Genomic DNA, 56,791 nt, shown 5'->3' with positions numbered 1-56,791 from the left:
TGCGGCGCGCCGAAATGCTGGCCGAGCTGATGCGCTTCCGGCAGGCGGTCGCGATCGGCGGCACGCATGGCAAGACGACGACGACTTCGATGGTGGCGACGCTACTCGAAGCCGGCGGGCTCGACCCGACGGTAATCAATGGCGGCATCATCAATGCCTATGGCACCAATGCCCGCATGGGAGACGGCGAATGGATGGTGGTCGAGGCCGACGAGAGCGACGGCACCTTCCTCAAGCTGCCGGCCGAGATTGCCGTCGTCACCAATATCGACCCCGAGCACCTCGACCATTACGGCTCCTTCGACAAAGTGCGCGAAGCGTTTCGTCAGTTCGTCGAGAATGTGCCGTTCTACGGCTTTGGTGTGATGTGCACCGACCATCCCGAGGTGCAGGCGCTGGTCGCCCGCATCGAGGACCGGCGCGTCATCACCTATGGCGAAAATGCGCAGGCCGACGTGCGCTTCACCAATCACCGCATGGACGGCCCGACCTCGGAATTCGACGTGGTGATCCGCGACCGCAAGACGCACGGCCAGATAACGATATCAGGCCTGCGGCTGCCCATGCCCGGGCGCCACAATGTCTCCAACGCGACGGCGGCGATTGCCGTCGCGCATGAGCTCGGCCTTTCGGCTGAGGCAATCAAGAAGGGCCTGTCGTCTTTCGCGGGCGTCAAGCGGCGCTTCACCCATACCGGTTCGTGGAACGGTGTCGATGTGTTCGACGATTACGGTCATCATCCGGTCGAGATCACGGCGGTACTGAAAGCTGCGCGCAGCGCTACCAAGGGTCGCATCATCGCCGTTACACAACCGCATCGCTTCACCCGGCTGCGCGATCTGTTCGACGAGTTTTCCGTCTGCTTCAACGACGCCGATACGGTAATGGTGGCGCCCGTCTATGCGGCCGGCGAGGAACCGATCGACGGCGTCACGTCCGACGCACTGGTGTCGCGCATCCGCTCCGGCGGCCATCGCGACGCACGCTACATCGAAGGTCCGGCGGCGATTGCGCCGATCGTGCGCGAGGTGGCGAAGCCGGGCGATTTCGTCGTCTTCCTCGGCGCCGGCAACATCACCCAATGGGCCTATGCGCTGCCCAAGGAACTCGGCGGGACCATCTCATGATGCGCGGCCAGGCGTTGATCGAGAAGCTTGGCGACCGGCTTGCCGGACTGCGCGGCCGCATCACGCCCAATGCCGAGATGGACAAGATCACCTGGTTTCGAGCCGGCGGGCTCGCGGACGCATTGTTCCAGCCGGCCGACGAGGACGATCTTGCCACGTTCCTGAAGGCGGTGCCGGAGGAAATTCCGCTGACCATCGTCGGCGTCGGCTCGAACCTGCTTGTCCGTGACGGCGGCATTGCGGGCTTTGTCATCCGGCTTTCGGCCAAAGGCTTTGGCGAGACCGAAGTAATTGCGCCGACCACGATCAAGGCGGGCGCCGCGACACCCGACAAGCGCCTTGCGGCCGTTGCCTACGAGGCAGGCATCGGTGGCTTTCATTTCTACCACGGCATTCCCGGCGCCATTGGCGGAGCGCTGAGGATGAACGCCGGCGCCAATGGCGTCGAGACGCGCGAGCGCGTGGTCGAGGTGCGGGCACTCGACCGCAAGGGCAATGTTCATACGCTGAGCAATGCCGATATGGGCTATGCCTATCGCCATTCAGCGGCGCCGTCCGGGCTGATCTTCACGTCGGCGCTGCTCGAAGGCATTCCTGAGGACAAGGCGGCGATCAAGGCCGCGATGGATGCTGTCCAGAACCATCGCGAGACCGTGCAGCCGATCCGCGAAAAGACCGGTGGCTCTACCTTCAAGAATCCTGAGGGCACCTCGGCCTGGAAGGAGATCGACAAGGCCGGCTGCCGCGGCCTGATGGTTGGTGGGGCGCAGATGTCGCCGATGCATTGCAACTTCATGATCAACACCGGAACCGCCACGGGCTACGAGCTTGAATATCTCGGTGAGACGGTGCGTGCGCGCGTGCTCGAAAGATCAGGTATCCGGCTGCAGTGGGAGATCAAGCGCATCGGTAATTTTCGGCCGGGCCATGCCGTCCAGGAATTTCTCGGGCAGTTGCTTTAGGCAAGCTGACCGCCGTTGCCTTTCGGAGTCATGAATTCACATTTTGCTGCCGTTTTTGCGGAAAGTGAATCCATCGGAATCGTAAGCACTTGCCAGCGAATCAACTCTCTGATTCTCTGCCCTGAAGCGTTTCCTGATTTGAGTCGTTTCGACGCGTTACTCGCGTTTCCGTCTGGGGGGGCAACCTGCCGGGAGACTCGGACTCAATGTTGCGGAAACACGGGAGCGAAGTTGCTCGGGCGCATTTGAGTGCGCGCGATGCTTTTCGGGCCATGCATGATGGTGCAGGCCTGCTGTGAGAGGAAATGACGGGGAATGACAAGCAAGCACGTGGCCGTCCTTCTGGGGGGATTCTCGTCCGAGCGGCCCGTATCCCTGTCGTCGGGCAAAGCCTGCGCCGATACGCTGGAGGGGGAGGGCTACCAGGTCACCCGCGTCGACGTCTCGCGTGACATCGGCTCGGTGCTCGCCGAGCTCAAGCCTGACGTCGTCTTCAATGCGCTGCACGGCCCCTTCGGCGAGGACGGCACCATCCAGGGCATCCTCGAGTACCTCGCCATTCCGTACACCCATTCCGGCGTGCTTGCCTCGGCGCTTGCGATGAACAAGGAACAGGCCAAGAAGGTCGCCAAGGCGGCCGGCGTTCCGGTGGCGGAATCGAAGGTGGCCAATCGCTTCGCCATCCAGAACAAGCACCCGATGAAGCCGCCCTATGTAGTCAAGCCGGTCAACGAAGGATCGAGCTTCGGCGTCGTCATCGTGCATGAAGGCCAGTCGCATCCGCCGCAGATCATCGGCTCGTCCGAGTGGAGATATGGCGACGCGGTGATGGTCGAGCGTTATGTGCACGGGCGGGAATTGACGTGCGCGGTGATGGGCGATGTGGCGCTCGGTGTCTGCGAGATCATCCCGACCGGCCATTCCTTTTACGACTATGATTCAAAATACGTCGCGGGAGGATCAAAACACGAATGCCCGGCAAAACTTTCACCGAATATTTACCAAAAAATACAGACACTGGCACTCAAGGCTCATCAAGCTATCGGCTGTCGGGGCGTTTCCCGGTCGGACTTCCGTTATGACGATCGTCACTCCGAAAACGGCGAAATTGTCTGGCTCGAGGTCAACACCCAGCCGGGCATGACGCCGACGTCTTTGGTGCCGGAAATCGCCGCGCAAGCGGGACACTCGTTCGGCGATTTGTTGAGTTGGATGGTGGAGGACGCTTCGTGTCTGCGTTGAAGTGGGGACAGGGCAACGGGAAGGGCGCGGCCGGGCCGGCGCTGTTCGGCATGCCGTTGTCGTTCGACCATTTCGTGCTGCCGCGCCTGCTCCGCCGGCCGGTGCGCGTGCTGGCGCGCCTCGGCGAAGGCGACTTCGAAGCGCCGCCCTATTGCGCTGCCATGCTGTCGGCGGCACTGCTTGTTTCGAGCAGTGCCTATGGCGCCTATCTCGGCGGATATTCCGACGCCATCGTCCAGAGTGTCACCGCCCGCACCGGCTTTGCCGTCGACCAGGTCAAGGTCGTCGGCAACCGCGAAACGTCCGAGATCGATATTCTCGACAGGCTGGAACTCGACGGCTGGACCTCGCTGATCGGCTTCGATGCCGAAGCCGCGCGCGAACGCATCACCACGCTACCCTGGGTCGAAGCCGCGGCAGTGCGCAAGGTCTACCCGCATACGCTGGAAGTGCGCGTCGAGGAGCGCGAGCCGTTCGCGCTGTGGCAGCAAGGCAGCGCGCTTTCGGTCATCGAGAAATCCGGCACCGTCATTGCGCCATTCTCCGGCGGCAAACAGATATTGCTGCCGCTGATCATCGGCACCGGCGCACCGGCCAAAGCGCCGGATTTCCTAGCCAAGATCAAGAATTATCCGGAGCTCGCCGCGCGGATCAAGGGCTATATCCGCATCGGCGAACGGCGCTGGGACCTCAAGCTTGAAAACGGCATCACGATCAAGCTTCCCGAAGACGGTGAGGATCAGGCGATTGCCGACCTGGTCAGGATGGATCACGAGAACGGGCTTTTGACGCGCGACATCGCCGCCGTCGACATGCGCCTTTCCGATCGTCTGGTCGTCCAGTTGACGCCGGAAGCGGCGACACAGCGCCAAGCCGCGCTCGACGAAAAGCCCAAGATGCTGAAGCGCAAGCCGGAGACGAAGATATGAGCTGGCTTGGCGGCAATAGCGATGCCTCGTCGCGCCGGTCCGGCATCCTGACGGTGCTGGATGTCGGCTCCAGCAAGGTCTGCTGCGTGGTGGCCAAACTCAAGCCGCGCGACGATGGCAAGCTGCTGCGCGGACGCTCGCATCGCGTCCAGGTGATCGGCATCGGCCACCAGAAATCGCAAGGCGTGAAATCGGGCGTCGTCATCGATCTCGACCGTGCCGAGCACGCCATCCGTCTTGCCGTCGACGCCGCCGAACGCATGGCGGGACTGACGGTCGATTCGCTGATCGTCAACATGACTGCCGGCCGGCTGAAGAGCGAGGCTTTTTCGGCCACCATCAATCTCGGCGGCCATGAGGCCGACGAGGCCGACATCAAGCGCGTGCTTGCCGCCGGCGCCAAGCAGGCGTTGCGGGCCGAGCGCGAGGTGATCCATTCGCTTCCCGTAGCCTTTTCGCTGGATGCCGAGCGCGGTGTGCGCGATCCGCGCGGCATGGTTGGCGACCAGCTTGGCGTCGACATGCACGTGCTGACAGGCGACGCAGCGCCCTTGCGCAATCTGGAGCTCTGCATCAACCGCTCGCATCTGTCGGTCGAACGCATGGTGGCGACGCCCTATGCCAGTGGGCTTGCTGCGCTGGTCGACGACGAGCTCGAAATGGGCGCGGCCTGCATCGACATGGGCGGCGGCACGACGACGATCTCGGTGTTTTCGGAAGGCAAGTTCGTCCATGGCGATGCCATCGCGATCGGCGGCAACCACGTCACGCTGGATATGGCCAAGGGCCTGTCGACCTCGCTCGATGCCGCCGAAAGGCTGAAAGTGATGCATGGCTCGGCGCTGCCTGGCAGTGCCGACGACCGCGACCTGGTTTCCATCCATCCGATCGGCGAGGACGGCGAGGTGCCGTTGCAGATCCCGCGCTCGGTGATGACGCGCATCATCCGCGCCCGCATCGACGAGACGCTGGAATTGTTGCGCGACCGGCTGAACAAATCCGGCTACGGCAACGCCGTCGGCAAGCGTGTGGTGCTGACCGGCGGTGCCAGCCAGCTTGCCGGCCTGCCAGAAGCAGCACGCCGCATTCTCGGCCGCAATGTGCGCATCGGACGCCCGCTTGGCGTGGCAGGCTTGCCCGAGGCGGCCAAGGGGCCGGCTTTCTCGACCCCGGTCGGACTTCTGATCTATCCACAGATGGCGAGCTTCGAGAGCCGGCCGGCGAAGGGAATTTCCGGTCTTCGGATGACCGGAACAGGCGGAAAACTGCATCGAATGAGTCAGTGGTTGAGAGACAGTTTTTAATTTTGACGGGGACAGCCCCATAGGCGGCCGCGGCGGCGAAGCGGCGGGAAAGGCAAAGGACGAAGACAATGACCATCAATCTGCAGAAGCCGGACATCACCGAGCTCAAGCCGCGCATCACCGTGTTCGGTGTCGGCGGCGGCGGCGGCAATGCCGTCAACAACATGATCACCGCCGGCTTGCGCGGCGTCGAGTTCGTGGTGGCCAACACCGACGCGCAGGCACTGACGATGTCGAAGGCCGAGCGGCTGATCCAGCTCGGCGCGCATGTCACCGAGGGTCTCGGCGCCGGATCGCAGCCTGAAGTCGGGCGCGCGGCGGCGGAGGAATGCATCGACGAGATCATCGATCATCTCTCCAACACGCATATGTGCTTCGTCACTGCCGGCATGGGCGGCGGCACCGGCACCGGGGCGGCTCCCGTCGTTGCCCGCGCTGCCCGCGAAAAGGGTATCCTTACCGTCGGCGTCGTCACCAAGCCGTTCCACTTCGAAGGCCAGCGCCGCATGAAGACGGCCGACATGGGTATCGAGGAACTGCAGAAATGCGTCGATACCCTGATCGTCATTCCCAACCAGAACCTGTTCCGGCTGGCCAATGACAAGACCACCTTCGCCGATGCCTTCGCCATGGCCGACCAGGTGCTCTATTCGGGCGTTGCCTGCATCACCGACCTGATGGTCAAGGAAGGCCTGATCAATCTCGACTTCGCCGACGTCCGCTCGGTCATGCGCGAAATGGGCAAGGCGATGATGGGGACTGGCGAGGCTTCGGGCGAGGGCCGTGCAATGGCCGCGGCGGAAGCCGCCATCGCCAACCCGCTGCTCGACGAGACCTCGATGAAGGGCGCCAAGGGCCTGCTGATCTCGATCACCGGCGGCCGCGACCTGACCCTGTTCGAAGTCGATGAGGCGGCAACCCGCATTCGCGAAGAGGTCGACCAGGATGCCAACATCATTCTGGGCGCCACTTTCGACGAGGAACTCGAAGGCGTTATCCGCGTGTCGGTGGTCGCCACCGGCATCGACAAATCGGCGGCCGAAATCGCTGCCGCGCCGATCGCCATCCGCACGGCTCCGCCGAAGCCGGTCAGCCGCCCGGCGGCTCAGGTCACGGAAATGCGCCCGGCGCCTGTCCAGCAGCCGATCTATGAACCACGTGCTGCCGATCCGGTCGCCGAGGCCATTCAGCTCGCCGAGGCGAATGCGGCAGCGATGGCGCAGGCCCGCCCGGCACCGGTCGCGCATGCGGAAGACTTCCGTCCGCAGAGCAAGATCTTCCAGGCGCCTCCGGCTCAGCCGCAGCCGATGATGCAGCCAGCGGTTCAGCAAGCGATGCAGCCTGCTCCGCATCGTGAAATGCCGCAGCCGGTTGCCGCAGCACCCCAGCGCATGCCGCGGGTCGAGGATTTCCCGCCGCAGGTGAAGGCCGAAGTGGAAGCCAAGGCGCGCCCGGCCGACCACGAAAACGGCGGCCCGATGGGCTTGCTCAAGCGCCTGACCAACGGCTTGACCCGCCGCGAAGAGGAGCCTGCAAGGCTGCAGCCGGCGCAGCCTCGCGAACCGAAACTGCGCCAGGCGCCGGCGGAAGTGCGCCGCCTTGCCAGCCAGGATCCGCAGCTTTACGCGCCGCGCCGCGGCCAGCTGGACGAGCAGGGCCGACTGACGCCGCAGAGCCGGGCTGTCCAGGAAGACGATCAGTTGGAGATTCCCGCCTTCCTGCGCCGACAGGCCAATTGATCTGTTAACGGTTCGTAACAGTTATTAACAGGCGAGCAGGAAACTGTTCGCCTGTTAACTTTAAAAGTGATTGTAAAACAAGGACTTATGGGGCAATCCCGCGCTGGACCGCAGTTACAAAGAGTAAGAAACCGTGATTTGGAGACTCCCCGCGGGACCATTATCTTCGCCACCGACCAAAGTCGGTTTGCTGGGAGTCTCGGGGAAGTGGCCCTGCCTGCCGATCAATCAAGAGCCGCGCCCTCAGGGCAGATGAAGCGGACCTAGGCAGCGTGGGCTATGGGGATTGTTTTGCACGACTATCAGACGACACTTAAATCGCGCGCGACGCTGACTGGCATCGGCGTTCACAGTGGCAATCCGGTCACCGTCCATTTCCTGCCGGCGGATGCCGATACGGGTGTCGTCTTCCAGCTCTCGAATGCAAGCGGAAGCCACGAATTTCGCGCGCTCGTCTCCGAGGTCGGCGCCACCGATCTCTGCACCATGCTTGGCGATCCGCATGGCGAGCACATTGCCACGGTCGAGCATCTGATGGCGACGCTTTTCGGGCTTGGAATCGACAATCTCGTCATCGAAATCGACGGCCATGAGGTGCCTATCCTCGACGGCAGCGCAGTGATGTTCGTCGAGGCCATTGACCAGGCAGGCATCGAAACGCTGCCGGTCAAGCGTCGCTACATCAGGGTGGTCAAGCCGGTTCGCATCGAGAACGGCGCCTGCTGGGCGGAGTTCAGGCCCTATGACGGCACGCGCTTCGAGATCGAGATCGATTTCGAAAGCCCGGCGATCGGGCGCCAGCTTTTTGCATCCGACATGAACGCTGACATTTTCCGCCGCGACGTCGCGCGGGCCCGCACTTTCGGTTTCATGAAGGACGTCGAGCGGCTGTGGGCGGCAGGCTATGCGCTCGGCTCGTCTTTGGAAAACTCCCTGGTGATCGGCGACGACAACCGCGTGATCAACATGGGAGGCCTGCGCTATCCCAACGAGTTCGCGCGCCACAAGACGATGGATGCGATGGGCGACCTGGCGCTCGCCGGTGCCCGGTTCATCGGCTGCTTCCGCTCCTATCGTGGCGGCCACAGGCTGAACGCAGCAGCGCTGCGCCGTCTCTTGTCCGACCGTTCGGCTTTCGAGATCGTTGAGACGACGCGCCGCGAGCGCGGGCGTACCGCGGAGATGAGCGCCGTCAACGCACCCCTCTATGCGCCCTGGATGATCTGATTCTTAAGGTCTTACGGCCCCCGTTGCGGTCAAGCTGTGTTGCATGGATGCATCACCGGCCGGCCAAATTACACAGCTTTCCAGGTGGCGCCAAACCGCCACAAAAATGTGCGATTGGCCGGGGATAGCGTTGCCGGGCAAGGCAATTATGGTTTATGGCTGCTGCCGTCGACTGAAATGACGCCGAAAGGGCGGAATCCAAACATGTTTTTCAAGCGAGTTGGTCAATCGAAGGCGCTGCGGCGGGCTGTTTTCCTGGCGCTTTCGGTGGTCGTTCCATCGCTGTTTCTGTCGGCCTGCATGTCGTCCGAGAAGGACGTCGATCTGTCGACCTATGTCGATCAGACCGAGCCGGCCGACGTGCTCTACAATCAGGGTCTCGCCAATCTGAATGCCGGGCGACTGCAGGAGGCAAGCCGCAAGTTTGACGCCGTCGACCGCCAGCATCCATATTCCGAATTCGCCCGCAAATCGATGGTGATGGGTGCCTTTGCCGACTACCGTCAGGGCAATTACGATGAGGCGATCGGTTCGGCCAAGCGCTACCTGACCCTGTACCCGTCGACCGACGATGCAGCCTATGCCCAATATATTATCGGGCTGAGCTACTACCGCCAGATCAAGGACGTCACCCAGGACCAGAAGGAAGCGCGTCTTACCGTGCAGACGATGCAGGACCTCGTGACGCGCTGGCCCACGTCCGAATATGCCGACGACGCCAAGGAGAAGATCCGCTTCGCCAACGATCAGCTCGCCGGCAAAGAGATGCAGATCGGCCGCTATTATCTCGAGCGCCGCGAATACATCGCAGCCGTCAAACGGTTCCGCAACGTGGTGGAGAACTATTCGAACACACGTCATGTCGAGGAGGCGCTGGCGCGTCTGACCGAGAGCTACTATGCGATGGGGCTGACGTCGGAAGCGCAGACCGCTGCGGCCGTGCTCGGCACCAACTATCCCGACAGCCAGTGGTACAAGGACTCCTACAAGCTCCTGCAGAGTGGTGGGCTCGAGCCGCGCGAGAATGCCGGATCGTGGATCTCCAAGGCCGGGAAGCTGATCACCGGCGCCTGAGCGGCGCGTTACCATGCTCTCCAGGCTGTCGATCCGCGATATCGTTCTGATCGAGAAGCTGGACATCGACTTCTCGTCCGGCCTTTCGGTGCTGACCGGCGAAACCGGCGCCGGAAAGTCCATCCTGCTCGACGCCTTGTCGCTGGCGCTTGGCGCCCGCGGCGACGCCTCGTTGGTGCGGCATGGCGCGGCACAAGGCCAGATCATCGCCGTGTTCGACGTGCCGCGCAACCACGCGGCTCGCATGCTGCTTGCCGAGAATGCCATCGAGGACAACGGCGACATCATCCTGCGCCGCGTCCAGACGGCTGACGGCCGCACGCGCGTTTTCGTCAACGACCAGCCGTCCAGCGTGACGCTGATGCGCGACATCGGCCGTGCGCTGGTCGAGATCCACGGCCAGCATGACGAGCGCGCTTTGGTCGATCCCGGCGCCCATCGCGAGTTGCTCGACAGTTTCGGTGGCCATCTCGGCGCTGCTCGGGCAACCGGCGAGGCGTGGCGGCATTGGCGTACCTGCGAGCAGGAATTTTCACGGCACCGGGCCAAAGTCGAGGCAGCTGCCCGCGAGGCCGATTATCTGCGTGCAGCGGTCGCCGAATTGACCAGGCTCGATCCGCAGCCGGGCGAAGAGACGGAGCTGGCCGAACTGCGCGCCGCGATGATGCGAGCGGAAAAGATCGCCTCGGAAATCCACGACGCCCAGGATGTGCTCTCGGGGCCGTCCTCGCCCTTGCCGCAACTGGCCAGCCTGCTCAGGCGGCTGCAGCGCAAGGTGACCGAAGCGCCCGGGCTGCTCGAGGATGTCGTCAAATCGCTCGACGAGGCGATGCTTTCGCTCGACGCGGCGCAGTCGGGCGTGGAAGCAGCACTTCGCGCCACCGAATATGATCCGCAGCGGCTGGAGAAGGCTGAGGAGCGGCTGTTTTCGCTGCGTGCCGCCTCGCGCAAGCACAGCGTCGCCGTCGACGACCTGGCACAATTGCGTGACACCATGGCTGCCGACCTTGCCGATCTCGACGCCGGCGAAGAGCGCTTGCATGCGCTGGAGAAACAGGCTGCGGCGGCGCGCCAGGCCTATGACATTACGGCGGCCCAGCTGTCGTCGCTTCGCCATGCGGCGGCCGTCGGGCTGACCAAGGCGGTGATGACCGAACTGCCGGCGCTGAAGCTCGAACGGGCCGAGTTCATCGTCGAGATCGCAAGCGATGCCGAGAGCCGCATGGAAGAAGGCATCGATCAGGTCGAGTTCTGGGTGCGCACCAATCCCGGCACCAGGCCCGGCCCGATGATGAAGGTCGCTTCCGGCGGCGAGCTTTCGCGCTTCCTGCTGGCGTTGAAGGTAGCACTCGCTGACCGGGGCTCGGCGCCGACCTTGGTCTTTGATGAGATTGACACCGGCGTCGGCGGTGCGGTTGCCGACGCCATCGGCCAGCGGCTGGCGCGGCTGGCAAACCGCGTGCAGGTGCTTTCGGTCACGCATGCACCGCAAGTGGCGGCGCGCGCGGCGACTCATTTCCTGATCTCCAAATCAGCCGGGGCCGACCGGGTCTCGACCGGCATCGCCGAGATGGACCGGGTGGCGCGGCAGGAAGAGATCGCACGCATGCTCGCCGGCGCCACCATCACCGACGAGGCGCGCGCGGCGGCCGAGCGGCTGCTGCGGGAGAACACCGCTGCAGCCTAGAGCGGTTTATCGTTTCACGGAAACGCCGAACCGCTCTACCTCTTTGTTTGCGCAATTCCGGACGGAAAACCGTTTCACACTTTTCCTGGAATTGCTCCAGGCGAGTTCGTTTTCGGCGCTCGCGACCTGAGTCAGGGTATGGCTCCATCCTGCTGTTCAGGAATGATTTTCCGTGTCTGGTCTCTCCCTCATGAGAGAATCCTGTTCTATTGTGTCGCGCCACCGTGGAGGGAGCAGTGCATGGACGAAAAACCAGTCGATTCGCTCAGCGAAAGCGAGGCGGCAAGCGAGTTGAAGCGGTTGGCGCAGGAGATCGCCGAGCACGACCGGCGCTACCATGGCGAGGACGCGCCGATAATCACGGATGCGGAATATGACGCGCTGACGCGGCGCAACCTCGCCATCGAGCAGCGGTTCCCGCATCTTGTGCGCGAGGATTCGCCCTCACGCAGGGTCGGCGCGCCGCCGGCGGAAGGTTTTGCCAAGGTGCGCCACGCGGTGCCGATGCTCAGCCTTGCCAAGGCCTATACCGACCAGGACGTCGCGGACTTCATAGAACGGGGCCGGCGATTCTTTGACCGCGACAAGGATCTGAACATCGCCTTCACGGCGGAGCCGAAGATCGACGGGCTATCGGCTTCCCTGCGATATGAAGGCGGTGTGTTCGTGCAGGGAGCAACGCGCGGCGACGGCGTCGTCGGCGAGGATATCACCGCCAATCTCAAGACCATCGCCGATATTCCCAAGACCTTGAAGGGATCGGACTGGCCCGAGGTCATCGAAATACGCGGTGAGGTCTATATGACCTACGCGGAATTCGAGGCGCTGAAGCAGCGTTCGGCGGCGATAGGTGGCCAGGATTACGTCAATCCGCGTAACACGGCGGCTGGATCGCTGCGCCAGAAGGACCCGTCCGTTACCGCCAGCCGCAACCTCAAATTCTTTGCCTACGCCTGGGGCTATACTTCAAAGGATCCAGCTCCGACCCAATACGATTCCGTGCAAAAATTCGCGGAGTGGGGATTCAAGGTCAGCCCGCTGATGGTCCGGGCAAGATCGGTCGAGGAACTGGTCGCGCACTATCACCTAATCGAGGCCCAGCGCTCATCGCTGGGCTACGACATCGACGGCGTCGTCTACAAGGTCGACCAGCTGGAATTGCAGCGCAGATGGGGTTTCGTCACTGGCGAACCACGCTGGGCCGTCGCCCACAAATTTCCGGCCGAACAGGCGATGACAACCGTGCTCAGGATCGACATTCAGGTGGGCCGTACCGGTACGCTGGCGCCCGTTGCCCGGCTTGCGCCCGTCACGGTCGGCGGCGTCGTGGTCGAAAATGTCACGCTTCACAACGAAGACTACATCAAGGGTCTTGACAGCAACGGCCAGCCGATCCGCGACGGCTATGATGTGCGTATCGGCGACACGGTGGTCATCCAGCGGGCAGGGGACGTCATTCCGCAGATCGTCAGCGTAGTAGCCGACAAGCGTCCGCCAGATGCCGTGCCCTACGAATTCCCGCACAACTGTCCGATCTGCGGCTCGCCGGCAACGCGCGAGATCAACGAGAAGACCGGCAAGGAAGATTCCCGGCGACGTTGCACCGGCGAACTGATCTGTCCTGCGCAGGCCGTCGAAGGATTGCGCCACTTTGTGTCGCGCGGCGCCATGGATATCGAAGGCCTGGGCGCCGAAAACATAGATCTGTTCTTCAATGCCGGGTTGGTCAAGACAGCCGCCGATATCTTCACTCTCCGGGACCGCCGTCCCGCCGTCACCAAGGCGCTGGCGGAGCGACGGGAGGAGCAGGCCAGGCAGCGCGAGGCCGCATCGGGCAAAACGCGCAAGAATGTACGCAGCGTCGAGGAACGCAACTATGACGGCCTCGACAAGCTCTTCGCTGCCATCGACGCCCGCCGCGAACCCGAACTCGATCGCTTCATCTTCGCGCTGGGCATCCGCCATATCGGCGAAACGACGGCCGCTGTGCTTGCCCGAACCTTCTCGACGATCGAGGAGTTGATCCGCATTGGCAAGGAGACGGCAGCGGCAGCCGATCCACACACCGTTTTTCCTTCGATCAACGGCATCGGCGATACGGTGATAGGCGCCCTTCGCGATTTCTTCGGCAATGAACGCAACGACGCCGTGCTTGAAGCGCTGCTCACACAGATCCACCCGAAGCCGTACATTGTGAACGTCTCAGCCAATAGTGCGGTCGCCGGCAAGACAATCGTGTTTACAGGCACGCTGGAAAAGATGACGCGCCCGGAGGCCAAGGCGATGGCTGAACGTCTCGGCGCGAAGGTCGCCGGCTCGGTTTCCGCGAAGACCGATCTCCTGGTGGCAGGGCCAGGCGCCGGTTCCAAGCTGAAGGAGGCGACCAAATTCGGCATCGAGGTGATCGACGAAGACACCTGGCTGCAGCGGATTGGCAAGGGCGGGTGATGGCGGCTGCGTTCAACGGTTTTGGGCAAAAGGCCATTCCCTTCCTCAAGGCGCTGGATTTTCATCAGAGCCGGGAGTGGTTTTTGGAAAACCGCGACCTTTTCGAGCGCGACCTGCGCGATCCCTTCGGCGATCTGGTCGAGACGCTCTCCGAGCGCTTCACGGCCGCGGGGCTCGGCCTGCGCGGCGACCGCAAGAAGTCGCTGTTCCGGATTAACCGCGACGTGCGTTTCGCCAAGGACAAACGGCCTTATAACCGGCATTTGTCGGCGATCCTTTCGCCCGACGGCACCAAGATGGAACAGGGCGTGTTTTACGTCCATATCGGGCTGGAGCGCTGCTTTGCCGCCGTTGCCTGGTGGCAGCCCGGACCGGAGCTATTGCTGGCGCTGCGCAACGCGATCGCGAAGCGGTCCGCTGAATTCCGCAGCCTCGTTGCGGCGCTGAAGAAGAACGGCCTCGAGTTCGACCCGGACGGCTGCATGAAGCGCACGCCGCGCGGCTTCGAGCATATCGCCGAGCCCGATCTCGCTGCCGCGATCCGCAACCGGCATTTTGCCGTCCGGCACGCAATCGAGCCGGCGGATATCTACGGAGCTGGATTGGTCGACGAGCTTGTCGACTTCGCCATGCGGGCAAAACCGCTGCTCGACTGGGGCAGGGCGATCGAAGGCAAGGCTTCGCCGCGCTAGGCTCGGAAGGGAGCTTGCCGCGACGCTTCAGCCATCATTTCCGCTGATCGTTTGCCTCAAGCAAATTGGTGTGACAAGCCGGGCCGCTCTCTCTACATACGGCCGTTCCCAAGGAGCGATCGATGTCGGCGGAAGCAATCTCCGAAAACGGAGCGAAAAGCGATTTCTGGGACGGCGTGCGGCTCAGCATGCCCGTCGTGGTGGCGTCGGCGCCGTTTGCATTACTATTCGGGGCGCTCGCCGTCGACAACGGGTTTTCCGTGCTCGAAGCGTTCCTGATGAGCGCAACGGTGTTCGGCGGCGCCAGCCAGATGGTGGGCATCGAGCTGTTCGGCCAGCATGTCGCGCCGTGGCTGATCGTGCTGTCGATCTTCGCGGTGAATTTTCGCCATGTCCTCTATTCGGCTGGCATCGGCCGGCGCATTGCGCATTGGCCGCTGGTGCAGCAGGCGATAGGCTATTTTGTGCTGACCGATCCGCAGTTCGCGGTGGCCGAGCGCAAGGCGGAGGCCGGCGAGACCGTCGGGTTTACCTGGTATATGGGGCTTGGGCTGCCGGTCTATGTGTTCTGGGTGATTGAAAGCGCGCTCGGCGCGATGTTCGGCAAGCTTATTCCCGACACCCACGCGCTGGGCATCGACTTCCTGCTGCCGATCTATTTTCTCGGCCTGGTCATGAGCTTCCGTAAGCGGCCGCTGTGGCTGCCGGTGGTCGTCGCCAGCGCTGCCGCCTCCATCATTGCATACAAAACGGTCGGCTCGCCCTGGCATGTCTCCATCGGCGCGCTGGCCGGCGTGCTGCTCGCCGTCATCCTGCCGCCCCGCCACAGCGGCGTGGAGGCACGGCCATGAGCACGACCTTGTGGATCATCATCGCCGCTTCGATCGCAACCTATCTGACCCGCATCGGCGGTCATCTGGTGATCTCACGCTTCGACCATATCCATCCGCGCGTCGAAGCCGGGCTGAACGCCGTGCCGGCGGCGGTGCTGACCACGCTGGTGGCGCCGGCGGCGCTCAGCGCCGGGTCGGCGGAATGGGCAGCCTTGATCGTCGCCGGCCTTGTCTCACTGCGCGGCGGCCTGATGGCGATGTTCCTGGCGGGTGCTGCCGTGCTGATCCTCGCGCGGCAGCTCGTCGGCTGATCGACTTTTGCCTTGGCGGCGAGAGCACACATGCGCTTTACCGCAGCGACTATTGCCGCGCCGACCCGCGACAGGCTCAGCCGGATCGCCTCCGCTCTCTCCTGGTGGGCGCAACGCACGGCGTCGCTATAGAGTGCTTCGCGCTGCTTCGGCGTCAATGCGCTTAGATCGATCGGCTGGATGCCGAAGGGCTCACGCGACATTTCCATCTCCCCTGGTTTGCCGTGTTGATCGGCAGCTACACCGGCGATTTACGGGAAAGGCATAATCAGTTAAAATGAATAATTAAGATCGTTATGTTCTCCAGGAGAGATGTATGGATTTGACCGATCTGCGCATCTTCCGCACGGTGGTGCGTGAGGGCGGAATCACCAGGGCGGCGGAAAAACTGTTTCGCGTGCAGTCGAACGTGACCACACGCATCCGGCAGCTCGAGGAGGATCTCGGCGTGCAGCTGTTTATCCGGGAGGGCAAGCGCCTGCACGTATCGCCGGCCGGTCACAAATTGGTCGGCTATGCGGATCGGCTGCTGGCGCTTGCGGAGGAGGCGCGAACGGCGATGCTCGATCCACGCCCGCGCGGCACGCTTCGCCTAGGTGCTATGGAGAGCACCGCCGCGGCACGGCTTCCAAGTCTGCTCGCCGATTATCACGCACGTTATCCCGAAGTGGAAATCCAGTTGCGCACCGGCAATCCGCAGGTTCTCGCGACCGCCATGCTTGCCGGCGAACTCGATGCAGCGTTCGCAGCCGAGCCGATCGCTGACGTTCCGTTCGAAAAGCTGCCCGCATTCCACGAGCAGCTGGTCATTGTCTCGGCGGCATCGCGCGTTTCGGTCGAAGACCACCTGGACATGCCCAAAACCATGATAGCCTTCGAGCACGGCTGTCCGCACCGCAAGCGGCTGGAACAATGGTATGCGCGCAGAGGGTTCATGGCCGAGAAAACCATCGAGCTTGGTTCATACCATGCCATCCTTGGTTGCGTGGTGGCTGGCATGGGCATAGCGCTGATGCCGAAAAGCGTGCTTTCGGGTTTCCCGGAAAGCCGCTGGCTAAAGCTGCACGAACTGCCCTCTGACGAAGACAACGCCGTCACGGTGTTGTTCTGGCGCAAGGGAGCCGGTTCTCCCAACGTCACCGCTTTGCAGGGACTGCTTGCGGAGCAAAGCCTGCCAACCGGCGTTGCCGCCGGCGCTATTGCTTGAGGTCGTGCGGCAGCGGGGCGGTTGCTTTTTCCAGCCAGGCCAGCGTCTCGCCGTCGAGCATCGGTCCGATCTCGGCCAGTACGCGGGCATGGTATTCGTCAAGCCAATGCAACTCGTCGCGGGTTAAAAGGTCCGACCGGATCAGCCGCTTGTCGATCGGAGCCAGCGTCAGCGTCTCGAAGCCGTGCATGGCGATGTCGCCGCCCTCGATTGCCTCGGCCGGTGTCACCAGAATCAAGTTCTCGATGCGGATGCCGTAGGAACCTTCCTTGTAATAGCCGGGCTCGTTGGAGAGGATCATGCCGGCCAGCAGCTTTTCGGTACCGGTCTTGGCGATACGCTGCGGGCCCTCATGCACGGCAAGATAGGAGCCGACACCGTGCCCAGTGCCATGGGCGAAATCGCAGCCGTGTCTCCATAGCGCCAGGCGCGCCACTGCATCGATTTCGGAGCCGCGCGTGCCCTGGGGGAAGCGCAGCATGGAGATGCCGATCATGCCTTTCAGCACCAGCGTGAAGCGCTCGCGCATCTCCTCGGTTGGCGCGCCAATCGGAACCGTGCGGGTAATGTCGGTGGTGCCGTCCTGGTACTGCCCGCCGGAATCGAGCAGGAACAGTTCGCCATCCCCCACCTTGCGATTGGTGGCGCGGGAGACGCGGTAGTGCATGATGGCGCCGTTAGGACCAGCGCCGGAGATGGTATCGAACGATACGTCGCGCAGCGGCATCTGCGTTTCTTCGCCGGTCTGACGGCGCGTCTCCTCAAGCCTGGTCACAACGGCGATTTCGTCGAGCGTGCCGGGCTTCTGGCGGTCGAGCCAGCACAGCAGCTTGGCGACCGCGGCGCCGTCGCGGCGATGTGCGGCGCGTGCGCCGGCGATCTCAGCTTTGTTCTTTGTTGCGCGTGGAATGCGGGCCGGATCGGCCGTGGCAATGACGGTGCCGCCATTATCCTCGACCAGCATTCTGAGCTTGTCCGCCGCGAGAACCGGGTCCAGCGCGATCTTTGCGCCGCCCTTGGCCCGGGTGACGATTGCCGATTCGAATTCACCTGGTTCGTGCAATTCGGCGAGCTGCGTCAGGTAGGCCGCGACGGTGCGCGAAAACTTGCGCTGGTCCATGAAAAGCAGATGCGAGCCGTCGGCGGCGAGCACGGCAAAGCCGAGCGCCAGCGGTGTGTGCGGTACGTCGCCGCCGCGGATGTCGAAGGCCCAGGCAATGGAGGAGGGGTCGGTCAGCACGGCATGGGTGGCGCCGTCCTTCTCGGTGGCCGCCGCCAGCCGCACCAGCTTGTCCTTGGCCAGTTCGCCGGCAAAGCCGATCGGGTGGATCTCGACCGGCGCCAGTGGCGGCCCGGGCTGGTCCTGCCAAATGGCGTCGATTGGATTCTCTTCGAGCGGCACCAGTATCGCGCCTGATTTCTCGGCCGAGGCCTTCAGCGCCTTGACGTCACTGATCGTATGGAGCCACGGATCGAAGCCCAACCGCACGCCCTTGCCGAGATTGTCGTTGATCCAGTTGGCCGGCGGGTTGTCGACAAGGCTCTCGATCGAAAAGATGTCGAGATCGACCTCCTGGCGCACCTGCAGCGTGTAGCGCCCGTCGACAAACATGACGGCGCGCTCGCCAAGCACAATGGCGACGCCGGCCGAGCCGCTGAAGCCGGTCAGCCATTTCAGCCGTGCCGAGCGGTCGGCGACATATTCGCCCTGGTGCTCGTCGGCACGGGGCACGATGAAGCCATCCAGCCCGTTCGCCGCCAACCATCGGCGCAGCATTGCCACGCGCGGCTTGCCAACGGCCGGATCGCCGGCGGAATCGAAGGTCTGGAACATGTAGGCTCTCCTCGAATGCTGGCGCGACCGTAGCGCATGACCTCGAAAATCGGAATCGATTTTCGGACCGATCATTCCCGGTTGCTGCGTGTCTCTTTGCGCATGGACGCCATGCAGAATCGGCGATTTCAAAAAGCGTCAGCAGAGCTTACCCTCTTCACGTGGAGGAAAGAGTCCTATTGCCCTGCAAAGGAGACCGTCATGTCCACGATTTCACCTAGACGCGGATTTTTCAGAAACGCTGTGAAAGCGCTGATCGAAGCTCGCCAGCGCGAAGCGAGCCGGTATGTGAGCGGCGTTCTGCTTGGCTTTGACGACGAAACGCTGAAAGCTCACGGCTACGATCGCGAACAGCTGAAGAAAGCGGCGAACTCGCGCTAGGTCCGAGCTGATTCCGGCTTGCGTTGAAGGCGCTGCGCCTCAGCGCTTGAGGTGAATCGTCACCCAGCCCTCGCGGTGCAAGGTGCGGACGTGCCGGAATTTCTGGCCGACATAGGCCGCGATTACCGCATCGCGCTGGCGCTCGAGGATGCCCGACAAAACGATCGAGCCACCGAGCGCCATATGTCCGGCCATTTGCGGCGCCAGACGCATCAGCGGCCGCGCCAATATGTTGGCGACGATCAGGTCGAAGGGCGCACGCGCGGCAAAGATCGGATGATGAAAACCGGGCGCCGCCACCGTTTCAATGAGCCCCTTGACCTGGTTCAGTCGCGCATTGGCGGCGGCCACCTTGACGGCGACCGGGTCGATGTCGGTCGCCAGCACCGGTATATGCGCGAGCTTGGCCACCGCGATGGCGAGCACCGCGCTGCCGGTGCCAAGGTCGAGCGCGTTGCGCGGATGCTCGCGCTGTATGACCTGCTCCAGCATTTCGAGGCAGCCGGCGGTGGTGCCGTGATGGCCGGTACCGAAGGCAAGGCCGGCCTCGATCTCGATGGCGAGCTCGCCGCTGTGGCGCTTCCTGCGGTCATGCGCGCCATGGACGAAGAAGCGCCCGGCCCGAACCGGTTTCAATCCCTCCAGCGAGCGCGCCACCCAGTCGATGTCGGGCAGCGCTTCGCGCGCTATCGGTTTCGACAGCGACAGTCCGGCAAGGATGTCCCTAAGCCGCGCCTCGACCGCATCGACGTCGTCGTCGGCATAGAGCGATACTTCGTGGATGTCGCGGTCCTCGTCGACCTCGAGCACCGCAATCGGCAGGCCCTCATCGTCGAATGCCGCACCGAGCGCCGCAAAGATGCGGTCAGCCTCGATCTTGCCCGCGGTGAAATACAAACGCGTCTGCGTCATTACCGGATGTGTCAACCTTCCGCCGCCAGCCGTTTGAGCTTGGCGATGGCGGCATCCGGGCTTTCGCCATAGGCAATGGTGCCGGCGAAATCGCCCTTGGCGTTGAGCAGCAGCACCGAAGCAGTGTGGTCCATCGTGTAGTCGCCGTCGTTCGTGTCGACTTTCTTCCAGTAGATGCCGAAGGACTTGGCCATGGCGTGGACCTTGTCGGGATCGCCTGATATGCCGAGGATGCGATCGGAGAAATTGCTGACATAGGTGTTCATGATTTCGGGCGTATCGCGCTCCGGGTCGACCGTAACGAAATAGGCACGCAGGTTCTTGCCGTCGTCGCCCATCGTCTTCAGCCACCCGGCCAACTCGAAAAGCGTGGTCGGGCAGACTTCCGGACAGTGCGTGAAGCCGAAGAAGACGACGCTGGGGTGGCCGCGAAACGCCGCTTCGGTGACCGGCGCGCCCTTCTGGTCGACCAGCGTGAACGGTGCTCCGAACGGCTCGCCGCCATAATGTCCGCGGTACCAGTCGAAGGTGAGCCAGCCGATGCCAGCGGCCATCAGGACGAGAATACCGACCAGAATTGAACGCATCATCAGTGAAGTCCGTCGTTATTTCCATCGGGCGCCGGGTTGGCGCCGTGAAGGCCCTGGCTTGGCGAACACTCTTAGCGGTTCGGTCGCGCCGACGCAAAGATGTCGCGTTGCCGCAACCGGCAATCCTGTGGGAGGCGATCTGCTTGCAAAGCGCTGCCGTTCGTCCCACCTGAGGTCGGCAAAATTCGAACCGCAGGAGGCCTCTTTGCGAAAACTGATTGGCGGCGCGTTGGCCGCATGCCTTGTCATTGGCGCCGGCGCGGCCGCCGCCGAGGAAGTCGGCAAGGTCGGCGTCGATTGGCTCGGCAACGACATCATCGTCGAGGCGATCAAGGATCCGAAGGTCGAGGGCGTGACCTGCCACGTCTCCTATTTCGACCGTGGCGTGATCGACCGCCTGCAGAAAGGCAACTGGTTCGAGGACCCGTCCGATTCCTCGATCTCCTGCCGCCAGACCGGGCCGATCACCATTGGCGACATCGACATGAGCGAGGCCGGCGAGGAGGTGTTCAAGCAAGGCATCAGCCTGATCTGGAAGAAGCAGGTGGTGAACCGCATCTACGACAAGGCCAACGAGACCCTGATCTACCTGTCGCATTCACGCCAGGTGCAGGATGGCTCGGCAAAAATGTCGGTCACCACCGTGCCGCTCTACGGCCAGAACGTGGTGTGGACCAGCGGCAAGCCGAAATAGAGACTGAAGGTGCTACGGGGTCCTTGGCGCGTCCAAACGGATGCGCGGCGCTGCACTCGGCTTGCGAGACTATGCGCGCGGGCGTAAAGCGCGCGCATGGACCGTCCCGAACACCTTGTCCTGAAAGATCCCGAGCCGCGCATCCATCCGACGGCGGAGCTGAAGGCGTGCAAGCTTGGACGCCACGCGTCGATCGGCGAGCGGGTCATCCTGCGCGAGGTGACGGTCGGCGACTTCTCCTACTTCGAGCGCCACGCCGAGGCGATCTATACGACGATCGGCAAATTCTGCTCGATCGCCGCCAACAGCCGCATCAATGCGCTGGAGCATCCGGTCGAGCGGCTGACGCAGCACAAAATCAGCTATCGGCCCAACGAGTACTTCCGCTGGCTGGGTGTCGATCAGGCATTCCGCGACCGGCGGCGGGCGAGAGCCGTCAGCATCGGCCATGATGTCTGGATCGGCCATGGCGCCGTGATCATGCCTGGCATAGTGATCGGCAACGGCGCGATCGTCGGTGCCAATGCGGTGGTGACGCGAGACCTGCCGGCCTATGCAATCGTCGCCGGCGTTCCGGCCAGGCCATTGCGGCAGCGCTTCAGCGCGGGAACTGCGGCCCGGATCGAACGTCTTGCCTGGTGGGACTGGCCGCTCGAGAAACTGGCCAGGGCAGTCCCCGACATGCAGGCCTTGCCCATCGAGGCTTTCCTCGACCGCTGGGAAAACGGCGCCGCCTGACTTCGGGCGTATCTGCAAGCGGTCCGACGGCCTGCGCGATCTGCTCCTCCAACAATGTACCCGCGACCTTCCGCCACGAGGGAACCAGGAGCGGCTGCCAACTGTTTCTGCAGACACAATGAACTCGGCTTCCGTCCGGGTTCGTCGCCCGGCTATTGAGGGAGTTTGAATGATTGAGAAGCTTTTCACCAGGATCGCCAACAACGTCGCCCACTTTGCCGGCCTGCCGCCGACGTTTGCCGTCTGTTTCCTGATCATCGTCGTCTGGGCGGCAAGCGGGCCGATGTTCGGCTTTTCGGACACCTGGCAGCTCGTCATCAACACCGGCACGACGGTCGTCACCTTCCTGATGGTGTTTCTCATCCAGAACACCCAGAACCGCGATGGCGCTGCGATCCAGGCGAAGCTCGACGAATTGATCCGGGTCAGCACAGCCCAGAACACCTTCATCGGTATCGAACACCTGACTGAGACCGAGGTCGAAGAGATCCGCAAGAAATGCGAACAGGCAGCGAAGCGGCATGATCAGAAGCTTGCCGAGTTGTCAGCCGAGAAAGCCATGGCGAAGAAGCGGAACACGAAGAAGCACGCGGCGGCGTAATATAAAGGTCCGGCGCATACCTGCGAAGATCGGATCCGATTCTTTGCTACTGTGATCTTCGGTTCGGGATCATGCGGTGCGTGTCATGAATGCCGCGAAAGCATCTTTGTAGTCCGGGTGCCAGCGCGACAGGGCAGGGCGATTCTCGATGAGGTCGCCAATCGCCCAGGCCATGCGCTTTTCGTCCATGGACCGGGTCGCCTCGTTATCGGGACACAGGATGTAGAAATCGCCACGCAGTAGCGAGGCCAGCATGAAGTCGATGACCTGCTCGCCGGTCCAGGCGCCGGCCGGCTTTTCGGTCGCACCTTCGGTCAGGCCGGTAAAAGTGAACCCGGGGATAAGCAGATGCGCCGCGACACTGGCGCCCGGCTCGTTGCGCAGCGCGTGCGCCAGGCCTTCGGTATAGGTCTTCACGCCCGCCTTGGAAACGTTGTAGGCGAGGTTGCCGGGCGGCGTAGTGATGCCTTGCTTGGAGCCGGTGTTGACGATCAGGCCCGGCTTTCCCGCCGCCAGCATGCGCGGCGCAAAGGCCTCGACGCCATGGACGACGCCCCAGAAATTGATATCCAGCAGCCGTTTCCAGGCGTCGCGGTTCTCCCACGGCTTGCCGGGATTGTTGCCGACGCCGGCATTGTTCATCAGCAGCGATACGTCGCCGAAGGCGCCGAATGTCCTTTCGGCCAGCCGGTCGAGTTCGTCGGCCTTCGAGACATCGGTGGCGACGGCAAGTACGGCGCTGTCGCCGGCGATGGCGGCGACGGCGCGTCGGGCCTCATCGAGGCGTGCGCCGCCAATATCGACCAACACGATGTTCATGCCCATCGCCGCCAGCCGTTTGGCCGCGGCAAGGCCGATGCCGCTGGCCGCGCCGGTGATGACGGCGACATTGCCGGAGGCAAGTGCGGGCAGGGCGGTCTGGATCTCGGCGTCGGTGGTCATGATTTTCTCCTATTCTGGCCGCGGCGAACTTAGCGCGGAAAGAGGCTCGCGCAAGCCGGTGCCGGCATCTTCGGGTTGACCGCATCGGCGGGCGCTGCGCATGCTGATATCGAAAAAGGAGACCTGACGATTGACCGACTGGATCGAGATCCTGAAAGAACAGACCGCCACCGGCGACCAGATGAGCCGCGAGGTGCCACAAATGCTCGCCAATCCCGACATCAGCGAAGCGCAAGTTATGACGCTGTTTTCGGCGCTCGAAAAACAGGCCGAATTCGTCGAAAAGCTGCGCATGGCGCTGGAAAAATTCGGCCATGATTTTTCAGTGATCAAGGCGGCCGAGCGGCTGGAGGAGCGCTACGCCGACCTTGCCGCTTCGGTAGCGGAAAAGCTGAAAGCAATGCGAGGCTAGAAGGGGCCTATTTCTCGATCAGCCGCTCGAAGCGCCTGTCCGGCACGAACCAGATCATCGCCACCAGGACATAGATCGAGACACCGATCCAGTGATTGACGAAGGTCAGCGCGATGGCGGAAAGATAGAGGACCAGCGAGATCTTTCCCTTGAGGTCATTGCCCAACGCCCTGGCGAAGAGAGTCTCATTGCCGTGCAGCCGATGCAGGGCCATGGTGAGGATGTTAAAGCCGATGGCGCAGAGCGCCAGGTCGACGCCATAGACGGCAACCGGCACCGGCGCGAAATGGTTCTCACCCATGAAGGCTGTCGTCGCCGGCATCAGCGATAGCCAGAACAGCAGGTTGAGGTTCGCCCACAGCACGCGGCCGTCGACCCGCTGCACGGTATGGAACATGTTGTGCAAATTGTTCCAGTAGATGCCGACATTGATGAAGGACAGCACATAGCTGAGGAAGATCGGCCAGAGTGGTGCCAGCGCGGAAAAATCCTCGCCATGCGGCACCTTCAATTCCAGCACCATGATGGTGATGATGATGGCGACCACGCCATCGGTGAATGCCTCGACTCGTCCCTTGCCCATGAATCTCCCCTGACAATCCGCTGAAGTTAAAAGAGGATCTCGCTCAGCGCCATCGGCAAAGCTGCCAAACTTGTCAGGAGCAAGCCGGGGAGGGGGAACGGCTGACGCGAAAAAGGCGTTAGGATGTCAGATCCCGAACAGCAAAAGGTCGAAAAAATGACAGCTCACGCTCAAGTCATGACGCGCGATCACGAACTCGGCGGCCGCGCTGCAGCGGCCGCCGTGGCCGCCATGATTGCGGCTCTTTTCGCCGGCAGCACGGCGCTGACGCCGCTTTACATCATCTACAAGCAGCTCTTCGGCTTCTCGCAGATCACTTTGACGCTGGTCTACGCCGTCTATGTCATCGGCAATCTGGCAGCGCTTCTGATGTTAGGGCGTGTGTCCGATGTCATCGGGCGCCGTCCAATGGCATTGGCCGGGATGGCGGTGGCCGTCGTCAGCGCGGTGGTTTTCCTCTTCGCCGAAAATGTCGCCTGGCTCGATATCGCCCGAATTCTGAGCGGACTGGGAATCGGCGTTGGCGCGGGCACCGGCACCGCCTGGCTCGCCGAATTGCTCCCGACCGACGACAAGTCACAGGCGGCGACGATTGCCACCAGCACCAATTTTCTCGGCCTCGGCCTCGGTGCGCTGGGGGCCGGGTTGCTCGCCGAATACGCGCCCTGGCCGCTCAGGCTGACATTCGTCGTCTACCTGGCGATGCTCGCGACTGTAACCCTGCTGGTCTGGCGCACGCGGGAAACCGTTTCGCGGCCGGGGAAACTGGCTGACGTTTCGATGCGGCCGCGGCTTTCCGTGCCCGATGACATCCGCGCAAGTTTCGTTGCGCCGGCGGTGACCGGCTTTGGCGCAATGGCGCTGGTCGGCTTTTATGCAGCACTCGCACCGAGCATTTTGGCGCAGCAGCTGCAGGTAACCAACCATGCCGAAGCCGGCGCTCTATTCTTTGAATTGGCAATCGTGACCGCCGCCACCATTGTAGTGACGGCACGTCTTTCGAGCCGAGCCGCGATGTTTGCCGCACTTGCGCTGATGATCCCAACCGTCGCGCTGATTGTTGCGGCGCAGGTCTTCGCCTCTATGGCCATAATGATTGCCGGGACCGCCTTGTGCGGCGTGGCGGCAGCGCTCGGCTATCGCGGCGGCTTGCAAGTGGTGAACGAGATCGCGCCGGCGGACCGGCGCGCCGAAGTCGTCTCGGCCTTCTTCATCTGCTGTTTTTGCGGCAACGCGCTGCCGGTCATCGGCATCGGCGTTCTGTCGACGGTGGCAGGTGCGACCGTGGCAAGCCTGGCCTTTGCCGGCATGATTGTCGTCTTTTCCCTGGTCGCTCTCGGGTTCGGCGCGAAATACGCGCGCTGAGCCGACCTTTCAGCCGTTCGGTGTCTCGGGCGAAAGATGCGCGCGCTGGCGCGGTACGCCGAGGCCGGTATCCGGCGGTTCGCCGGCAGCCGGCCGGCTCTCGATCATGTGCAGGCTGCGCCAGCGGCCGAAGCGGTAATAGGTCGCGGCCAGCACGAGCGAGGTTATAGAGCCAGCCGGAAAGCTCCACCACAGAGCTTCCTCGCCGATCACGCTTCGGAAGAAATAGGCGAAGCTGGTGCGCACCAGCAGCACCGAGATCACCAGGATGATCAGCGGCGGCATCACCGCGCCGGTGGCACGCACGGTGGCGAAGAGCACGATGGTGATGCCGAACAGGATGAAGGACCACGACGCGATCTTGTTGATGTGAGTGGCGATCTCGATTGCTGCACTGTCGCTGCCAAGGAAGAGGCTGAGCACCGCGCGATCGAATACGAACAGCAGCGCGACGAGCATGCCGGTGAGCACAAGGTTGAAGCCGACGCCGGAGGCGGCGATGCGTCCAATCCGGTCCCAGCGCCCGGCGCCGACATTTTGCGCCGCCATGGACGACACCGCGGCGCCGATGGCGAGCGCCGGCATCTGGATATAGGTCCAGAGCTGTGCGGCTATGCCGTAGGCAGCCGCGACCTGCGAGCCGTACGAGTTGACCATGCCCATCACCGTCAGCGCCGCGGCCGAAACGACGATCATCTGCAGGCCCATCGGCACGCCCTTGAAGACGACAATGCGCAGCAGCGCCGGGTCCGGCCGCAGCAGAACGAGATTGGCGCCGGCCAGCCGCAGCGGGTGCTTGCGCGCATAAAGCACGATCAGGATGGCAACCACGCTTACCGTCTGGCCGATCAGCGTCGACGCGGCCGAGCCGGCGATGCCGAGTTCGGGGAACGGGCCGATGCCGAGGATGAGCAACGGGTTCAAAACGACGTCGAGCACGACGGCCAGCGCCATGAACAGGAAAGGCGTGCGCGAATCGCCGGCGCCGCGCAGCACCGTCATGACGAAGGACAGCAGGTTCATCATCGGCACGGCGAGGAAGATGATGCGCAGATAGGAGCGCGCCAGCGGCAACGCATCGGCCGGCGTGCCGAGCGCATCGAGGATCGCATCGACCCAGATCCAGCCGCAGACCGCGAACACCACCGAGACGAGGAAGAAGAAGGTGGCGCTGGTTCCGACGATGCGCCGGGCTTCGGGCAGGTCACGAGCGCCGACGGATTGTGCGACCAGGATGGTCGCCGCCATGCCGATGCCGAAGACGGTGCCGAGGATGAGAAACAGCACGAGGTTGGCATTGGACGTGGCGGTCAGCGCCGCTTCACCGAGGAAACGGCCGACCCACACGGCATTTATCGAGCCGTTGAGCGACTGCAGCACATTGGAGCCGAGCACCGGCAGGGCAAACAGCAAAAGGGTGCGCGGGATAGGCCCACTGGTGAGGTCGCCGGTCTGCCGGCGCGGGGGCATGTTGTCGTCCATGGCAGGCAACTCGGCGAAGGCTTGTCTGAGTCCGCAATGATTGCCGATTTAACGGGAGAGGTCGATGCGGCGCTGTAAATTCCGCCTGGCGTGCCTTGATCTAAGCATTTCTCAAACCTTTCGGAATCGTATATTGATCCCGCACGCGTGGGGCCGCATTTTCCTGGATCTCATCGGTAAGCCGGGGGGCTCATGTCCGATATTCCGTTGTTTTTTGAGCGCCTGAACCGGCGCGCCTTTCTTGGTGCATCCGCTCTGGGCGCGGCCTCCGTGGCTCTTTCGTCGTGCACCACGACGGACGTGGCGGCGCCGCCGGTGCCCGCGGCACCAAGCGATCCGGCTCTCGGCGATGCCGCAAGCATGTATGCCGCGCGCATCGACGAGGGCTATCAACTGCCGGCAATTCCGGTAGCCAAGGTCGATCCGAAATTCGTGCGTCAAATCGTGGCCGACCCGACTGGAGAAAAACCCGGCACGATCGTCGTCGATACTTCCGAGCACTTCCTCTATCTGGTGCGCGACGGCAGCAAGGCAATTCGCTATGGCGTCAGCCTCGGCAAGGCCGGTTTCGGATGGACCGGCAGCGCCGTGGTTCAGGCGAGAAAGAAGTGGCCGGTCTGGACGCCGCCGCCGGAAATGATCCAACGCCGGCCGGAACTGGCGAAATACAAGGACGGCATGCCGCCCGGCCCGCAGAGCCCGCTTGGTGCCCGCGCGCTGTATCTCTTCCGTGACGGCAAGGACACGATGTACAGGCTGCACGGCACGCCGGAGTGGGATTCCATCGGGAAGAACGCTTCCTCCGGCTGTGTGCGCTTCATGAATCAGGACATTATCGACCTCTACAGCCGCGTCGATGGCGTCGTGCCGGTCTTCGTGCGCCCGAACCTGTCGGCCGCCGGGAAGATCGCCGCCGTGTCAAACAGGACGGCCGAGCCGATCGATGCAGGCGTGCCAAGGGACGCGGAGATGTTGAGGTAAGTGCCTTCGACTGGATCGTCAGTCGCAGGTTTTGCGATGCTTAGGACACCGTCTTTTCGCGGGCGAGCCGCAACTGAAGGGGCACGACCGTTCAATCGCGCCAGCTCAGGCGGACGCGTTCGGCGCCTCCGCCTGTATGGCTGCCGCTATTTCCCGGTGAGGCCTGGGAGCGTGACCTGATAGACCAGGAACATGGTGTCGACATCGGCGCCATCCTCGGCCTTGTAGGCCGCGCCGACCTGGAAGCCGTCCTGCGTGAGGAAGTCATTGTCATTGGCGACGAACAGGAAATAGTCGTCGGGCAGCTTTGGATCGAGGACGCTCACCACCGACATCGCCTCCCATTTCTCCGAAAGGTTGTTGCGGTCGTTGGGCGCGCCATTGTGCAACCCGAAGCGGCCGAGCTCGCTCTTGTCGTTGATGTCGATGAACGGCGTCAGCTTGGCCGGCGTCACCGATGGATCGAGCTCACCCTTGGGCGCCAGCGGCTTGTCCTTGTCGAACTCTGTGCCGGCGATGTCGGTTGCCGCCGACACATCGACGACGCTGATCTCGCGATGGAGCGAGGTGTCGCCCTTCAGCCCCTGGCCGTTGCCGCTGTCGCGCGCCAGCATCAGGAAGGTCTTGTCCGACAGCGCCACGATTTCACTCTGCGCGGCGATCTTGGTTTTGCCCTTGGCATCGGTGAACACCGGCAGCGGCACGACATATTCATGCGCGAGCTTGAGCTGGCCGGGATCCGAGGCATCGTAGACCAGCACGCGCGTGTTCTGGCGCGTCGAGGCGGAATCGCCGCCATCCTGCCTTGGGGCCGACTGCAGCACGGCAATCAGGAACTTCCCGTCCGGCGTCAGCGCCATGCCTTCGAGGCCCTGGTTGTTCTGACGGCCGGTTTCGGGATCCTTCGGATCTGGGTCTGCCGCGCCAGGTCCCGGATTGTTGGAAGCAAAGTTTGGCGTCCCGTGACGCATCGGGACAAGCGCCGCCGGCGGCTGCGTTGCCGACATCAGACGCCCATCGGCGGAGAAGCGGTAGATGTTCGGACCGTATTCGTCCGAGATGAACATCGTGCCGTCGGGCAGCCGTGCGATCGCTTCGTTATCGAGCGCGAGCTTGCCGTTGGCTTCGGGCAGGATCGGCATGTCGTCGGTCGCGGCACGCACGCCGTTGAGCGGATCGAGCCCGGTTGCGTCGGCGCCCTTGTCGTCGGTCAAAAGCATGGTGTCGGCAAGCGTCGCCCTGAGGCCCGACTGTTCCTGGCCGGCGGCTGGCACTGCACCCGGCGTGATCGGAGCGAACTCGATGGCAATCGTGTTGAGGCGCGGCCGGTAGTCGGTAGTACCGACGACATTGTAGCCGCGATCCGGCAACAGCCACAACGAGCCCTTGTAGCCGTCGGCGCCATGCGTCCAGCCGGCAGCATCGATCGACATGCCTGAGCCGGAGCCAAACGTCTCGCCGAACTTGTCCTTCTGGCTGGCCGGGATGCGGCCGACGCCGACCAGGCCCTTGTTGACGAAGCTGACGCCGCCGACGGTCGCGGATTTTTCTGCCAGGGCCGGAGTCAAGGCGGTGAACATCGCCAGCGCGACAGCGAGGGACGCGGTTCGGTGCAGGTTTTTCATGGATATCCTCTTTGAGACAAAGCTGCCGGGGCCCGAAAAAGCGCCGCGTCGCATCGAGGATGCCGCGAAAGCCTTCGGAGAAGCGATCTAGGACGCGAACATGATACTTGCGTGACAGTGCCGCGCTTGCTTTGACCCTTGTGGTCGCAACTGGCCTGGACATGCGAATCCGTCGCCGCCGAGAGTGCAATTAACAACTTTACAAATTATCGTTCTTATGTGAAGTTATGACGATGAAAGGCCACCGATGACAGTCTGTCGTTTCGCCACCCGCCTCAATTCCTTTGCCTCGCGGCCACAGGCCGAGTGGCCCGATCTTGTCGGCAAACCGTCCATGCTGCAAATGGCGGCACGTGCGGCGAAGGTTGCGGAGTTGACCGATCTCGACCTCAACTTTCCCGACCATGTCGATGAAAAGCCTGCGGAAATGGCGCGCAAACTCCGCGATCTCGGGCTTTCCATCAATGGTTTCGCCATGCGCTACTACTCCAACCCGGCCTTCAAGCTCGGCGCCTTCACCAATCCGGATCCGGCCGTTCGCCGCGAGGCCATCGACATGACCAAGGCCGGGATCGACGCCGCGCGCGAGGCTGGCGCCAGCCTGATGACGCTGTGGCTCGGGCAGGATGGCTTCGATTATGCTTTCCAGGCCGATTATGCGACGCTCTGGCAACACGAAATCGATGGAATTCGTGAAGTTGCGGCGCATGACCCCGATTGCCAGATCAGCCTTGAATACAAACCCAACGAGCCGCGCTCCTACAGCCTGATGCCCGATGCGGCGACGACGTTGCTGGCGATCCGCGAGATCGGCCTGCCCAATCTCGGCGTGACGCTCGATTTCGCCCATGTGCTCTACGCCGACGAGCAGCCGGCTTTCGCCGCTGCGCTCGTGGCACGGCACAGCAAGCTGCTCGGCGTGCACCTCAACGATGGCTATGCGAAGCGCGACGACGGCTTGATGGTCGGGGCCGTGCATACGCTGCAGACGATCGAGCTGCTGCGCCAGATCCGCCGCAACGGCTACGCCGGCGCCATCTACTTCGACACGTTTCCCGATATGACCGGGCTCGACCCGGTCCACGAATGCGAAGTCAACATCGCGACTGTCAAGCGCATGCTGCGCGTCGTCGATCGGCTGGACCGGGACAACCGCATGTTAGCCGCCGTCGACCGTCAGGACGCGATCGCGTCGCAAGCCATTATCCAGGAAGCCATGCTCGGCCCGGACAGCTGAGGCCCGGCCGCATATTCCGTTCAACAAGGGAGGAAGGACCATGAAATTTCTGCTTGCCACCGCTACCGCTGGCCTGATGGCGCTGTCCATCGGCTCGGTGTTTTCCGCAGACCTCGCGCCGCTCAATTCCGACACCGAGAAGGATCGCATCGACTGGTCGCAGCTCGAGGCCAAGTTCGGGGCCTTCCCCAAGCTGCCCGAGGGTACCAAGGCGGGTGCGGTCTCCAAGACGCTGACCAATGAATACTGGCGCTCGCTGGGAGAGGGCTACAAGTCGTTCGGCGACCGCACCGGCGTGCCCGTCGTCTACCAGGCGGCGCAGAGCGAGGGCGACCAGCTCGGCCAGCTCACCATCGCCGAAGGCCTGGTCACGCAAGGCTACAACGTGCTGCTCGTTTCGCCGCAGACCGACTCCAACCTGCAGCCGATCATGGAACAGGCCAAGGCAGCCAATGTGCCGGTGGTCAACGTCAACGACGCGGTCATCCCGCAGGCCGAGCACTATGTCGGCAATGTCCAGCGCGACAACGGCGTGCGCGTCGCCAAATGGTTCATCAAGAACCGGCCGGATGGCGGCAAGGTCGCCATCGTCGAAGGCCAGGCCGGCGTCTACGCCGCCGTCCAGCGCACCGACGGCTTCAAGACCACCATCACCGAAGCCGGCAAGTTCGACGTCGTCGCCAGCGTCCCCGGTAACTGGGATCGCCAGACCTCCTACGACGCGGCCACCAACATCCTGCAGCAGCACCCCGATCTGATCGGCTTCTATGCCAACAATGACGGCATGGCGCTGGGCATCGTCGAAGCGGTCAAGGCCGCCGGCCTAAAGGACAAGGTCGCCGTGTTCGGCACCGACGGGATTTCCGACGCCTACGCCTCGATCCGCGCCGGCGAGCTGACCGGCACCGTCGATTCGTTCCCGGTGCTGACCGGCGAGGTGGCGCTGGAATCGGCGCTGCGACTGGTGGCCGGGCAGAAGCTGCCGCGCGTCGTCGCCACGCCGCAGGCGCTGATCACCAAGGACAATGCCGACCGCTACTCCGGCGCCGGCGACGCCGTGCGCAAGGCGCTGCTCGAGGACGCGGCAGCGGGCCAGTAGAGCAGGGCCGGCGGGTGCCGGCCTTGGGTCGGCACCTTGCCTGGAGAACCGAAGCAATGTCAGTCATCTCCCGGCTGCAATTCGAGGGCATTTCCAAGGTGTTTCCGGCCGTGCGGGCGCTGAGCGATGTGTCCTTTTCGGTCGGCGCCGGCGAGATCCATGGCCTGCTCGGTGAAAACGGCGCCGGCAAATCGACGCTGCTGCGCATCCTGTCAGGCGTCTACCGGCCGACGGCGGGAAGCGTGCTGATCGACGGCAAACCGGTGACGCTGAACAACCCGGTCGCGGCGCGCGCCGCCGGCGTGGCGATGATCCATCAGGAATTACAGCAGGTGCCACGCCTCAGCGTCGCCCAGAACATGTTTCTCGGCCATCCGTTGACGCGCGGCGGCGTCTTCGTCGCACGGCGCGAGCAGGAAAGCCGCGCTGCGGAAGCCCTGGCCGCCATCGACCCGACCATCGATCCGGCAGCCCCGCTTGGCAGCCTGAAGGTGGCGCAGCGGCAGATCGTCGAGATCGCCCGGGCGCTGCTCGACCGCGCCAGGATCGTGGCGATGGACGAGCCGACGTCGAGCCTCACGCCGAGCGAGTTCGAACGGCTGGCGGAAGTCATTGCCGGTCTGGCACGCGACGGTGTCGCCGTCGTTTATGTCTCGCACAGGCTGGACGAGGTGTTCGGCATCTGCGAGTGCGCCACTGTCATGCGCGACGGCGTTGTGGTCGAAACCGTCGATCTCGCGCAGGTGTCGGAAAAGGCCGTCGTTTCGATGATGGTCGGCCGCGAGCTTGCCCAGGAACAACACCGCTCGCATGCTTCCCCCGAGATCAGGCTGAGCGTGCGTGGCCTCGCCTCGGCGACCAAGGTCCGTGACGTTTCGTTCGACCTGCATCGCGGCGAGGTGTTGGGCATTGCCGGCCTGGTCGGGTCCGGCCGCACCGAACTGCTGCGGCTGCTGGCCGGCGCCGACCGGGCCTCATCAGGCGCAATAGAGATCGACGGCAAGGCGGTAAAGCTTTCCAGTCCGCGCGACGCCATCGCGGCCGGCATCGGCCTGGTGCCGGAGGAGCGCAAGCGCGAAGGCATCGTGCCGCTGCGGTCGATCTCCAGCAACATGGCGCTGGCCTCGATGGGCGTGTTCGCGCCGCGCGTCCTCATCGACCATCGCCGGCTGAAGCGCGTGACAGCCGAGAAGATGAAGCGAGTCAATCTCAGGCCGTTCCTGCTCGACCGGCCGATCCGCCTGTTCAGCGGCGGCAACCAGCAGAAAGCGATCATCGGCCGCTGGCTGGCGGCGGGAACGCGGATCCTTCTATTCGACGAGCCGACGCGCGGCATCGATGTCGGCGCCAAGGCGGAGATCTACCACCTGATCGAGGAACTCGCCGCCGAAGGCCATTCGGTAATCGTCGTGTCGTCCGAACTCCCCGAGGTGATCCGGCTCGCCGACCGCGTGCTGGTCATGCGCGACGGCACGGTCGCCGCCGAACTGGGCCGTGCAAGTCTCAGCGAACAGGCGATCGCCGCGCACGCCATACCCCAAACGGAGATTGAGGCCGGCAAGGCGCAAGGCCATCGGGCCGGTGCATAACGGACAGGACCAGCGGATGACCGATATAATCGAACACACAGCAGCGCGCCCAAGGGCAGATCTCCTGCACCGGTTTTCCGTGCGCGACGCCGGCACGCTGATCGGACTGGTGGTGATCCTCGCCGTCTTCGGTGCACTGGTCCCCGGCTTCTTTGCCGAGCGCAATCTGATCAACATCCTGCAGCAATCGAGCATCAATGCCTGCCTGGCGTTGGGCATGACGCTGGTCATCATCTCGGGCGGCATCGATCTGTCCGTCGGGCCGACGGCAGCCCTTTCGGCGGTCATCTCGGCCTCGATGCTGGTTGCCGGTGTGCCGTTTCCGCTGGCCATCGCCGCCGGCTTCGCCATCGGCCTTGCCTGCGGACTGCTCAACGGCGTGCTGGTCGCCTATGTCGGGCTGCAGCCCTTCATCGTCACGCTGGGAACGCTCAGCACCTACCGGGCGCTGGCGCTGATCTATACCGGCGGCAATCCGGTGCTCGGCCTGCCTGCCGGCTTCCGTGCCATCTTCAACGGCTCGCTGTTCGGATTGCCGTTGGCGGTCATCATCGTGGCGGTGGTCGCGCTGATTGCCTGGATCATCCTCAAGAAGACGCCGTTCGGCGAATATCTGCTCGCCGTCGGCGGCAATGAGGAGGCGGCCTACATAGCCGGCGTGCCGATCGCCCGCACCAAGATCGCCGCCTATATGATCTCGGGCCTGCTGGCAGCGCTTGCAGCGCAGATCCTGATCGGCCGGCTGGGTGCGGCCGAACCCATTCTGGGCAATCTCTGGGAGCTCGACGCCATAGCAGCGGCGGCGATCGGCGGCGCCTCGCTGATGGGCGGCAAGGGCAGCGTCGTCGGCACCATCCTGGGTGCCGTCATTCTTGGCAGCATGCGCAACGGCCTGACGCTGATGAACGTGCAGTCCTTCTATCAGCTCCTGGCAACTGGCCTTATAATCCTCGCCGCGATGCTTATCGATCGCGTGACGAGGGGACGTGGATGACCTTGACCGGGCTGGACCTGAAAGCAGTAGGACCGCGCATTCGCATGATGATGCCGCATCTGACGCCGCTCGAGGCGAAGGTGGTTGAAACGGTCTTCGGACGGCGCGGCTTCGACGAGACCATACCGCTCAAGCAGATCGCCGAGGAGGCCGGTGTCTCGGAGGCGATGGTGGTCAAGATCGCCAAGAAGCTGGGTTTTTCCGGCTATCGCGACTTTCGCACGGCGGTCTATGAATACAGCCGCCTGCCGACCGCCGAGATGCATCAGGAGCTGTCGGTGGACGACAGTTCGGCCGAGATCGTGCAGAAGGTGTTCCGCACCTCCATCCAGGCGCTGGAGGAGACGCTGGCCATCCTCGACATGGACGATTTCGACCGTGCCGCCGATCTGCTTTACCGCGCCAGGAATCGCGATTTCTACGGCGTCGGCGGCTCGGCGCAGATCGCACGCGACGTTTCGCACAAATTCCTGCGCATCGGCATCCGCACCTCTGTCTACGACGATTCGCACATGATGCTAATGTCCGCCTCGCTGCTCGGCGCCGACGACATCGCCGTCGGCTTTTCGCATTCCGGCAATACCAGCGCCGTCATCGACGCCATCCAGCTTGCGCGCAAAAGCGGCGCGCGCACGCTGGCCATCACCAACTATGACAACTCGCCATTGGCAGCCGTCGCCGACATCGTGCTCTGCTCGACCGCGCAAGGCTCGCCGTTGATGGGTGAGAACGCAGCGGCGCGCATTGCCCAGCTCAACATCCTCGACGCGCTGTTCGTGGCGGTCGCGCAACGCGACTACCAGGCGGCGGAGCGCAATCTCGGCCGCACCATGTCTGCGGTGACGTCGAAACGGAAAGATAAGGGCACATGACGGCTTCCCCGCCGCTGGTGACCGTATTCGGCAGTCTGCATTACGATATCATGGTCGAAGCCCCCGATCGCCCACGCAAGGGCGAAACGGTCACCGGCCATGCCTGGCATCCAAAATGCGGCGGCAAGGGCGGCAACCAGGCGGTGTCGGCAGCGCGGGCCGGCGTGCGTGCGGCAATGATCGGCGCTGTCGGCGACGATGATTTCGGCCGCGCGCTTCTCGACAATCTCGATCGCAACGGCGTCGACCAGCGCTTCGTGGGAGTGGCTGCGGGCGCCGGCTCGGGCATGAGCGTAGCGATCTTCGACGACAGCGGCGACTATGGCGCGGTAATCGTCTCGGGCAGCAATCTCACTCTCGGCGAAAAGGACATTACTGAGGCGGCCGAGCTGATCGCGCAAACGGCGGTTCTGCTGCTGCAAAACGAGGTACCGGAAGGCGCCAACATTGCCGCGGCGCGGGCGGTGAAGGCGCATTGCGGCCGCGTCGTCCTCAATGCGGCACCCGCACGAAAACTGTCCGGCGAACTGATCGCACTCACCGATATCGTCATCGTCAATGCCATCGAGGCGGAGTTCCTGGCCGGCATTGCGGTCGTCGACACGCTCGAGGGTGCTGCGAAGGCGGCCGGCATGCTCGTCGGTTTCTATCCGGCTGCAATCGTCACGGCCGGCGGCGAGGGCGTTGCCTATTGCGACCGCGACGGCCAGGCATTCGCCTTGCCGGCGATGCCGGTGGAGGTGGTCAGCACCCACGGTGCCGGTGATGAATTCGTCGGCGCCTTTGCGGCGTGGCTTGCGCGTGGAGAGCCCGTCGAGGCGGCACTTGCCGCCGCCAATGCCGCCGCTGCCTCGCTGGTCGCAACGCCGGAGCGCGAGCGCGGGGGTCTTGATCAATCTGAGCCTGCTCAGTGACCGCCGCGATTCAATCGCTGTCGCGCGCGATCAGTTCCAGCGGCCAGACTTCACGGATGATGCGGGCGCCTTCGTCGCCGGCGTAAGCCGGGATCGATGCCAGCAGCATTTCGGCCAACCGCTCGCCCATCGGCTCAAGCGCCGGGCGGAAGCCGGTCAGCGCCGGCGAAAAATAGCGGCAGAGCGGGGTGTCGACGATGACGATCACCGCGATGTCGTGGCCGGGCTTGATGCCCGCCTCGGCCAAAGCCTTGCAGCCGCCAAGCGCCATCGCGTCGTTGTTGAAGATGATGGCGGTCGGCGGGTCCTTGGAGCGCATGACCTTCGGCGTCACCGCGTAGCCGCCGGCCTCGTTGATGAAGCCGTCGGCGATCAACTCGGGGTCGAATTCGATGCCGTGCCGCCGCAACGCCTTGCGATAGCCGGCGAGGAACAGATAGCCGAAATTGAGGTCGAGCGACGGGCGGATGGCGGCGATGCGGCGGTGACCGCGCGCGACGAGACGATCGACCGCGTCTGCTCCGGCTTTTTCGAAGTCGAGGTCGAGCGAGGGGTAGGCATCGCCGCCGGAGCGGCTGCGGCCGAGCGTCGCGAACGGGAAACCGGCCTGGGTCAAATAGTCGATGCGCTCGTCTTCGCGCCGCGTCCAGGCCAGCACCACGGCATCCGCCCTGCGGGTCTCGACGACACGGCGCAGGCGCTCCTGCTGATAGTCGCCCGGCGCGCCCATCACTACGATCAGGTCGAGGCCGCTTTCGGCGAGCTTGGCCTGCAACCCGGTCAGGAACGGAATGAAGAACGGCTCGCCATATTCCTGGTCGCCCGGATGAGGCTGCAGCATGAAGGCGATCGAATGGGTGGCGCCGCGCTGCAGGCTGCGGCCGGACTGGTTCGGCGAATAATTCAGCTTCTTGGCCGCATCGAGCACGCGCTGGCGTGTATCGGCATTGACGTCGGCGCGGCCGTTGAGCGCGCGCGACACCGTGCCGATCGAAATATTCAGGTGACGCGCAAGGTCGTGAATACTGGACGCCAAAGGACAGTTCTCCCCCTTGCTTGGCTAGCACCGGCCGCTCTTCAGGCCAAGCCGGCATCACGTTTTTCGCTATCGGCCAATTGACATTCTACGCCATCGGGTGTGTTCTCGTAAACGTTTACGGAAGAACGTTTGCGGCCCTGCCGTGAACGCCGTGACGATCGGTCTGGAGGGGCCGAGAGGGAGGAGTGCTGGATGATCAATGTCGTCCTGGTCGGCTGCGGCGCGATGAGCAAGGCCTGGCTCGATGCGGCCAGGCAGATCGACGGGCTCGCAATTGTCGGCCTGGTTGATCTCGACGCCGAGAGGGCGCGGGCAAGGGCGCGCGAATACGAGCTTTCGAGCGCCGTCATCGGAACCGACCTCGACGCCGTGCTCGACCAGACCAGGCCCGAGGCGGTATTCGACGTCGTGGTTCCCGCCGCCCGCCGCGAGGTCGCGTTTTCCGCCTTTGCCCACCATTGCCATCTCTTGACCGAAAAGCCGCTCGCCGACAGCCCGGTCAATGCGCGTGCCATTGTCGAGGCGGCCCGCAGCGCCGGCCGTATCCATGCCGTCGTCCAGAACCGCCGCTATGTCGCCAACGTCAGGCGCATCCGGCGCTTTCTCGATTCCGGCGCCATTGGTGCGCCAACCAGCATCCACGCCGATTTCTTCGTTGCGCCGCATTTCGGCGGTTTTCGCGAAGAGATGCGCCATGTGCTGCTGCTCGATATGGCGATCCACACATTCGATGCAGCCCGCTACATGGTGGCCGGCGAACCGGCCGGCGTCTATTGCCAGGAGTGGGAGCCGGCCAACTCCTGGTATCGGCAAGGGTCGTCGGCAACCGCAAGCTTCGACCTCGGCGGCGGCAAGCTGTTCACCTATGCCGGCAGCTGGTGCGCGGCCGGCTTCCGTACCAGCTGGGACAGTACATGGCGGATCGTCGCCGAGCGCGGCAGCATTGTCTGGGACGGCGCGGACGGGTTGAAGGCGGAAGTCGTGCGGCCGGTCCGTGAAGGCCTGTTCGACCGCACCGAACCGATAGCCGTGCCGCCGCTCGACCCGGCAGATCGCGTCGGCGGCCATCTCGGCATCATCCAGGATTTCGTCCGCGCCGCCGAGACCGGCACCGCGCCGGAGACGCGCGGCGCCGACAACATCAAGAGCCTGGCCATGGTTTTCGCTGCGATCGAGAGCGCCGAAACCGGGCGCCGGGTCGCCATCGCTGCACAGGAAGGATCATGATGCCAAACCCGCTGCTCGACATCAGGATCGGCACAATGGTGAGGGCCAATCTCGACGACCCGGCCGCCTATGTCAGGCAGATCCTGCCGCTCGGCTTCGAGAGCATCCAGCCGTTCTTCTGGCAGACGCTGGGCGGCAAGGACATTCCGCAGCTGGCGGGCGAGATCCGCGAGGCGATCGGCGATGCCGATGTCGTCGTCTCGTCGATCGGCGTGTTCGGCAACCCGCTGGAGAGCGGCGAAGTCGATCGCGGCGTCCTCCAGGCCTGGGAAACGATCATCGACAACGCGCATCTGTTCGGCACCAACATGGTCAGCGGCTTCACTGGCCGCATCCGCGGCAAGCCGCTGCCCGACAGCCTGCCGCGCTTCCGCGAGGTCTGGGGGAAGCTGGCAAAGCGGGCCGCCGACAAGGGCGTGCGCATCGCGTTCGAGAATTGCGCCATGGACGGCAACTGGGCCAGCGGCGACTGGAACATCGCCCATAATCCGGACGCCTGGGAGCTGATGTTCAACGAATTGCCGGACGACAATCTCGGCCTGGAGTGGGAGCCCTGTCACCAGTTGGTCTATCTGATCGACCCGATCCCGCAGATCCGCAAATGGGCGCCGCGCATCTTCCACGTCCACGGCAAGGACGCGACGGTGCGCTGGGACGTGATCCGCGAACATGGCGTGTTCGGCCGCCTGCCGTTCGTTCAGATGCGCACCCCTGGCTTCGGCGATAGCGACTGGACGCGGGTGATCAGCGAGCTGCGGCTGGCCGGCTACAAGGGCGCCATCGACATCGAGGGCTGGCACGACCCGGTCTACCGCGGCGATCTCGAGATCACCGGCCAGGCGCGTGCGCTGGATTATCTCCAACAATGCCGGGGAGGCGCGAGCTACCTGCCGAACCCGGTGTGAGGCTAATGCATGTCGCGCAAAAGTGCCCAGCGGTTTTGCGATAACGACATGCATAAAAACAGGACAAGCCGGCGGGAGGTGCCGGCCAGCGAAAGATTGCGGCGCAATGCCGAAGCGATCGTCAAAACCCCTCGGCTAGCGAGGGAACAAAGGGAGGATAAGTGCATGAGCATTACGATGAGAAGGACAGTTCTGCGCTCGACCGTCGCGGCGGCCGCGATGGCGCTCGCCGCCGCACTCTCGACCTTGCCGGCGCAGGCGCTCGATGCCCAGTGGTGTAAGGATGTCCATATCCGTTTCTTCGTCGGCGGCGCCGAGGGCGATGCCTTCGGCACGATCGTCTATAATGGCGCGAAGCAGGCGGCGGCCGATCTCGGGCCGAAGGTCGACTACATCTTTTCCCAGTGGGATGTCGAGAAGATGGTGCAGCAATTGCGCGAGGCCGTCGCGGTCAAGCCCCAAGGCATCGCCATGATGGGCCACCCGGGCGACGCCGCGATCATGCCGCTGGCCGAACAGGCGCACAAGGACGGCATCAAGATGATGTACCAGAACGTGCCGGTGCCGACGGTCACGGCGGCGTTCGGCGGCGGCTATGTCGGTGCCCAGCAGGAGCAGCAGGGCCGCGCGCTTGGCGCCGAGGCGGTCAAGCTGGCCGGGCTCAAGGCCGGCGACAAGGCAATCATGATCGGCCCGTTCGAGAACGAGAGCCGCGGCGCGCGCGAACGCGGCACTGTCGCTGCCCTCAAGGAAGCGGGCGTCGAGGTCATACAGCTCTCCTCGCCGCCAAGCGGCGAATGGGCTTCCGATCCCAATCTGGCCATTCCGGTGATCACCGCCGCACTGCTCAACAACCCTGATGTCAAGGCGGTCGGCTATCCCGGCGGCCAGATGCTCGGCAACGTCGCCACCTACATGCAGGCGGCGGGCAGGAAGCCAGGCGACATCTTCAACTTCGGCTTCGACACCAGCCCGCAGATCGTCGAGGGCTTCAAGGGCGGCTGGGTGCAGCTGACGGCCGACCAGCAGCCGTTCCTGCAGGGCTATCTGCCGATCCTCAGCCTCTGCCAGCAGGTGGTGCTCGGCCTTGCGCCGATGAATGTCGACACCGGCGCCGGCTTCGTCACGCCGCAGAATTACGAGATCGTCGCCGAGCTCGCCAAGCAGGCGCTGCGCTGACCTCCCAAGCCGTCGGCCGGGATCGAGCCCGGCCGGCGGGACCGCCGGCGAAAAGGCCGGCACGCGACAATCAAGCGAGGATCGCCATGGCCGAACGCATCATCGAACTGCGCGACATCAGCAAGTCCTACGGCCAGGTCTATGCGCTGGGCGGAGTCAATCTCAGCGTCGATCGCGGCGAGGTGGTCGGCCTGATCGGCGACAATGGCGCCGGCAAGTCGACGCTGATCAAGATCCTGTCCGGCGTGGTCAAACCGACCAGCGGCGAGATTCTCGTCCGCGGCAAGCCGGTGACCGGATGGAGCCCTGCGCGCTCGCGCGACGCCGGCATCGAAACGGTGTTCCAGGACCGGGCGCTCGCCGTGCAGCAGACGATCGTGCGCAACATCTTCATGGGCCGCGAGCTCACCGGCTGGCTTGGCTGGCTGAAGGTCAACAAGGAGATCGCGGAGGCGAGCCGGCTGATGCGCGAGATCGGCTTCACCTCGAAAGTGTTCACGCCACAGTCGATCGTCGGCCAGCTCTCGGGCGGCGAACGCCAGGGCGTCGCGATCGCGCGGGCCATCTATAAGAAGGCGGAGCTGATAGTCCTCGACGAACCGACGACCGCGCTATCGCTGACCGAGACCGCCAAGGTCTTCCACTTCGTGCGCCAGGTGCGGGCGAGCGGGCGCTCGATCCTGTTCATCGGCCACAACATCCACCACGTCTTCGATATCGCCGATCGTTTCGTGGTGCTGGACCGCGGCAAGGTCGCGCTCACCGCCGACCGCAGCGAGGTCAAATCGGCCGAAGACCTGATCAATTTCATGGAAGACGTCGCCCACCCCAGCGGATTGCCGGGGTTGCACGACGGCGATGCGGGGAGGGCGGCACGATGAGCAAGACCATGGAACCCGATCTGCAGAGCCCCCTCGGCGGTACGCATGGCGAAACCGCCGAGAAAGACTGGAGACATCCGTCCGACAATTGGCTGCGCGGGTTCATCCTCGACAACCGCGCCGCGCTCGGCACGCTTGCCGTGTTCATCGTCATGATGGCGGTGTTCATGATCGCCAACCCGATCGTGTTCACCACCTGGTATCTCTACAGTTCCGTGCTGACCACGCTGCCGGTGGCGCTGTTCGTGGTGGTGCCGCTGGTCTTCGTCGTCACTTGCGGCGAGATCGACCTGTCGTTTCCGGCGACCATGGGCTTTGCCTCCTGGGTGTTTGCGCTGGTCGTGCAGGCCGGCTACGACCCGTTCCTCGGCATCGCCGCCGCAATGGTCACCGGCATGCTGCTCGGCTTCCTGGTCGGCTCGCTGGTCGTCTATGGCGGGCTGTCGTCGCTGATCGCCACGCTCGGCATGAATTTCCTGCTGCGCGGCCTGATCCAGATCATCAACGAGGGCAGGTCGACGGCGCTGACCGGCCTTGCCGACAGCTGGGCCTATAAGATCTTCTCCAGCCAGCTCTACGGCATCCCGGTGCAGATCTTCTGGGCCATCGGCTTCGTCGTACTGTCGGCGCTGCTCTACAACCGCCATCGCTTCGGCGCGCAGGTCAAGGTGGTCGGCGACAATCCCGACAGCGCCCAGCAGATGGGTATCGACGTCATGCGCGTCAGGGTAAAAGTGTTCGTCTTCGTCGGCATCGGCGCGGCAATCGCCGGCACGTTCTCGGTGATGATCAACTTCACCTGGTGGCCGACGGCGGGCGACGGATACCTGTTGCCGGTGCTGGCATCGGTGTTCGTCGGCGGCACTCCGACCTGGGGCGGCATCGGCACTGTTGTCGGCGGCGCGATCGGCGCGGTCACGGTCTCTTTCATCCAGACCGGCGTCGTCGCGGCAGGCCTGAGCGGCTTCTACGTCCAGTTCTTCAACGGGCTGATCATCATCCTGTCGCTGCTCGGCCATAAGTGGAACCAGGCGCGGTATCGGTGACCGGCGACCTCAAACCCCCGTCACAAACCCGTCCAGCACGCGTTTCTGGCCGGCTTTGTCGAAGTCGATGGTCAGCTTGTTGCCTTCGATGGCCGAGATGTTGCCGTTGCCGAATTTCTGGTGGAAGACGCGGTCGCCGACGCTGAAGGGGGACGGCGTGTCGGCGACGGATTTGGCGACCAGCTCGCCGTCGATGGTGCGGCCCTTGACCGAGGTGCGGCCGGCGCCGTAGCCGGAGTCGGTTTCGCCATAGCCGATGCGCTCGACCTGGTGGCCGGAGCGCGTGCCCCAATTGCGGTCGGTGGCCTCGGTGCGGTTCGCTTGGGCGCGTTGCCAGCCCGGCGTCGCATAGGTGCTGGAGAAAGCGCCGGATTTCTCGGCGCCGTTGTTGCCGCCGATGTTGTCGAAGCGCGATGCTCCATAGGGGTTCTGCCTGCCCGCCCCTTGGCCACCGCGACCGGAGGCGAACGAGCCGCCGCCATAGGCATTGCCGTAGCCGCCATAGGAGTTGCCGCTCTCGGAAACTTCGACATGAGCTTCCGGCAGTTCGTCGAGGAAGCGCGACGGGATGGTCGATTGCCAGAGGCCGTGGATGCGGCGGTTGGAGACGAACCAGATGTGCAGGTTCTTCTTGGCGCGGGTCAGGCCGACATAGGCGAGGCGGCGTTCCTCCTCCAGCCCTGAGCGGCCGCCCTCGTCCAGCGCGCGCTGATGCGGGAACAGCCCTTCCTCCCAGCCAGGGAGAAAAACCGTCTCGAATTCGAGGCCCTTGGCCGAATGCAGCGTCATGATGTTGACCGCGTCGAGCTCGGCATTCTGCTCGGCGTCCATGACGAGTGCGACGTGTTCGAGGAAGGAGCGCAGCGATTCGTACTCCTCCATGGAGCGGATCAACTCCTTGAGGTTCTCCAGCCGGCCGGGTGCTTCGACCGAGCGGTCGTTCTTCCACATGTCGGTGTAGCCGCTCTCCTCCAGAATGGTCTCGGCGAGCTCGGTGTGCGGGGTGGTTTCCAGCGCCTTCTGCCAGCGCTCGAAATTGGCCGCGACCTCGCGCAGCGCGGCGCGCGGCTTCGGCTTCAGCTCGTCGCTTTCGGCAAGTTTTGCCGCCGCCTCCAGCATCGGGATGCGCAGCGCCCGTGCGGTGTCGTGGATCTGGCGGATGGTGGCCTCGCCAAGGCCGCGCTTCGGCACGTTGACGATGCGCTCGAAGGCGAGGTCGTCGGCGCCTTGCGCGACGACGCGGAAGAAAGCCAGCGCATCGCGAATCTCGAGCCGCTCATAAAAGCGCGGGCCGCCGATGACGCGGTAATTGAGGCCGAGCGTGACGAAGCGGTCCTCGAATTCGCGCATCTGGAAGGACGCGCGGACGAGGATCGCCATGTCGTTGAGATTGTGCTTCTGGCGCTGATAGGCCTCGATGGTCTCGCCGACGGCGCGGGCCTCCTCCTCGGAATCCCAGGCGGCGTGGACATGCACCTTCTCGTCGTCCTCGGCGATCTTTTCGGTGAACAGCGTCTTGCCGAAACGGCCCTGATTGTGGGCGATGAGGTGGGAGGCGGTGCCGAGGATGTGCGCGGTCGAGCGGTAGTTGCGCTCCAGCCTGATGATGGTGGCGCCGGGAAAATCCTTGTCGAAGCGCAGGATGTTGTCGACCTCGGCGCCGCGCCAGCCATAGATCGACTGGTCGTCGTCGCCGACGCAGCAGATATTTACGGTGGACAGGCGCGGGCTTCCCTCCCCCTTGAGGGGAGGGTTGCCGGGCGACGCCCGGTCGGGTGGGGTCCGTGCGGCAGTGCTCGACCTACCGGCGGCAGTGCTCGACGCTCTAGCGGTGCCTTCTGCGGCAACCCCCTCCGCCCGCTTCGCGGGCACCTCCCCCTCAAGGGGGGAGGATTGAGGCCGCTGGGCCAGCAGGCGCAGCCACATGTACTGGGCGGTGTTGGTGTCCTGATATTCGTCGACGAGGATGTAGCGGAAGCGCTTGTGGTATTCCTTCAGCACGTCCGGATTGGCGCGGAAGATGCGGATCGGGTGGCACAGGAGATCGCCGAAGTCGCAAGCGTTCAGCGTTTTCAGCCGCTCCTGGTAGGCCTTGTAGAGCTCGCGGCCCTTGCCGTTGGCGAAGGCACGGGCATCGCCCTCGGGGATGTCGGTGGGGCCTAGCCCCTTGTTCTTCCAGCCGTCGATCATCTGGGCGAACTGCTTGGCCGGCCAGCGCTTGTCGTCGAGGCCCTCGGCCTGGATGAGCTGCTTGATCAGGCGCACGACATCGTCGGTGTCGAGGATGGTGAAATCGGATTTGATCCCGGCCAGCTCGGCGTGCCGGCGCAGCAGCTTGACGCCGATCGAGTGGAAGGTGCCGAGCCACGGCATGCCCTCGACATTGCCTTCACCGATCAACAGGCCGATGCGCTGCTTCATCTCGCGCGCCGCCTTGTTGGTGAAGGTGACGGCGAGGATCTGCGAGGGGAAAGCCTTGCCGGTGGCAAGGATGTGGGCGATGCGGGTGGTCAGGACGCGCGTTTTGCCGGTGCCGGCGCCGGCCAGCACCAGCACCGGGCCTTCGGTGGTTTCCACCGCCAGCCGCTGCTCGGGGTTGAGGCCGTTGAGATAATCGGGCGCGTTGTTCTGGTTGCTGCGGGCAGCCATGGCGCGCGCGGCAATGCCCGACGGGGCCACGGGCCGCGCGTTCGGTTCGTCAAAAAAGGGCATGTCTTCCGAAAAGCCGGACATCTCCCCCGAATGTAGTGATTCGGCAGCGAAAGGCCAGAAGTGTCTCCGTTTTGTTCTCTGTCCAGTCGGTAGACTCACAATCTGGATGGGTCCGCTAACCAAAACGCCGGGCTTGCGATGGGCCGGCACCGTAAAACGCCGAGCTTGCTTGACAGGGGAAGCGGGCCGGAGAAAGTTGCGTGGGGGCAGGAACGCAATGCGGGGTTGCCCATGGACGCGTCGCGGAGCGCACCAGTCGAAGGAGCACCGTCTTGGCTGTGGTCATCACCTCCCTGATCCTTTTCCTCATCGGCCTGGCGATTGGCGGCGGCGGCATCTGGCTCGTGACGCTGGGCGGCAGCTGGTACTACGTCATCGTCGGTCTAGCTTTCCTTGTCGCGGCCTGGCTGCTCTACAGGCGCAGATCCACGGCGCTGTGGCTCTACGCGGCGATCGTGCTCGGCACGCTCGCCTGGGCGGTCTGGGAGACCGGCTTCGACTGGTGGGAGCTCGGCCCGCGCGGCGGCATCATCGTGCTTGTCGCGCTATGGCTGTTGACGCCATGGGCGCGGCGCGGGCTTACCGGTCCCGACGGACGCGCGCCGCTGATCCTCGCCGTGCTGGCCTCGCTTGCGGTCGCCGGCTATTCGATGACGACCGATCCAAAGGATATTGCGGGTGAACTCAACACCGACAAGGTGACGCCGACGGCCGATCTCGGCGGCAACGTGCCGGCTGGCGAATGGCACTATTACGGTCGCACGCAATATGGCCAGCGCTATTCGCCGCTCGACCAGATCACCGCCGAAAACGTTGCCAATCTGCAGCCGGCCTGGACCTATCGCACCGGCGACGTGAAAGGGCCCGACGACATCGGCGAGACGACCTATCAGGTGACGCCGCTAAAAATCGGCGACACGCTCTACATCTGCACGCCGCATAATTTCGCCATCGCCATCGATGCCGCGAGCGGTAAGGAGAAATGGCGCTTCGATCCGCAGGTCAAGCTCAACAAGGACCGCCAGCACCAGACCTGCCGCGGCGTGTCCTATTATGCCGATGCCAAGGTCGCCGCCGGCCAGCCCTGCGCCACACGCATCTACCTGCCGACATCCGACGCCCGGCTGATCGCGCTCGATGCGGCGAATGGCCAGGTCTGCCCGACTTTCGCCGAAGGCGGCACGCTGAACCTGCTCGCCAACATGCCATATCCGAAGCCGGGCTATTATTATTCGACCTCGGCGCCGCTGATCGTCGCCAACAAGATCATCGTCGGCGGCGCGGTCAACGACAATTATTCGACGCAGGAGCCGTCCGGGGTCATCCGTGCCTACGATGCCGACACCGGCGCGCTGTTGTGGAATTGGGATTCCGGCAATCCGGATCAGACGACGCCGCTGCCGCCGGACCAGACCTACACCAACAACTCACCCAACATGTGGTCGACGGCGAGCGTCGACGAGAAGCTCGGGCTGCTTTATGTGCCGCTCGGCAACAAGACGCCGGACCAACTCGGTGCCGGACGCAGTGCCAATGACGAGAAATTCTCCTCTTCGATCACCGCGCTCGATCTCAACAGCGGACAATTGCGCTGGGTGCGGCAGACCGTGCACCACGATCTCTGGGACATGGACGTGCCGGCGCAGCCGACGCTGGTCGACATCACCACGGAAAGTGGCGTGGTGCCGGCGCTGGTCGGGCCGACCAAGCAGGGCGACCTCTATGTGCTCGACCGGCGCAGCGGCGAGCCGATCGTTCCGGTCAAGGAAGTGCCGGCGCCGGGCGGCGCGATCGAAGGCGACCATACCTCGCCGACGCAGCCGGTCTCGGACCTGAGCTTCAGTCCGAAACCGCTGACCGGCGCGGACATGTGGGGCATTACCATGTTCGACCAGTTGGCCTGCCGGATCGAGCTTCGGAAGTTGCGCTATGAGGGCCGCTATACGCCGCCGTCGCTGCAGGGCTCGCTGATCTACCCCGGCAATTTCGGCACCTTCAACTGGGGCGGCGTGGCAGTCGATCCGGTCCGGCAGGTGATGTTCGGCATGCCGACATACCTGGCGTTCATCTCCAAGCTGGTGCCGCGCGCCGACGTGCCGCCGCCCGGCGACACCAAGGGCAGCGAACAGGGCCTGAACCGCAATGACGGTGCGCCTTACGCAGTCATATTGAAGCCGTTCCTGTCGCCGCTCGGCATTCCCTGCCAGGCGCCGCCCTGGGGCTATGTGGCGGGTGCCGACCTTCGGACCGGAAAGATCGTCTACAAGCATCGCAACGGCACCGTCTACGACATGACGCCATTGCCGCTGCCATTCAAGGTCGGCGTGCCCGGCATTGGCGGGCCGATGATCACTGCCGGCGGCGTCGCCTTCCTCGGTGCGGCGGTCGATGACTATGTGCGCGCTTATGACCTGACAACCGGCAAACAGCTCTGGCAGGCGCGGCTGCCGGCGGGCGGGCAGTCGACACCGATGACCTACACGGTAGCCGACGGGCGCCAGTTGGTCGTCATCGTTGCCGGCGGCCACGGCTCGGTCGGTACCAAGCCGGGCGACTATGTGATGGCCTATACGCTGCCGAAATAGAGAAGTTCCTTCAGAGCCCGAGATGCCCTTTCAGGTCGGGTACCGATGCAAGTACCTCACTGGTCAGCTGCGGGCCGGCGGCTGTCTCGGCCTGCTGGACCAGCATCGTGCCGGCCTGGCTGATCTGTGCGAGCGTGAGGCCTGATGCCTTGAGTATGGCGACGCCGTTGATCAGCGCGCCGGTCTTTTCGCCGAGAGCGCCACCGAGCGCGCCCTCCAGCGAGGACAGCAGGCCACCACCGGAAGCTGCGCCGGGAGCCATGACATCATATTGCTTGGCCAGGGCGTCGGCTCCCGGGATCTTGCCGAAGAAGCTGGACAGAGTCGTGCCTTCCGCTTCGTGTTCGAGCACCGAGAAAATCGTGCCGGCGATCTTTTCCGTCAAAGCCTGGTTGAGACCGGATTTCTGGGAGACGGTGTTGATGATGTCCTGAACGTCCATGACCTTTCCTCAGGCTTTGGTGTTTGCGGCCGGGTGCCGGTTGGCGCGGATCTTGATCAACGATCGTTTGAATGCGGTGAAGGCAGTGAACCACAGCGCCAGCAAAGCCATAGCGGCGAGGGCGAACCCACTTGCCAGAAGCGGGGAGGGAAAGGTCATGGGCGTAATTCCTTCGTCGTCAATCAGGCATTCTTTCCTCGCCAAATGGCGCGAGCGAGGCCTAGCCTGGTAAGTTTGTTTTATATGGTGGTGCGTGCATTTAGCATTGCCACAAAGGACCAAAATTTAACGACAGTGGGGCGCGCGGCATCACGGCCCTCGTGCAGGGACTTATGGCAGCCTCACTCAGCCGTGACTGGACCAGACAAGCTTCGGCTCTATGTTGCCGCGGGGGGCCGACGAGGAGCGCGCCATGACAACACCTGCCGGACCCACTGCCGCCGAGCCTGTCATTACCCAGGCGATGATCGATGCCTATGACGAATACACGCATCTGACGCTCGACCGGCGGCGCTTCATGGAGCAATTGACCAGGCTTGCCGGATCGGGTGCGGCAGCTGCCGCGATCGCGCCGCTGCTGGCGGCGAACTCGGCCCAGGCGGCAATCGTCGCGGAAGACGATCCGCGTGTGAAAGGCGAGGACATCAGCTATCCCGGCAGCGGCGGCGAGATGAAGGGCTATCTGGTCAGGCCGGCGGACCAGACCGGCAAGCTTGGCACCGTCATCGTGGTGCACGAGAACAGGGGTCTCAACCCGCATATTCGTGATGTGGCGCGGCGCGCGGCGCTGGAAGGGTTCGTGGCGCTTGCGCCGGACTTCATGACACCGCTCGGCGGCACGCCGGACGATGAAAACAGGGCACGTGACCTGTTTTCCCAGCTCGATCCAGCACAGGTCGCCGCCAATGCCGTGGCAACCGTCGCCTATCTCAAAGGCTACAAGGACGGCAACGGCAAGGTCGGCGCCGTCGGCTTCTGCTGGGGCGGCGGCACGGTGAACATGCTGGCCGTCAACGCGCCGGACCTCGCCGCCGCCGTCGCCTATTACGGCATGCAGCCAAAGGCCGAGGACGTGCCGAAGATCAAGGCCGCGCTCATGCTGCATTATGCCGGGCTCGACACCCGCACCAATGCCGGCATCGATGCCTTCAAGAAGGCACTCGACGCGGCTCATGTCGAATACTCGGTCTATGTCTATGAAGGCGCCAACCATGCCTTCAACAACGACACGTCGGCGGCCCGCTACGACAAGAAGGCGGCTGACCTCGCCTGGGGCCGGACGATCGCTTTCCTCAAGGAGAAGCTGGCCTGATCAGGTGGGCGCCGGCGCCGGTTTGTGAAGGGCGACGCCGGCCACCACCAGCGCGATGCCGATGCAGTCGGTGAGGCTCGGCACCTGCCGCAGCACAATGACGCCGATCAACGTCGCGGTGACCGGCAGCAAAGACAGCATCAGCGCGAAGCTGGAGCGCGGCAGCCGCGACATGGCAAGCTGGTCGCAAATATAGGGAATGACCGACGAGCAGATGCCGACGCCGACCGCCGCAAGCAGCAGCGGCGGCGCCGAGAAAGCCGGCAGAGCATCGGCGAAACCGATCGGCAGAACGACGAGAAGGGCGACCGCCATGGCGGCACCCAGCCCGGCGATGCCATCGCCGGCGCCGCCGCGCGCGACGCGGTGGCCGAGCACGATGTAGCCAACGAACAGCGTGCCGTTGAGGAAGGCCCAGAACAGGCCGACGGGATCGCTCGACCATTTGACGTCGATCAGCAACAGGGTGCCGGCGACAGCAATTGCGAGAGCGGCGAGATTGCGCGGACTTCTGAGGCCAACAAGCGCAACGCCGATGGTGCCGACGAATTCGATCGCCGCCACCAGCGAGATCGGCAGCCGGTCGAGCGCCAGGTAAAACGAGCAATTCATCACCCCAAGGCAGACGCCGAAAGCCACAAGCAGCAATCGCGTCGCGCGATCGGCGCGGGCGAAGACCGCCCACGGCCGGGTCAATGGGGCAAAGACGAGTGCCGCGGTGGCGATGCGCAGCCAAGCCATGCCGAGCACGCCGACATGCGGGAACAGCAGCACCGCGAAGGCCGGTCCGAGATAGTGGAACACGGCGCTGACGCCGAACCAGAGGTGCGGCGGGACCGCGTTTGCCAAGGTAAAGGCGGGGCCGGCGAGTGCCCGACTTGCTGCTGGGGCTTGCGTCCGATCTTGCATGGGATCAGTATCGCAGGCGATTTTTGCCATTGATATGGATGATGGCCGGGCATTGCGGCCATTTCCTTTCCGAAAGCAAGGAGCATTGCGCTGAAACGCCTTCGAAACGAAAATCCGGATCTGGATGCGGCGGACCTGAAGATCCTGCGCCTGCTGGAAGAGGATGCGCGCACCAGCACCGCCGAACTGGCGCGGTCGGTCGGCCTGTCGGCGCCGAGCGTTGCCGAGCGCATCAAGCGGCTGCAGGAGAGCGGCGTGATCGAGGCCTATACGGTGCGTATCAATCCGGCCGCACTCGGCATGAAGCTGTCGGCATGGCTGCGCATCAGGCCGGTGCCGGGGCAACTGGCTGTCGTGACCGAAATCATCCGCGACCTACCTGAAATCGCCCAATGCGACCGGGTCACCGGTGAAGACTGTTTCATCGCGCTGGCGCATGTCGCCTCGGTGGCCGAGCTCGAGCGGGTGATCGACCGGCTCATTCCGTTCGCGATGACCAATACGGCGATCATCCAGTCGTCGCCGGTGGTGCCGCGATCGCCGCTGGGGGCGGTGAAGCGCCAGCCTTGACGCTTGGGATCGTTCGTCAGCACATCATCAGAAATGCAAACCGGACGGCCGGTCTGTTTCTTCCCCCACCGTTCAGGCGTGGCCGCGTTTCATCCGCGCCTGCTTCAGGATGGCGCGCCAGCGGATCATGGCGAAAGGGATCGGCTCGTTGTTGTTGGCGATGTGGAAGATCTCGTTATTGAGGTTCTTCAGCGAGCGCCAGAAATCATAGTCGGTGATGCGTGGATCAGCCGCCAGCCTGTCCGCCTCGACCTTGATATCGGTTTTCATGCACGTTCCCCGAACCGCTGCTGCTCCGCCGCCCGTATCGCAATTCGATGCGGACGGTTTTCCAACGCCGCGCTGAGTCGTTCAACGTCTCAATTCGGCTTGTTCACGTTAAAACCTCGGTAAGGTTAACGGCGGTTGGACCGTGGTTCAAGCCGGCTTACGACGAATACCGATCGAGCGGCCGGCGCGCTCCGGCATCGGCAGGGCGGCATGGGCGGCGCGCATCGCTTCCACCCTGGCCAGGACGTCGGCGGGGAAGGGCGCGACCTTCGGGCCAGCCATGTCGACGTGCAGCGACAGCGTTTCGGATGTGGCGGCAAGCCAGCCGTCTAGATGCCGGATTTCCTGATAGGCCCTCAGCCGCTTGTCGTCATGGTCGAGGAGTTGGAACGAGACCGTGACCTTGTGGTCGAGATGCAACTCCTGGAGGTAGCAGACATGGACTTCCGCGGTGTAGATGGTCAGCCGCCGTTCCCTAACATAGTCCGGCCCCATCCCCATCATCTCGAATGCTTCGTCGGAGCACCGGTCGAACAGCACGTTGTAATAGGCCATGTTGAGATGGCCGTTGTAGTCGATCCAGGCCTCCTCGATGTCCATGGCGCGAGAGACGAAAGGGGCAGGGATGGGCATCGGAAACTTCCTTCTCGTCATGCCGGGATGAGCGTGGACTGGACAGAGCGTGGTTGGTGAGACTACGCATCCGTAGATGCAGAACAAGGGTGGACGCTGGTCCATTCGCGGAGGAATCGATGGCTCTAAGCGACCTCAATCCGGTCGAGCGCAACGAAGAAGGCATTGCCGCCGTACTCGGCATCCTCAAGCAGCGGCTCGGCGAGCGATTCCAGACCGGCCAGGCGATCCGCGCCCAGCACGCGCACACCACGACCTATATCCCGACGCAGGCGCCGGACGGCGTCGCCTTTGCCGAGACGACGGAGGAGGTGCAGGAGATCGTGCGCGCATGCGCGGCGCATCGCGTGCCGGTGATCGCCTTCGGCGTCGGCTCTTCACTGGAAGGCCACACCAATGCGCCGGGCGGCGGCATCTCGCTCGATACGTCACGCATGAACCGCATCATTGCGGTCAATCCGCAGGACCTCGACTGCACCGTCGAGCCCGGCGTGACGCGCGAGGATCTCAACCGGCACCTGCGCGACACCGGCCTGTTCTTTCCGATCGACCCGGGCGCCAACGCCTCGCTCGGCGGCATGGCGGCGACACGAGCGTCGGGCACCAACGCGGTGCGCTACGGCACGATGCGCGAGAACATCCTGTCGCTGACGGCGGTGATGGCCGACGGGCAAGCAGTGACGACCGGCAAGCGCGCCAAGAAAAGCTCGGCCGGCTACGATCTGACGCGGCTGCTGATCGGTTCGGAAGGCACGCTTGGCATCATCACACAGCTGACTTTGAAGCTGCAGGGCATTCCACAGGCGATTTCAGGCGGCGTCTGCCCGTTTCCCAGCCTCGAGGCGGCGTGCAACGCGGTGATCGCGACCATCCAGATGGGCATTCCGGTGGCGCGCATAGAATTGGTCAACGCGCTGCAGATGCGGGCGATGAAGACCTATTCGAAGCTAGACTATCCGGAGAGCCCCTGCCTGTTCGTCGAGTTCCACGGCAGCGATGCCAGCGTCGCCGAGCAGGCCGAGACCTTCGGCATGATCGCCGAGGAAAATAGCGGCGGTCCGTTCCTGTGGACCAGCGTCGCCGAAGAGCGGACAAAATTGTGGAAGGCCAGGCACGATGCCTACTGGTCGTCGCTGACACTGCGGCCGGGCGCCAAGGGCCTGTCGACCGATGTCTGCGTGCCGATCTCGCGCTTTGCCGAATGTGTCACCGAGACCGAGACGGATATCGCCGAGATGGGCCTGATCGCCCCGATCGTCGGCCATGCCGGCGACGGCAATTTCCATGTGCTGGTGCTGATGGACGTGGACGACCCGAAGGAGATCGCATTGGCGGAAAAATTCGTTGCGCGGCTCAATATGCGCGCCATCGCCATGGACGGCACCTGCACTGGCGAGCACGGCATAGGGCAAGGCAAGATCGGCTTCCTGCGGCATGAGCTCGGCCATGGCGTCGACATCATGCGCACGATCAAGCAGGCGCTCGATCCGCTGAACATCATGAACCCGGGCAAGATATTGCCGGGAAAGGACTGACATCAGGCCGCTGCCGCGCCCCGATTTGCCTCTTTATCGACACGCTGATGCGGGTAGAGTGCCACTGACTTTACTATCGACTGTCTAGGAGTTCATGCTCGCACGCCTGTTCGTGATCTTCGGTGGGCTTCTTGTGCTGGTGCTGTGTGCGGCGCTGGTGGTGCCGTACTTTGTCGACTGGACAGGTTACCGTGCCGATTTCGAGCGCGAGGCGAGTGCCGTCCTGGGTCGCAAGGTGACCGTGCGAGGCGATGCAACGGCAAGGCTGTTGCCGTTCCCCTCGGTGACCTTTTCCAACGTCGCCGTTGCCGGTGGCCCCAACGGCCAGCCGGCGATGACCGTCGAAACCTTTTCGATGGATGCAGAACTCGCGCCATTCCTGCGCGGCGAGGTGCTGATCTTCGACATGCGGCTGGTGCGGCCGAAGGCGAGCATCGACATCGCCGCCGACGGCACGGTCGACTGGACGATACGGCCGTCTTCGCCCTTCGATCCCGGCCAGATCTCCATCGAGAAGCTGACGGTGACGGAAGGACAGATCGCGCTCAGCCACGCCGCCGGCGGGCGCAGCCATCTTATTTCCGAGATCAACTCGACGATCTCGGCCAAGTCGCTGGCCGGCCCCTGGCGGCTGGACGGCTCGCTGTTGCTGGACGGGTTGCGGACCACTATCGCCGCTTCCACCGGCAAGACCGAACCGGACGGGCAAATGCGGCTCAGGCTCAAGGCCGATCCGGATGACTATCCGCTGGTCATCGAGACCGACGGCAATGTGGGCCTCGTCGAGGGCGCCGCGGTCTATTCGGGCCAGTTCAAGATATCGGGCGCAGACCGAACTGCGGCGCAGCTGCGCGGCACCGGCGGCGAGGCACTGAAAGTCAGCGCCGGCAAACCGGACCCGGGCTTCAGGCTGAACGGCAAGTTTTCGCTCGACCATCAGAAGCTCGGCGTCGACGAATTTCGCTTCGAGACCGGACCGCTCGACAATCCCTACACCGCCGACGGCAAGGCTGCGGTCGACCTTGGGCTGAAGCCGCATTTCTCGATCGAGGCCAATGGCGCGCAGGTGCAGTTCGACGAGGCCGTGGGGGCGGCGGCCGGTGCCGGATTGACGCTGTCCGAGCGGGTGGCGGCGCTGGAGCAGGCGCTGCTCGATCTGCCGAAGCCGACCATACCGGGCACGGTCGAGGTGAAACTGCCGGCCGTGGTGGCAGGCGATACCACCGTTCGCGACGTGCACCTGTCCGCCGAACCGGCCGAGGGCGGCTGGGCGGTAAAATCGCTGGCCGCCACGCTGCCCGGCCGCGCTAAGCTGGAAGCCAATGGCTTGGTCAGCGTCGAGGACCATTTCGGTTTCACCGGATCGCTGCTTCTGGCGGTGGCGCAGCCCTCCGGCTTTGCCGCATGGCTGTCTAAGGACGTCGACGAGGCGATCCGCCGTTTGCCGGCTGCCGGCTTCAAGGCCAAGGTCGACTTGAGCGAAAAACACCAGGCCTTCAGCGATCTCGAACTCATCCTCGGCAAGGCGAAGTTCTCCGGCCGCATCGATTCCAGCCAGCCCGACGACACAAGGCCATCGGTGCTGATGCAACTGGAAGGTGGCGAACTCGACGTCGATGGGCTCGCCGCCTTCGCCTCGATCTTCGTCAGCGACAAGGGTGCCAACCGCTTTTCCGACCGCGACCTCGATTTCCAGATCAAGGCCGGGCCGGTCAGCGCCGGTGGGTTGACCGCCGATAGCGTCGACACCGCGCTGAGATTGCGCGACGGGTTGCTTGAGATCGACCGGCTGTCGGTTGGCGGGCTTGCCGGCGCCTCGATCAGCGCTACCGGCCGGATCAAGGATTTCCCGGCGAGCCCGACCGGTAAGCTCGACGCCTCGGTGGTCGCCGTCGACCTCAAGCCGCTGATCGACGTCGCCGTCCGGCATTATCCGGATAATGCGGTGCTGAAGGGGCTGGCGGAGCGTGCTGGTGCCTATCCCGAGCTGTTCCAGGATGCGCGTATCGACGCGGTCACGAGTGCCGCAGACAATGGCGACGGTACGACCGGACTGGCAATGAGCGCACAGGGCAAGGCCGGTGGCTCGGCCTTTTCGGCGTCGTTGTCCGGCAAAGGGGCGCTCGACCGGCCTCTCGAAGCGCCGGTGACGCTGGCCTTCAACGCAAGGAACGCCGACGCCACCGCGCTGCTGGCGCTTTACGGTCTGCCGGCGCTGCCACTCGGCATGCTCGGCGAGGCGACCACCGACGTCTCGGCCAAAGGCACGCTTGGCGGCGGCCTGGCGACACGCTTCAGCCTGGCCGGCAACGACTTCAAAGCTGGTTTCGACGGGACAATTGCCGACACGCCTCAAGGCGCGGCCGCCAAGGGCAAGGTCAGCCTTGAAACGGCCGACATCGAGCCATGGCTGATGACGACCGGCGTCGGCCTGCCCGGCATGGGCACCGGCATGTCGACGTCGCTTGCGGCCGATGCCGATTACGGCAATGGTCTCCTGGTGCTGAGCGGCCTCAGCGGCGCCGTCAACGAAGCGGCGGTTTCCGGTGACGTAAATATCGACATCAAAGAGGGGCTGCCGCATCTTGCCGGCGCGCTGTCGCTGGACGAGCTGGACCTCGATCCGATGGCGGTGATGCTGTTCGGTGACCAGGCCTTCCTTGTCAATGACAGGACCTGGCCGACGGCACCGTTCAGCCAGAAATCCAGTCTGCCATTTACCGCCGATCTCGATCTGACGGCGGCGTCGCTTGCCGCCGGCCCGCTTGCCACCGCCTATGACACTGCGCTGTCGCTGCAGCTCGACCAGGAGGGCATCCGCGTTTCCGACCTCAAGGCAAAGTTCCTCGGCGGCGCGTTGAGTGGCCTGTTCGAGCTCAAGAACAATGACGGCACCGGGCTTTTCTCCGGTCAGATGAA

51 protein-coding genes (2 of these 51 only partly in view) are annotated in these 56,791 nt (G+C 63.9%); 37 read left to right on the top strand and 14 right to left on the bottom strand.

Annotation, left to right across the window (positions count from 1 at the left end):
* The 14 genes from murC to NKI25_RS00770 form a co-directional block, all read left to right on the top strand.
* On the top strand, positions 1-1,127 hold the 3' portion of the coding sequence (murC, locus tag NKI25_RS00835; RefSeq protein WP_352456166.1) for a UDP-N-acetylmuramate--L-alanine ligase. Its footprint begins 280 nt before the window's first position; the window shows 1,127 of its 1,407 coding nt (coding positions 281-1,407); the start codon falls outside the window, past its left edge; its stop codon occupies positions 1,125-1,127.
* Complete coding sequence (gene murB / locus NKI25_RS00830) at positions 1,124-2,089, top strand: UDP-N-acetylmuramate dehydrogenase (protein ID WP_031211769.1); 966 nt, start codon at positions 1,124-1,126, stop codon at positions 2,087-2,089. The genes murC and murB overlap by 4 nt, the downstream gene beginning before the upstream one ends.
* A 315-nt stretch (positions 2,090-2,404) precedes the next feature.
* Positions 2,405-3,331: a D-alanine--D-alanine ligase gene (locus NKI25_RS00825; protein WP_023676761.1), complete on the top strand. Its 927-nt coding sequence runs from the start codon at positions 2,405-2,407 to the stop codon at positions 3,329-3,331.
* On the top strand, positions 3,319-4,260 hold the full coding sequence (locus tag NKI25_RS00820) for a cell division protein FtsQ/DivIB (RefSeq protein WP_023676760.1): 942 nt from the start codon (positions 3,319-3,321) through the stop codon (positions 4,258-4,260). The genes NKI25_RS00825 and NKI25_RS00820 overlap by 13 nt, the downstream gene beginning before the upstream one ends.
* The gene (ftsA, locus tag NKI25_RS00815) at positions 4,257-5,564 is read left to right on the top strand and encodes a cell division protein FtsA (protein ID WP_023676759.1); all 1,308 of its coding nucleotides are present in this window, start codon (positions 4,257-4,259) and stop codon (positions 5,562-5,564) included. Before NKI25_RS00820 ends, ftsA begins: the two co-directional genes overlap by 4 nt.
* Before the next feature lie 68 nt (positions 5,565-5,632).
* On the top strand, positions 5,633-7,303 hold the full coding sequence (ftsZ, locus tag NKI25_RS00810) for a cell division protein FtsZ (protein WP_352997791.1): 1,671 nt from the start codon (positions 5,633-5,635) through the stop codon (positions 7,301-7,303).
* Between the two features lie 279 nt (positions 7,304-7,582).
* Entirely contained in the window at positions 7,583-8,530 is a 948-nt protein-coding gene (gene lpxC / locus NKI25_RS00805) for a UDP-3-O-acyl-N-acetylglucosamine deacetylase (protein ID WP_023676757.1), read from the top strand.
* Between the two features lie 204 nt (positions 8,531-8,734).
* Positions 8,735-9,604: an outer membrane protein assembly factor BamD gene (locus NKI25_RS00800; protein WP_023676756.1), complete on the top strand. Its 870-nt coding sequence runs from the start codon at positions 8,735-8,737 to the stop codon at positions 9,602-9,604.
* A gap of 13 nt (positions 9,605-9,617) precedes the next feature.
* Positions 9,618-11,291, top strand: coding sequence for a DNA repair protein RecN (gene recN / locus NKI25_RS00795; RefSeq protein ID WP_352997788.1), 1,674 nt, complete (start codon positions 9,618-9,620; stop codon positions 11,289-11,291).
* Positions 11,292-11,531: 240 nt separating this feature from the next.
* Entirely contained in the window at positions 11,532-13,739 is a 2,208-nt protein-coding gene (gene ligA / locus NKI25_RS00790) for an NAD-dependent DNA ligase LigA (protein ID WP_352589467.1), read from the top strand.
* Complete coding sequence (locus NKI25_RS00785) at positions 13,739-14,431, top strand: DUF2461 domain-containing protein (RefSeq protein WP_352589470.1); 693 nt, start codon at positions 13,739-13,741, stop codon at positions 14,429-14,431. Before ligA ends, NKI25_RS00785 begins: the two co-directional genes overlap by 1 nt.
* 122 nt (positions 14,432-14,553) lie before the next feature.
* The gene (locus NKI25_RS00780; RefSeq protein ID WP_352589473.1) at positions 14,554-15,282 is read left to right on the top strand and encodes an AzlC family ABC transporter permease; all 729 of its coding nucleotides are present in this window, start codon (positions 14,554-14,556) and stop codon (positions 15,280-15,282) included.
* Positions 15,279-15,575, top strand: coding sequence for an AzlD family protein (locus tag NKI25_RS00775; protein ID WP_352589476.1), 297 nt, complete (start codon positions 15,279-15,281; stop codon positions 15,573-15,575). Before NKI25_RS00780 ends, NKI25_RS00775 begins: the two co-directional genes overlap by 4 nt.
* A 316-nt stretch (positions 15,576-15,891) precedes the next feature.
* Positions 15,892-16,782, top strand: a complete 891-nt coding sequence (locus tag NKI25_RS00770) for a LysR family transcriptional regulator (RefSeq protein WP_352589479.1) — start codon at positions 15,892-15,894, stop codon at positions 16,780-16,782.
* Here the strand turns inward: NKI25_RS00770 and NKI25_RS00765 are convergent.
* Entirely contained in the window at positions 16,772-18,616 is a 1,845-nt protein-coding gene (locus NKI25_RS00765; RefSeq protein WP_352636626.1) for an aminopeptidase P family protein, read from the bottom strand. The two genes, NKI25_RS00770 and NKI25_RS00765, sit on opposite strands and share 11 nt — an antisense overlap.
* A 36-nt stretch (positions 18,617-18,652) precedes the next feature.
* On the opposite strand from NKI25_RS00765, the gene NKI25_RS00760 reads away from it, so the two are divergent.
* Positions 18,653-18,997 carry a hypothetical protein gene (locus NKI25_RS00760; RefSeq protein WP_352636627.1) on the top strand — a complete coding sequence of 115 codons (345 nt, stop codon included), beginning with the start codon at positions 18,653-18,655 and terminating at the stop codon, positions 18,995-18,997.
* Between the two features lie 39 nt (positions 18,998-19,036).
* Here the strand turns inward: NKI25_RS00760 and NKI25_RS00755 are convergent, their stop codons facing one another.
* Together NKI25_RS00755 and NKI25_RS00750 are read right to left on the bottom strand one after the other, a co-directional pair.
* Entirely contained in the window at positions 19,037-19,909 is an 873-nt protein-coding gene (locus NKI25_RS00755; RefSeq protein ID WP_352636628.1) for a 50S ribosomal protein L11 methyltransferase, read from the bottom strand.
* An 11-nt stretch (positions 19,910-19,920) separates the two neighbouring features.
* The gene (locus NKI25_RS00750; RefSeq protein WP_352450110.1) at positions 19,921-20,499 is read right to left on the bottom strand and encodes an SCO family protein; all 579 of its coding nucleotides are present in this window, start codon (positions 20,497-20,499) and stop codon (positions 19,921-19,923) included.
* Between the two features lie 205 nt (positions 20,500-20,704).
* On the opposite strand from NKI25_RS00750, the gene NKI25_RS00745 reads away from it, so the two are divergent.
* From NKI25_RS00745 to NKI25_RS00735, 3 genes are all read left to right on the top strand, one after another.
* Positions 20,705-21,193 (top strand): CreA family protein, encoded by a 489-nt coding sequence (locus NKI25_RS00745; RefSeq protein WP_023676745.1) that lies wholly within the window; start codon positions 20,705-20,707, stop codon positions 21,191-21,193.
* Positions 21,194-21,289: 96 nt separating this feature from the next.
* A complete protein-coding gene (locus tag NKI25_RS00740; RefSeq protein ID WP_352589494.1) occupies positions 21,290-21,931 on the top strand; it encodes a DapH/DapD/GlmU-related protein in 642 nt (213 codons plus the stop codon).
* Positions 21,932-22,100: 169 nt separating this feature from the next.
* Entirely contained in the window at positions 22,101-22,532 is a 432-nt protein-coding gene (locus NKI25_RS00735; RefSeq protein ID WP_352456549.1) for a low affinity iron permease family protein, read from the top strand.
* Between the two features lie 69 nt (positions 22,533-22,601).
* Here the strand turns inward: NKI25_RS00735 and NKI25_RS00730 are convergent, their stop codons facing one another.
* The gene (locus tag NKI25_RS00730) at positions 22,602-23,474 is read right to left on the bottom strand and encodes an SDR family NAD(P)-dependent oxidoreductase (protein WP_352456548.1); all 873 of its coding nucleotides are present in this window, start codon (positions 23,472-23,474) and stop codon (positions 22,602-22,604) included.
* Between the two features lie 130 nt (positions 23,475-23,604).
* Here NKI25_RS00730 and NKI25_RS00725 point away from each other — a divergent pair, with 130 nt between their 5' ends.
* A complete protein-coding gene (locus NKI25_RS00725) occupies positions 23,605-23,886 on the top strand; it encodes a hypothetical protein (protein WP_023676741.1) in 282 nt (93 codons plus the stop codon).
* A gap of 7 nt (positions 23,887-23,893) precedes the next feature.
* Here NKI25_RS00725 and NKI25_RS00720 read toward each other — a convergent pair whose 3' ends face one another.
* Positions 23,894-24,469, bottom strand: a complete 576-nt coding sequence (locus NKI25_RS00720) for a TMEM175 family protein (protein WP_023676740.1) — start codon at positions 24,467-24,469, stop codon at positions 23,894-23,896.
* 156 nt (positions 24,470-24,625) lie between these two features.
* Here NKI25_RS00720 and NKI25_RS00715 point away from each other — a divergent pair, with 156 nt between their 5' ends.
* Entirely contained in the window at positions 24,626-25,834 is a 1,209-nt protein-coding gene (locus NKI25_RS00715) for an MFS transporter (RefSeq protein ID WP_352680250.1), read from the top strand.
* Positions 25,835-25,843: 9 nt separating this feature from the next.
* Here the strand turns inward: NKI25_RS00715 and NKI25_RS00710 are convergent, their stop codons facing one another.
* A complete protein-coding gene (locus NKI25_RS00710) occupies positions 25,844-27,316 on the bottom strand; it encodes an MATE family efflux transporter (protein ID WP_352997783.1) in 1,473 nt (490 codons plus the stop codon).
* A gap of 192 nt (positions 27,317-27,508) precedes the next feature.
* On the opposite strand from NKI25_RS00710, the gene NKI25_RS00705 reads away from it, so the two are divergent.
* Positions 27,509-28,297 (top strand): L,D-transpeptidase, encoded by a 789-nt coding sequence (locus NKI25_RS00705; protein WP_352997781.1) that lies wholly within the window; start codon positions 27,509-27,511, stop codon positions 28,295-28,297.
* Positions 28,298-28,443: 146 nt separating this feature from the next.
* On the opposite strand, the gene NKI25_RS00700 is transcribed toward NKI25_RS00705, so the two are convergent.
* Positions 28,444-29,922: an esterase-like activity of phytase family protein gene (locus tag NKI25_RS00700; protein ID WP_352997779.1), complete on the bottom strand. Its 1,479-nt coding sequence runs from the start codon at positions 29,920-29,922 to the stop codon at positions 28,444-28,446.
* Between the two features lie 247 nt (positions 29,923-30,169).
* On the opposite strand from NKI25_RS00700, the gene NKI25_RS00695 reads away from it, so the two are divergent.
* The 6 genes from NKI25_RS00695 to NKI25_RS00670 are packed head-to-tail and all read left to right on the top strand — an operon-like array spanning position 30,170 to position 36,627.
* Entirely contained in the window at positions 30,170-31,159 is a 990-nt protein-coding gene (locus NKI25_RS00695) for a TIM barrel protein (RefSeq protein ID WP_352997777.1), read from the top strand.
* 40 nt (positions 31,160-31,199) lie between these two features.
* Positions 31,200-32,258 carry a sugar ABC transporter substrate-binding protein gene (locus NKI25_RS00690; protein WP_352456545.1) on the top strand — a complete coding sequence of 353 codons (1,059 nt, stop codon included), beginning with the start codon at positions 31,200-31,202 and terminating at the stop codon, positions 32,256-32,258.
* 56 nt (positions 32,259-32,314) lie between these two features.
* Complete coding sequence (locus NKI25_RS00685) at positions 32,315-33,847, top strand: sugar ABC transporter ATP-binding protein (RefSeq protein ID WP_352997775.1); 1,533 nt, start codon at positions 32,315-32,317, stop codon at positions 33,845-33,847.
* A gap of 16 nt (positions 33,848-33,863) precedes the next feature.
* The gene (locus NKI25_RS00680) at positions 33,864-34,841 is read left to right on the top strand and encodes an ABC transporter permease (RefSeq protein WP_352570464.1); all 978 of its coding nucleotides are present in this window, start codon (positions 33,864-33,866) and stop codon (positions 34,839-34,841) included.
* Entirely contained in the window at positions 34,838-35,713 is an 876-nt protein-coding gene (locus NKI25_RS00675; protein ID WP_023676730.1) for a MurR/RpiR family transcriptional regulator, read from the top strand. The genes NKI25_RS00680 and NKI25_RS00675 overlap by 4 nt, the downstream gene beginning before the upstream one ends.
* On the top strand, positions 35,710-36,627 hold the full coding sequence (locus tag NKI25_RS00670; RefSeq protein ID WP_352997773.1) for a ribokinase: 918 nt from the start codon (positions 35,710-35,712) through the stop codon (positions 36,625-36,627). Before NKI25_RS00675 ends, NKI25_RS00670 begins: the two co-directional genes overlap by 4 nt.
* 10 nt (positions 36,628-36,637) lie before the next feature.
* Here NKI25_RS00670 and NKI25_RS00665 read toward each other — a convergent pair whose 3' ends face one another.
* Complete coding sequence (locus NKI25_RS00665) at positions 36,638-37,663, bottom strand: LacI family DNA-binding transcriptional regulator (protein ID WP_352622711.1); 1,026 nt, start codon at positions 37,661-37,663, stop codon at positions 36,638-36,640.
* A 195-nt stretch (positions 37,664-37,858) separates the two neighbouring features.
* Between NKI25_RS00665 and NKI25_RS00660 the strand changes: the two genes are divergently transcribed.
* The 5 genes from NKI25_RS00660 to NKI25_RS00640 all read left to right on the top strand — a co-directional run bounded on the left by NKI25_RS00660 (position 37,859) and on the right by NKI25_RS00640 (position 42,904).
* Positions 37,859-38,893, top strand: coding sequence for a Gfo/Idh/MocA family protein (locus NKI25_RS00660; protein ID WP_352997771.1), 1,035 nt, complete (start codon positions 37,859-37,861; stop codon positions 38,891-38,893).
* A complete protein-coding gene (locus NKI25_RS00655; protein ID WP_502897315.1) occupies positions 38,893-39,798 on the top strand; it encodes a sugar phosphate isomerase/epimerase family protein in 906 nt (301 codons plus the stop codon). The genes NKI25_RS00660 and NKI25_RS00655 overlap by 1 nt, the downstream gene beginning before the upstream one ends.
* A gap of 165 nt (positions 39,799-39,963) precedes the next feature.
* Positions 39,964-40,977, top strand: coding sequence for a substrate-binding domain-containing protein (locus NKI25_RS00650; protein WP_352622716.1), 1,014 nt, complete (start codon positions 39,964-39,966; stop codon positions 40,975-40,977).
* A gap of 86 nt (positions 40,978-41,063) precedes the next feature.
* On the top strand, positions 41,064-41,858 hold the full coding sequence (locus NKI25_RS00645) for an ATP-binding cassette domain-containing protein (RefSeq protein WP_352622718.1): 795 nt from the start codon (positions 41,064-41,066) through the stop codon (positions 41,856-41,858).
* On the top strand, positions 41,855-42,904 hold the full coding sequence (locus NKI25_RS00640) for an ABC transporter permease (protein WP_352997767.1): 1,050 nt from the start codon (positions 41,855-41,857) through the stop codon (positions 42,902-42,904). The genes NKI25_RS00645 and NKI25_RS00640 overlap by 4 nt, the downstream gene beginning before the upstream one ends.
* 9 nt (positions 42,905-42,913) lie before the next feature.
* Here the strand turns inward: NKI25_RS00640 and NKI25_RS00635 are convergent, their stop codons facing one another.
* A complete protein-coding gene (locus tag NKI25_RS00635) occupies positions 42,914-45,637 on the bottom strand; it encodes an ATP-dependent helicase (RefSeq protein ID WP_352589531.1) in 2,724 nt (907 codons plus the stop codon).
* 251 nt (positions 45,638-45,888) lie between these two features.
* On the opposite strand from NKI25_RS00635, the gene NKI25_RS00630 reads away from it, so the two are divergent.
* On the top strand, positions 45,889-48,201 hold the full coding sequence (locus NKI25_RS00630) for a glucose/quinate/shikimate family membrane-bound PQQ-dependent dehydrogenase (protein ID WP_352456533.1): 2,313 nt from the start codon (positions 45,889-45,891) through the stop codon (positions 48,199-48,201).
* Between the two features lie 10 nt (positions 48,202-48,211).
* On the opposite strand, the gene NKI25_RS00625 is transcribed toward NKI25_RS00630, so the two are convergent.
* Together NKI25_RS00625 and NKI25_RS00620 are read right to left on the bottom strand one after the other, a co-directional pair.
* Positions 48,212-48,643 (bottom strand): hypothetical protein, encoded by a 432-nt coding sequence (locus NKI25_RS00625; protein WP_352575128.1) that lies wholly within the window; start codon positions 48,641-48,643, stop codon positions 48,212-48,214.
* A gap of 9 nt (positions 48,644-48,652) precedes the next feature.
* On the bottom strand, positions 48,653-48,802 hold the full coding sequence (locus NKI25_RS00620; RefSeq protein ID WP_352755779.1) for a hypothetical protein: 150 nt from the start codon (positions 48,800-48,802) through the stop codon (positions 48,653-48,655).
* A gap of 253 nt (positions 48,803-49,055) precedes the next feature.
* Here NKI25_RS00620 and NKI25_RS00615 point away from each other — a divergent pair, with 253 nt between their 5' ends.
* Positions 49,056-49,955 carry a dienelactone hydrolase family protein gene (locus tag NKI25_RS00615; protein WP_352997764.1) on the top strand — a complete coding sequence of 300 codons (900 nt, stop codon included), beginning with the start codon at positions 49,056-49,058 and terminating at the stop codon, positions 49,953-49,955.
* On the opposite strand, the gene NKI25_RS00610 is transcribed toward NKI25_RS00615, so the two are convergent.
* Positions 49,956-50,864, bottom strand: a complete 909-nt coding sequence (locus NKI25_RS00610) for an EamA family transporter (RefSeq protein ID WP_352997762.1) — start codon at positions 50,862-50,864, stop codon at positions 49,956-49,958.
* Positions 50,865-50,954: 90 nt separating this feature from the next.
* On the opposite strand from NKI25_RS00610, the gene NKI25_RS00605 reads away from it, so the two are divergent.
* The gene (locus tag NKI25_RS00605; RefSeq protein ID WP_352998133.1) at positions 50,955-51,434 is read left to right on the top strand and encodes an Lrp/AsnC family transcriptional regulator; all 480 of its coding nucleotides are present in this window, start codon (positions 50,955-50,957) and stop codon (positions 51,432-51,434) included.
* 72 nt (positions 51,435-51,506) lie between these two features.
* Here the strand turns inward: NKI25_RS00605 and NKI25_RS00600 are convergent, their stop codons facing one another.
* Positions 51,507-51,704, bottom strand: coding sequence for a hypothetical protein (locus tag NKI25_RS00600; protein ID WP_023676715.1), 198 nt, complete (start codon positions 51,702-51,704; stop codon positions 51,507-51,509).
* A 147-nt stretch (positions 51,705-51,851) separates the two neighbouring features.
* Positions 51,852-52,337 carry a thioesterase family protein gene (locus NKI25_RS00595; RefSeq protein ID WP_352575134.1) on the bottom strand — a complete coding sequence of 162 codons (486 nt, stop codon included), beginning with the start codon at positions 52,335-52,337 and terminating at the stop codon, positions 51,852-51,854.
* Positions 52,338-52,456: 119 nt separating this feature from the next.
* Between NKI25_RS00595 and NKI25_RS00590 the strand changes: the two genes are divergently transcribed.
* A complete protein-coding gene (locus NKI25_RS00590; RefSeq protein WP_352997760.1) occupies positions 52,457-53,872 on the top strand; it encodes an FAD-binding oxidoreductase in 1,416 nt (471 codons plus the stop codon).
* A 94-nt stretch (positions 53,873-53,966) separates the two neighbouring features.
* Positions 53,967-56,791, top strand: partial view of an AsmA family protein gene (locus NKI25_RS00585; RefSeq protein WP_352997758.1) — the 5' portion only. 1,285 nt of this gene lie beyond the right edge of the window; only the first 2,825 of its 4,110 coding nucleotides appear in the window; its start codon is at positions 53,967-53,969; the stop codon falls past the right edge of the window.

The organism is Mesorhizobium sp. M0808 (genome assembly GCF_040320025.1).
In the GTDB taxonomy this organism is placed as follows: Bacteria; Pseudomonadota; Alphaproteobacteria; order Rhizobiales; family Rhizobiaceae; genus Mesorhizobium.
Note: the sequence above shows the minus strand (reverse complement) of the source record. Positions and strands in the feature narration are given on the sequence as shown.

What these genes read in the sequence shown, in the direction of transcription:
- NKI25_RS00645 (WP_352622718.1), top strand. Translation starts at nt 41,064, where the DNA reads ATGGCCGAACGCATCATCGAACTGCGCGACATCAGCAAGTCCTACGGC.
- ftsZ (WP_352997791.1), top strand. Translation starts at nt 5,633, where the DNA reads ATGACCATCAATCTGCAGAAGCCGGACATCACCGAGCTCAAGCCGCGC.
- NKI25_RS00640 (WP_352997767.1), top strand. Translation starts at nt 41,855, where the DNA reads ATGAGCAAGACCATGGAACCCGATCTGCAGAGCCCCCTCGGCGGTACG.
- NKI25_RS00775 (WP_352589476.1), top strand. Translation starts at nt 15,279, where the DNA reads ATGAGCACGACCTTGTGGATCATCATCGCCGCTTCGATCGCAACCTAT.
- NKI25_RS00660 (WP_352997771.1), top strand. Translation starts at nt 37,859, where the DNA reads ATGATCAATGTCGTCCTGGTCGGCTGCGGCGCGATGAGCAAGGCCTGG.
- NKI25_RS00760 (WP_352636627.1), top strand. Translation starts at nt 18,653, where the DNA reads ATGACCTCGAAAATCGGAATCGATTTTCGGACCGATCATTCCCGGTTG.
- NKI25_RS00750 (WP_352450110.1), bottom strand. Translation starts at nt 20,499, where the DNA reads ATGATGCGTTCAATTCTGGTCGGTATTCTCGTCCTGATGGCCGCTGGC.
- recN (WP_352997788.1), top strand. Translation starts at nt 9,618, where the DNA reads ATGCTCTCCAGGCTGTCGATCCGCGATATCGTTCTGATCGAGAAGCTG.
- NKI25_RS00825 (WP_023676761.1), top strand. Translation starts at nt 2,405, where the DNA reads ATGACAAGCAAGCACGTGGCCGTCCTTCTGGGGGGATTCTCGTCCGAG.
- NKI25_RS00675 (WP_023676730.1), top strand. Translation starts at nt 34,838, where the DNA reads ATGACCTTGACCGGGCTGGACCTGAAAGCAGTAGGACCGCGCATTCGC.
- NKI25_RS00800 (WP_023676756.1), top strand. Translation starts at nt 8,735, where the DNA reads ATGTTTTTCAAGCGAGTTGGTCAATCGAAGGCGCTGCGGCGGGCTGTT.
- NKI25_RS00620 (WP_352755779.1), bottom strand. Translation starts at nt 48,802, where the DNA reads ATGACCTTTCCCTCCCCGCTTCTGGCAAGTGGGTTCGCCCTCGCCGCT.
- NKI25_RS00680 (WP_352570464.1), top strand. Translation starts at nt 33,864, where the DNA reads ATGACCGATATAATCGAACACACAGCAGCGCGCCCAAGGGCAGATCTC.
- NKI25_RS00715 (WP_352680250.1), top strand. Translation starts at nt 24,626, where the DNA reads ATGACAGCTCACGCTCAAGTCATGACGCGCGATCACGAACTCGGCGGC.
- NKI25_RS00765 (WP_352636626.1), bottom strand. Translation starts at nt 18,616, where the DNA reads ATGTTCCAGACCTTCGATTCCGCCGGCGATCCGGCCGTTGGCAAGCCG.
- NKI25_RS00610 (WP_352997762.1), bottom strand. Translation starts at nt 50,864, where the DNA reads ATGCAAGATCGGACGCAAGCCCCAGCAGCAAGTCGGGCACTCGCCGGC.
- NKI25_RS00695 (WP_352997777.1), top strand. Translation starts at nt 30,170, where the DNA reads ATGACAGTCTGTCGTTTCGCCACCCGCCTCAATTCCTTTGCCTCGCGG.
- NKI25_RS00710 (WP_352997783.1), bottom strand. Translation starts at nt 27,316, where the DNA reads ATGGACGACAACATGCCCCCGCGCCGGCAGACCGGCGACCTCACCAGT.
- ftsA (WP_023676759.1), top strand. Translation starts at nt 4,257, where the DNA reads ATGAGCTGGCTTGGCGGCAATAGCGATGCCTCGTCGCGCCGGTCCGGC.
- NKI25_RS00600 (WP_023676715.1), bottom strand. Translation starts at nt 51,704, where the DNA reads ATGAAAACCGATATCAAGGTCGAGGCGGACAGGCTGGCGGCTGATCCA.
- NKI25_RS00740 (WP_352589494.1), top strand. Translation starts at nt 21,290, where the DNA reads ATGGACCGTCCCGAACACCTTGTCCTGAAAGATCCCGAGCCGCGCATC.
- NKI25_RS00595 (WP_352575134.1), bottom strand. Translation starts at nt 52,337, where the DNA reads ATGCCCATCCCTGCCCCTTTCGTCTCTCGCGCCATGGACATCGAGGAG.
- NKI25_RS00720 (WP_023676740.1), bottom strand. Translation starts at nt 24,469, where the DNA reads ATGGGCAAGGGACGAGTCGAGGCATTCACCGATGGCGTGGTCGCCATC.
- NKI25_RS00590 (WP_352997760.1), top strand. Translation starts at nt 52,457, where the DNA reads ATGGCTCTAAGCGACCTCAATCCGGTCGAGCGCAACGAAGAAGGCATT.
- NKI25_RS00650 (WP_352622716.1), top strand. Translation starts at nt 39,964, where the DNA reads ATGAGCATTACGATGAGAAGGACAGTTCTGCGCTCGACCGTCGCGGCG.
- NKI25_RS00635 (WP_352589531.1), bottom strand. Translation starts at nt 45,637, where the DNA reads ATGTCCGGCTTTTCGGAAGACATGCCCTTTTTTGACGAACCGAACGCG.
- NKI25_RS00730 (WP_352456548.1), bottom strand. Translation starts at nt 23,474, where the DNA reads ATGACCACCGACGCCGAGATCCAGACCGCCCTGCCCGCACTTGCCTCC.
- NKI25_RS00755 (WP_352636628.1), bottom strand. Translation starts at nt 19,909, where the DNA reads ATGACGCAGACGCGTTTGTATTTCACCGCGGGCAAGATCGAGGCTGAC.
- NKI25_RS00685 (WP_352997775.1), top strand. Translation starts at nt 32,315, where the DNA reads ATGTCAGTCATCTCCCGGCTGCAATTCGAGGGCATTTCCAAGGTGTTT.
- NKI25_RS00770 (WP_352589479.1), top strand. Translation starts at nt 15,892, where the DNA reads ATGGATTTGACCGATCTGCGCATCTTCCGCACGGTGGTGCGTGAGGGC.
- NKI25_RS00690 (WP_352456545.1), top strand. Translation starts at nt 31,200, where the DNA reads ATGAAATTTCTGCTTGCCACCGCTACCGCTGGCCTGATGGCGCTGTCC.
- NKI25_RS00615 (WP_352997764.1), top strand. Translation starts at nt 49,056, where the DNA reads ATGACAACACCTGCCGGACCCACTGCCGCCGAGCCTGTCATTACCCAG.
- lpxC (WP_023676757.1), top strand. Translation starts at nt 7,583, where the DNA reads ATGGGGATTGTTTTGCACGACTATCAGACGACACTTAAATCGCGCGCG.
- NKI25_RS00625 (WP_352575128.1), bottom strand. Translation starts at nt 48,643, where the DNA reads ATGGACGTTCAGGACATCATCAACACCGTCTCCCAGAAATCCGGTCTC.
- NKI25_RS00785 (WP_352589470.1), top strand. Translation starts at nt 13,739, where the DNA reads ATGGCGGCTGCGTTCAACGGTTTTGGGCAAAAGGCCATTCCCTTCCTC.
- ligA (WP_352589467.1), top strand. Translation starts at nt 11,532, where the DNA reads ATGGACGAAAAACCAGTCGATTCGCTCAGCGAAAGCGAGGCGGCAAGC.
- murB (WP_031211769.1), top strand. Translation starts at nt 1,124, where the DNA reads ATGATGCGCGGCCAGGCGTTGATCGAGAAGCTTGGCGACCGGCTTGCC.
- NKI25_RS00735 (WP_352456549.1), top strand. Translation starts at nt 22,101, where the DNA reads ATGATTGAGAAGCTTTTCACCAGGATCGCCAACAACGTCGCCCACTTT.
- NKI25_RS00655 (WP_502897315.1), top strand. Translation starts at nt 38,893, where the DNA reads ATGCCAAACCCGCTGCTCGACATCAGGATCGGCACAATGGTGAGGGCC.
- NKI25_RS00700 (WP_352997779.1), bottom strand. Translation starts at nt 29,922, where the DNA reads ATGAAAAACCTGCACCGAACCGCGTCCCTCGCTGTCGCGCTGGCGATG.
- NKI25_RS00780 (WP_352589473.1), top strand. Translation starts at nt 14,554, where the DNA reads ATGTCGGCGGAAGCAATCTCCGAAAACGGAGCGAAAAGCGATTTCTGG.
- NKI25_RS00670 (WP_352997773.1), top strand. Translation starts at nt 35,710, where the DNA reads ATGACGGCTTCCCCGCCGCTGGTGACCGTATTCGGCAGTCTGCATTAC.
- NKI25_RS00705 (WP_352997781.1), top strand. Translation starts at nt 27,509, where the DNA reads ATGTCCGATATTCCGTTGTTTTTTGAGCGCCTGAACCGGCGCGCCTTT.